We start from the raw sequence: 50121 nt of genomic DNA, 5'->3' as shown, positions 1-50121 counted from the left end.
ACCGAAGCGCGCATGGGCATCAATCCCTTCACCAAGGAGCCGATGCAGTTTGCGGCGAAGCCCGCCAGCAAGTCGGTCAAGGCCTCGCCGCTGAAGGTCGCCAAGGACGCCGTCTGACGTTCCCTCACGATCGTCATTGCACGAGAAAAAGCCTCGCGCTTTCGCGCGAGGCTTTTTTGGCTGAAGGCGTTGGGATTTCAGCGCCTGCCGACAGCCATGGCCTTAACCTAAAGTTGAAATCGTAAAAAGCAACAGCGCCGCCGTGACGGAATATGTTCGTCAGGCGGCGCTGCCGTGTAACTGGGCGCTGAAATCCCCAGCTTTCATGGGTGCTTGCCGCGCCGGAAAGGTTCAACGCTGCTCCACCAAAAATTTACGTGCGGGGCTGGACTTTTTGTTCTCATTTTGTTCTAGTAGAGCGCCTTGATAGACCGTTGGAGGTGACTCATGACCGTCGAAAAGCAGCGCGAAGTGATCAGGCTCTGGAACCAGCTCAGAAAAGTCGAGGGCCCTGCCGCGGAGGAGCTCCGCATCCAGATCCTCGAATGCTTCTCGAAGGAGAAGCCGAAACGGGCGGCCTGATTTTTGTCGTCGCGGCGGCAACGCGCAAGCGCGTCGCAGAAGAGTCTTGTCGCAGAAGCGTCTTGTCGCAGAAGAGTCTCACCACCGAAGCGTTTCACCATCGCGGCGGCGTGCCGCGTCGAACGCGCGAGCGTGCAGACTTCATGGATCGTTAGGAGTTGCTCTCCGCACATTCCTGCGACTCCGATTCGTTCTTTGCGAACGAAACGGAGTCGAAGCTGGAACAAAGCCGGTCGTTGTGGCGCCGCTCGCGCCGCGAAGGTGCGGGTGAGGCCTGGCTAACGATAGCTTACGCGGATGCCGATAACCCTATTCGCTTAGGTTAAAAACCCAATCGCGTTGCGCTTGCTGCGCGTTGAGGTAGGTGTCCGGCAAAGCCAAGCAAGAAACGCCCTTTCCAAGAAGCGATTTGCCAAGAAGCGATTTGTCATGACGCCCTTTTCAGCTCCGTCCTTTTTTCAAGGCGATCGGCACACCTACCGGCGCGTCGCCGTCGTCGGCACGCTGTTCTGTCTTGCGTTCGTCGTGATCAGCTTTTCGCTGCGGCCGCAGGCCGAGGATATACGCGTTGCGGTCAAGGCCGACCGTTTGGTGCGCACAGCAGGCCAAGCCGCGCGCGCCAATTAACACCGCGCGCGCCAATTAACGCTCGTCGCCGCAGCCGCGGTCATCGGCCCGCGCCTGCGAGCAGCCGGCGCCGCGCGAGGCGAGCGCCACGAAGCCGGCATAGCCGGACAGATTGAGCAGGACTTCGAGCCAGGCGGGCATATCTCTTCTCTCCGCTCAGCGGGGGATGGACTCAACGTCCGCGCGCATTCCTCGTTCCATGCTCCCGCAAACAAACTCAGAGCGGGGTGGAGGGGTCGAGCCGGCGGCCGAGGGTCGCGACGGATTCGCTCGAGGGCTGCTCCTTGAGGAACTCGGCGATGGCCTGCGCCAGCTCGCGGTCGCTCATCGGCGTCGGCGGCGGGCGTAGCGCGCCGACACCGAAGCTGCGGACGATCTCGTCGTAATGGTCATCGTCGGATCTGGGAACCAACTTGCGGATACGGGCCAGCAAAGCGGATAACGGCAAACTCTCCTCCATGATTGTCCCCACTGGCAACCGTCATGGTCTGCTGCCATCTGCTCCCTGCAAACTGAAAACCCCGCCAGCACCGCGGAGATGCTGACGGGGTCTTCGTGCTGTCGCCTCAACCCGGATGGCGGAGGCTCCCGCACTTGAGAGGCTGACCTCCGTCCCGCCGTTTCGTTCCCCGCTGCATCGACATTTATTGACTGCGGGCGGTTCCATCCACGCGCAACCATCGCAGGCGCTCGCCGTTGTCTCCCCGACACGCGAAGGAGGACAAGCATGACAAAGACACTGGCAGTTCTAGCCACCATCGCGGCGGTCGGTGTGACCGCGGTCGCGGCGCCCGCGCCGGCCGAGGCGCGCGGTCGCGGCGGCATCGGCCCGGGCCTCGCGTTCGGCCTCGCCGCCGGCGCGATCACCGCGGGCGCAGTCGCGGCTTCCCAGCCCTATGGCTACTACGGTCCCCGCTACCGCTATTACGACGGTCCCGCCTATTACGGACCGGGTCCGTACGCCTATTACGGCGGGCCGTATTACCGTCACCACCACTACCGTCATTGGTAGTCGGTGATAGCGAAAAGCCCGGAGCGCTGCTCCGGGCTTTTTTCATTCGCAGGTCTTGTTTCATGCGCACGTCGTCGCGCCCGCCGGCGCGGTGACGCTAGGGCCAGAGCGAGGGCCGCTCGACCTTGCGGGCATTCTCCAGTGTCGACACGAAGTATTCCTCGCGCTCGCGCTTGAACTTTTCCTGCGTGGCACGGAAGGCGGCGACACGGGCGGCGATTTCTTCGCGTTCGCGCTCTTTGCGTTGTTCGTCTTCGGTCATGTCAAATCCCCTCTACACCTGAGTATGTGCACATCCGAACTCAAGCACTGCCGCCGCAATCACGTTGAGTCGCGTCAACACATCCATTGGCACTTCCGAATGGGGCGTCAATGGGGAGGAGGCATTGCAGGATTGTGATATGCGAAGGTCGGAAGAAATTGCCGAGCGCATCGCGTTGGCGCTTTGATAAGAGGGTCAACGATCTTGCCGCTTGCGCAGATTGCCGTCAGGCCAGACTATTCGGGAGGCGCGATTGATCGCATCGGATCTGCAGAGCGGTATCGAGCGGCTCGGCGACATGATCGCCGAAGCCAGGACCATCGTGCCGTTCACCGGCGCCGGCATCTCGACCGAATGCGGCATTCCCGACTTCCGCTCGCCGGGCGGAATTTGGACGCGCAACCGTCCGATCCCGTTCGACGAGTTCGTCGCGAGCCAGTCAGCGCGGGACGAATCCTGGCGCCGCCGCTTTGCGATGGAGGAGGTGTTTGCCGCAGCGAGGCCCGGCCGCGGCCACCTTGCGTTGGCATCGCTCTACCGCGCCGGCAAGGTTCCCGCCGTCATCACCCAGAACATCGACAACCTGCACCAGGCCTCCGGCTTCGCGCCGGAGCATGTGATTGAACTTCACGGAAATACCACTTATGCGCGCTGCATCGGATGTGGCCAAGCCTATCCGCTCGACTGGGTGAGGCGCCGTTTCGAGGACGATGGCGCGGCGCCCGACTGCACCGCCTGCGACGCGCCGGTGAAGACCGCCACGATTTCCTTCGGCCAAATGATGCCGGACGAGGAGATGCAGCGCGCAACAGCGCTGTCGCAGGCCTGCGATCTCTTCATCGCGATCGGTTCCTCGCTGGTGGTCTGGCCGGCGGCCGGCTTTCCGATGATGGCCAAGCGCGCCGGTGCACGTCTCGTAATCATCAATCGCGAGCCGACCGAACAGGACGACATCGCCGACCTCGTCATCCACCACGACATCGGCGAGACGCTCGGGCCCTTTGTCGGCAATTGAGGCATCAATTTGATTCGCGGCTGTGCAAGCTGTTCATAGGTTCCGGCGAATCTCTTTTTTGTCTATGCGTCGCAACCGGGAGTGTTATCTTTTGAGTCGAAAGATTCGCGTCGCGTCGAATCGGGAACATTCTCTTAAGACGCGTGATTCGAGCGCCGCCAATGTGGCGGGTTGCATGGCAGTGTGGGGTCCGGGGTTATGGGGTCGTCGGACGGATTTGAGTCCAAGAAGCTTGGAGTTCCCGGACAGGGCACCTCGCCGGGGCGCTTGACGCCGGGCGAGCACGGCAGCGCCGGCCGCGACAATGCACTCAATCCCTTCACCGGATTGGGCGAAGCCAGCGCCAACCTCGTCGAGGTCACCGGCGTCATCAAATGGTTCGACGCCTCCAAAGGTTACGGTTTCATCGTTCCCGATAACGGCTGGCCGGACGTCCTCCTGCACGTTACCGTGCTTAGGCGCGATGGCTTCCAGACTGCCTATGAGGGCGCCCGCATCGTCGTCGAGTGCATCCAGCGCGCCAAGGGCTATCAGGCTTTCCGCGTCGTCTCGATGGACGAGTCGACCGCGATCCACCCGGCGCAGATGCTGCCGCCGCGGACCCATGTCACGGTCACCCCGACCAGCGGGCTGGAACGGGCCCAGGTCAAATGGTTCAACCGGCTGCGCGGCTTCGGCTTCCTGACCTGCGGCGAGGGCACCCCCGATATCTTCGTGCACATGGAGACGCTGCGTCGCTTCGGCATGACCGAGCTGAGGCCGGGCCAGTATGTGCTGGTCCGCTTCGGGCCCGGCTCCAAGGGCATGATGGCGGCCGAGATCCATCCGGAGACCGGGTCGCCCGGATTGCAGTCGCACTAAGGATCTTAGTTCCCTCAATCGTGAGCAGAGGCGTGCCGCAAGTCCGGCGCGCCTCTTCCTTTTCCGGCGGTCGCCGCGTAAGGACAGACTTAAAGTCCCACGCCACGAGAGCCCCCATGAATTGTGATCGAAAGGCCGTCTGGTCCGCTCTGAAGGGCTGGCTTGCCGCCATCCTCGTCATCGCCGGCTGGGCCGTCGCCGGCACGCCGGCCGGCGCCGCCAGCTTCCAGCCGCTCGAGATCGTCACCAAGAACGGTGTGCAGGTGTTCTCGGTCGAGATGGCGACGACCCCGGAGGAGAAGGAGACCGGCCTGATGTACCGCAAGGAATTGGCCGACGGCAAAGGCATGCTGTTCGACTTCAATCCCGAGCAGGAAATCTCGATGTGGATGAAGAACACTTATGTGTCGCTCGACATGATCTTCATCCGCGCCGATGGCCGCATCCTGCGCATTGCGGAGAATACCGAGCCGTTGTCGACGAAGATCATCTCCTCCCGGGGGCCCGCCAGGGCCGTGCTGGAGGTGGTGGCGGGGACGGCGCAGAAGTACGGCATCCGCCCCGGCGACCGCGTCGGTCACCCCCTGTTCGGCGGCAAATAGGGCGGGTAGAGGCGATTGCGGCCCAGGCCGGCGGCTTTGGAAAGCTTGCTGGCGCTCCGGGAAGCGTGTATCGACGGGGCTCGCCGGACATTCGGGGTATAGCGCAGCCTGGTAGCGCGGCAGTTTTGGGTACTGCAGGTCGTTGGTTCGAATCCAGCTGCCCCGACCATTGGCAATGTTATTCAATGAAATCAGGTAGTTACGTGGATGCAACCAAGCAAAAATGGTGCAACTCGTAACAGTCGTTAGTGTGTCTCCGACGTAGCAAATTGGGCCCATGGTCGCCCCGGTTGCTCAAGCTTCGCAATGATATTTCGGTGGCTTTCTGCACGCCGTTTTGTCATCGATTTGTCGGGGTGCATCCGAGCAACTTTGGCGTCCGACGCCTTGGCGCCGAACCGCTTCCGGGCGCACTGCTGCACAACCCATGCGTCCGCCAGCTCAAGCTCGCGGCCTCGAATCCGAATCAAAAACTTGTCGCCGGACGGGTTGGCCGTTGCCGCGATCAGCGCGTTCAGGCGGGCCTTGTATTGGCGCGACGACCGCCCGGGCGGGGGCTTCTGATCGGGTGTGGCTTCCAGTTGAGTAAGGACCTGATCCAACGGAATTACGCGCTTGGCCGCGCGATGCTTTTGCACCCGGGCAGCCGTAAGCTTTCGCTGATGGGCCTTCTTTGCAGCTAGGCGCTGCTCTAGCTTCCGATCGGCATCCGCCGCCAGTAGGGCCTTAAATTTGGTGAGGGGCAACGGAACGTCGGCGGCTTCGCCTAGGCGCTCGCTCATGACGTAGTGATTCGCCGCGAGAACCATTTCATCATGGCTAGGTTCGCGCGTGGCTTTAGGTTCGGTGCGCTCTTCCGGTGATGCCTCCGAAACGGGCGGCGGTGCTTCGCTGTCGAGCGCATCCAGCGCCGCCATTAGGTCTTCAAGAATGGTATCAGGCGCAACGTCACCGCCGCACGCGGCGACCCGCCCCGGCTGGCAACTGTCGGGGAAAAGACTACGGTCTAGTTGTTCGTCTGACATTCCCGCCATAGCGGGCTCAGACCAACAAGCCTTCGAATAGTTGCTATACTCCAAGTATGGTTCTGACGCTGACACGTCGGAAACTCCTTCTGTTGAGCCTCAGGGATGCGGGTCCCTGAGGCTCTTATTTTGCGTTCAATTGGGAATATAGCGTTCGGCGGAAGGTTCTGACCAAAGCGGGCCTGTTGGCCATTCTCCATCCGTGCTTCTGTCATGGTTCCTCAGTGGCCTTAGGGAACCGAAGGTCGATCCCCGGCATATCAAGAATCGGAAGTTCAACCCCGCGGTTAGGACCCGAGGCATGCCATGCAGAAGCGCCGACGATTCAAACAAACTGTCTCCCTTGAAGAGCGGCTAGCCGAAGAAGCCAGACGGCTTCGCGAAGAAGTCGAACTCCTCCCCCATGGACCGGTGCGCGATGAAGCCATACGCAGGGCCCGCCAAGCAGAAACCAGCTCGCACATCAGCGAGTGGCTGCAATCTCCCGGCCTACAGCCGCCGAAGTAAAGCTTGGATCATCTTTAGCGCTTCAACATGCCGCCCGGGCGCATCTGCGTCCGCAGTTCCGAGCCAATCATCTGCTTTGCGGCGATCTGGACTTGCTGGGCGATTTGCTGGGCGAGGGCGCGATTATCGGCTGGTGATCCATTGGAGGCGCCGCCGTTGACGTGGATGTCGCCCATGATGAAGTTGCCGCCTTGCCCGCCGAACATGGGCGCCGCGCCACCGCCAACCATGCCGCCGTCCGCGAACCGGGGCGCCCGGTTGATCTGCTCCAAAAGCGCCCGGTGCTTCGCGGTCGAGGCCGCGTTGACGACGAATTCACCGGGGCTGAGGCGGGCCACAACCCGGTCATCCCTTGGACCGCCAGGGCCGGTCACAGCGCCCCCATCGGCGAACTTTGGAATGACACCGCCGTCCGCGAAGCCAAGGCCGCCGGATAGCCCACGCATCAGCGGCTGAACGATCAGCATCTTGATTGCGGCCTCTTCGATCGCCCGGACGATGTTCTTAGCCATAGACGCGAAGCCATCGCTTACGCTCTTGGTGCCGTCCAGAATGTCGGCAAGGCCGGTGGTGAGACTGCTCGACATGGTGTTGCCGATCGACCGCATAGCCTCATTGGTCCGCATCGCTTGCGCTTCAACGCTGTTGAGGGCGGTGGCAACGTCCGGATAGAGGCCCCTAAGCTGTTCGGCGATCTGAACGTCTTCCGAGTCGAGCAGGGCGGTCTGACTGCCCCGTTTGATCGACAAGGCTACGCTGGCCTTTTCTACGGCCTGGGTCGCTTTGCTGTAGGCCTCAGTGACTTCCTCAATCCGCCTGCGCTGTTCGTCGGTAACGACGCCTTCGCCCTTGCCAGCCGCAGCATTGGCTTGCATGGCGACTTCCTGTAGCTGAGCCGCGATCTTGTTTTTCTCGCGGGCGGCGGTGCTCAGGTCCAGGCTCCGGGCCTCCGCGTTCAGGGCAGCGGTGCGCTTGTCGATGCCGTCAGCGGCCGAATTCAGCTTATCCACATTGCTGCCGGTGCTGATCTTGGTCGGTGCCGCGCCAGTGCCGCGCGATGTCGGCGCCTCAGGGCCTTCCGGAACGCCGCGCTCCGAAGCATCGATCTCAGCCTGTAGCTTGTCACGGCGCCGCCGCAAGGCGTCCTGGGGTTTCTCAGCGCCGATCGCTTCATAGATCGACGCCACTCCGGGAATGTTCGTAACCTGGGGCAGGCCACCAAGCGCGGTCCCGTTCTTGATCGCGTCATTGATGGCCGCAAGCTCGCTCCTCTTGCGCGCTGTCTCGGAGGTCAAGCCCAGCTTGTTGGTAAATTCGACCGCCTTGGCAATCAAATCGACCGTGTCGGACCAATGCCCTTTGATCGTGAGAAGGATCGACGCGAGATCGTCCCAGCTAGGCTTGAGCGCTTGAGACAGCTTCTGATGCGCCAAGTCCAATTGCAGGTCCATCTCTTTGGCGCGCTGAACCAAGGCGTTGCTGAAAATGCCATCCGAATTCGCGGCGGCCTCTTTGATGGTCGCAAGCATGCTGTCGGCGGATGTTTTGCCTTGCCGCATGCGGTCAATGAGCTGACTGCCGAACATCTTCTCACCCAAGTCATAGGCGGCGGCGTTCTGGCCGATGCTCTGCAACTGGATCATGGCCTTGAGAACAGCCTGAATTCGATCTTCCTGGGTCTTGGCGTCCCGGAACAGGACCAACCCTTCAAGGCGTTGGCCCGCCGTCTTCGCCAGCGTCTCGTTATAGACCCGCAACGCCTTCTCAACGTCGCTGATCTTGTCTTCGCCAACGGTCCATTCCGACACGTCGATAGGCGAGCGTTCCTTGGTCGCGTTGAAGGCATGATCAAGGGCGGCCTCTAGCTCGCCAGCCCCAAGCTTGAGCTTCAGGGCCTCCGCTGTGAATGCTTGAAAGAATGCGGGCGCAACGCCGACGTTTTGGGACTTATCGGCAAGATCGACCATGGTTTTAAGCTGGTCGCGCGCGCCTTCGATCGCCGCCGACATGAGCTTGAAAGATCCGACGACCAGCGCGACCCGACCGGCAACCCCAAGGGCCATCCGGGCGGCGCTGCCAACCATGGATGCGCCGATCGCTTCGTTCATGTCGAGGAATTGCTTCGCGATGTTGCGCGTCGCGCTCTGGGTGAGCGAGCTGGTCTGTTTCAGCCCTTCCTTCAATTGATCAAGGTTGACGCTGATGGGGATATTCAGGGCAGGCGTGGTCACTGGGCGTCTCCGGAGAACAGGGCGGCCAAGACCGCATTTGCAAGCAGTACATTGGGATTGAGCGGCTTCCCGCGAACGTGGGTGTCGAGGAGCGCATCAACCTCCCTTTCCGGGACGCCGCCGCCCAGCAAGCCAAGCTCAATCACTCGCTCAACGTCGTCGGCGGTGTAGCTGCCGGTCTCGAAACGGGCGAGGGATGCGGAGGGCGAATATCCGTTGATGCCGCGCCATGAGATCACGCGCTGCACCCAGCGATCGGACAACGTGAATGTGTGGGTGCCACCGGCCCAGGTGATTTCACGGGCGCACTTGTCGTCAATCATTGTTCAGAACCTCGCTAACTCCGTCGTCGATCGCCTTTTGCATGTCGTCGCGCATGGCTTCGTAAGTGTTGAAAAAGAAGGGGTGGGCGGCTTGGCGGCTTGTCCCGAATTCGAAACCCAAAGCGTAGTCATAGGGCTGGCCACTGCCCTCGCGGACTTCCTTGGTGGTCAGCTCGCCGCCCGCCTGAACGATGAATTCGAGGTCATTGGAGCCGGGCACCACAACGCACGACTCCTCAAGGTGCCCCGTTTCGTCGGGGGATTGCTCAAGGGCCTGCAATGCTTCGCGCTGGGCCTGGGAAAGTCGCTCAGCCTGTTCGCGGACAGCTGCCGACAATTGCTCTGTGAGCTTGTCGGGCAGGGCTTCTAGGAAGGCTTCAAGATCGTCGCTCATTCGAGCACCAACATTTCGGCGGTGATCGCCGGGTTATCGAGGAAGGAACGGCCACTGTCCCCAGCAGCGGCGCGGGATACGGCCATCCAGGTTGCCGCCGCACCGTCAATGCGATCGGTCGACTTGCTCTTGTGAATGATGCGGTTGTCGTTTGCGTCTTGGTGGATGGCAACGTTGGAGAAGTTCCAGCGCAACACCGGATGCCCGCCGTGCCGGAAGTTGCCGCTGATGATCGCGGCCTCAAGGGTGTTGAGCGCAGGCGATTGCGTCACCCAGCCTTGACGGATGGTGACGACCGGAAAGCCGTCCTCGATCAGCGGCGCCATGACGGCTTGGGCATAAGCCACGTCAAAGCCGATCTCTTGCACCTGAAAGCGGTCCGCGAGACTGCGGATATAATCCGCGACCGCTGCGTTATCGATCACGTTGCCAGGCGTAGCGGTGATGAAGCCGTCTTTTGCCCAAGAGGCGTAGTTGACGCCGTCCTGATCGCCGCGCTTGCGAATGTCTTCCTCCGGGCAAAAGAAATGCGGCAGAACCGTGTAGGTCTCGCCGTCCCGGAAGCACGCGACGACCGATGAGAGATCGGTGGTCTTGGACATATCGACGCCAACCCAGCACGGCGCGCCGCGCAAGGCCTCATGGTCGATCGGAGCCGCGCCAAGATCGTAGGTCGCCATATCGACAAAGGGCGAGGTCGAATTGTCCAGCCAGACGTTCAGCTTATATTGGCGCAAGCTGTCGCGCTCGGTGGGGCTGTCTTTCGCTCGGTTGACGTGCTGCCGATAGCCCTTGATGGACGGATAACCGTGGGCGCTGCCCGGGTTGATCCGCTTCCAAAGTTCTTCGTCGGCATAGTCGCAATCGGCCGGAGCCTCGAATAGCACCGGGAGGCAAGTCGGGTCGTCGATCTCGCCGCGCGCGATCTTGCGGGCGCGCTCAATTACTTCCCAGGCGATGCTATCCTGTCCGCGACCGGCGGTCGTGGCGACGACAAGCAAGCTGTTGTCCGTCTTATCGAGGCCGTTGGTCAGCACCTTCCAAAGGCCATCGCCGCGCCACACGTGGATTTCGTCTGCGAGCACGAATGCGGGCGTGCGGCCTTCCTTGCTGGGTGCATCGGACGAAATGACTTCAAGCTCGGTCCCGTCGCGCGGGTAGGCGATCTTTTTGGCGCTATTGAAGGCGTCATAGACCTTCGTCACCGGGACTAGGTGCTTAGCGTCCGCTTGGACGATGCCGCGAGCTTCCTTGAACGCGATACCGGCTTGGCTGCGGTCGCTGGCGGCAAAGATCACCTCGCCGCCGGAGACGCGCTCCGGACCGATCGTATGTAGCAGGGCAAGCGCGGCCGACAGGCTGGTTTTTCGGTTGCCGCGCGGGACCAAGATCACGACGACGGAGACGATACGGTTGCCGTGATCGTCGCGCGGCCCATAGATGGCGCGAACAATCCGCTCTTGCCACGGATCAAGCTGGAATTGCTTGCGGGGCAGGGTGGATTTTGGGTGCTTAAGGCGACGGAGGAACGCGACGGCGCGCTCCCCATAGCCGAGCGGATCGGGGATGGGCGAGTTGTCGTAGAGCCAATGAGGGAAGGTGTCCCTAGAGGGCGAGCGGGTTGTCATCGTCGCCTTCATTGTCGTTTTCGCGGACTGCCGGTCGCGAGCGGGAGACGGGGGTCAAACCGAGTTCAGCCGCGAGCTGACGCGCGGTGACCATGCTCTTGTCCTGTGCGCGGAGGAGCTTCAGGTCGATCTCGGCACGCAAGAGCGCTTCCAACTGGCGAACCCTGCCCATGGCGACGCAATAGCTTTCCAATGAACCCAGGTCGGCAACGGTCAGAATGCGGCGCTTGGCGAGTTCCGGCATGACGCGGCGCCATTCGGCCTTGGCGTGCTTGCTCAGCCAGGACGGCGGCCGGGTCGTGGCGTCGAGCGCGGAAGCGTCGGCCGAAAGTTCTGGTTTCCGACCGCGCATCAGGGCCTCGCAAACTCGCCGAAGTGCTGGCGCGCGGCGGTCGCATAGGCTTCCGCCGCCGCCTCTTTGGTGGTGAAGGTGCCGAGACTGAGCGCGCGATCGTTCACGTAAATCGATGCCCGATAATTGCCGTTCGGGGTCTCGCGGACGCCTTTAATCCCAAGCTTGTTGCGGGCCTTGATGCCGTGCGAAACCTGCTTGGGTGACGCCGAGCGGAGATTTTCCCAACGAAGATTCGTTGGGTCGTGGTCGCGGTAGCTCACCTTGCGGGGCGGCCAATTGCCGGTCATGTAGAGCCAGGCAAGGCGGCTCGCGAGGTAGCAGCGATAATCGACCGTGATACGGGTCAAGCCTTGCCGATCGGCGCAGCCGACGGCGCGGCCATTCCGGGTGAAGGTGCCGGTGGCTGGGTCATAGGTCAGCACTTCGCGGAGGCGATTGGCAGTGATCACGCTGCAACCCCCTCGACAAGAATCGGGAGCCGCGCCATTTTTGAGAGATGAAAACCCCTGAATGGCCGGGCATTGCAACCACAGTTGGCATCATCCTTATCGTGATGATCGCCTTGGATCTGAGCAAGTGGCAGACGCTGGCGGCTGCCTTGGTAGCATTCGGTGGCGCAGCGCTCGCTTATCGTGGAGCTATGGCGAAGGTTAGCCATGATCAGAGTATTGCCGAGCGAGACGAAATGCGCCGCAAGCTGGCGCTTTACCTGAAGCTTGAATTTGCATTTCGAGAGATCGCCGATAAGGCTCGGGAAAAAGGCGACTACCTCTCCTTTGACCCACTGGAAGAGACGGAAATCATCAGTGCGGAAAATTTTTATGTCGAGGAGCCTCCGGAGTTGGAGGAAGCATGGGCTTATCTTGATCTCTTTCCTCGCGAGATCATTGGGGAGATTCGAAACGCGAGAAATTGTCTGAGAAGCCTCAAACGGCTTCGCAGTGAGTTGGGAGAAAACCGGATAGCGTGGGAGGTTGGCAAGAAACCACATGCTATGATCGAAGAGGCCGCAGCGCTTTTGCATGGCCTCTGGCATTCCGCAGTACTGGTGAAGGACGAGCTTGATCCACTTATCAAGCAACTGGCGCCCGATTTGGATGAGAATGAGAGGATGGTTCGGCTCCACGGCGAGCCTTTTGATGATGATTAGCATCAGCCAACCCGCTCGCAAGTAACGTCCATCCCGACGAGGCGCCCAATCTCAGTGATCTGCTTCACGTCATATTGTTGCCCCTCATAGAGCAGCCGGTCATTGAGGTTGAGACCGGCAAAGTAGTACATGCGGAAGGTCAGAACCGCGTCGGTGGTGTGCCCGCGCGCGTCTTCCCGGTCGTCGGTGGCATTCTTGAGCAGTTGCGCCCGCATGGTGGCGAACGTGGCCCAGGTCTCTACGGGTGTGCCGTAGAGGTCGAGGCCGGTGGTGCGGCGCTGAATCTCAATGATCCTATCAAGGTTGCCGGCGCGCATCAGTTGGCCTTCATGATGCCTGCGACGGTTACCACGCCATGGCTATAGCCGTCGGGGTCGCGCATGAACCGGGTCTGGGTCACCATCAGGTCGTGACAGGTGAAATGGTCCAGGGCCAAGACGCCGCTAACCTGGGCGTCAACCCGCAAGGCCTCAACGATCGCGCCGACGGCTTGCTTGCATTGGGCGAGGCCCGGCTCCTGAAACCAGACGTGCAAGGTCGCGTGGGTGGTCGAGTCCCAGCGCCGGAAGATGGTCTGGCCTTCGCCGATTTGGACGCACGGCATGCGCTCAGGGCGCCCGTTGGCGTCAATGATCGCGTCCGGATCGACCAAAGCCATAAGCTCTTCAGACGCGATCAGGCGCGCCCGGATAGCCTTTTGCAGGTCATAAGAGGGTTCAGAATTGGTCATCAGCCGAAGCAAAACGCACGGTAAGGGGCCAAAAGATCGATGAAACCGAACGGCAATTCCTGGGCGGTGACGCCAATCAGGGAAGCTTCGCGGTTCTGATAGAGGTGTGCGGTCAATTGGAGCACGGCTTCACCCACGGGAGCCGGGGTGCCTTCCGCGTCCACATCGGAGGCCGTATAGGCGCCAACCAACGCCTTTGCCGCCGCCAGCTTGTCGGTAATCAAGGCGTCGTCAGCGTCGATTGTGACGTTCAGGTGCGCCTTGGCTTGGTCTAGGGTGATGCCGGGCATGGTCAGAAAAACTCCAATTAGGCGCTCTCTTGCGCGACCCGGGGGCACCGGTCGCGGCGACTTTCTGCAAACATTTCGACCACCCCCGGGGTGTCTGTCTCTTCGAACACGTAGCTACCGATGCGCTTGCGAAAGACACGCAATGCGCCATCAATGCTGCAAACCAGCTTGTAAAACTCACTCTCAAGTATAGCGCCGCGCGTTGGCTTGGTTCGCTTGCGGGAGGGCGTCGTCAGTGTCTGCTCTACAGACCAACCGATGTTGATGCGGCGATAGATGGCCTGCACCGGAATGCCGGTGCGGTTGGACCACTCACGCACAGTGAGGGTTTGACCATCATGGGTTAGGCGGCGGACTGACATTCGGTGTTCCTGTTGGCTCTACGTCTGGCGGTTGGCATTCCGAGTGGCTGATCGTGCTTGGCAGCATCGGCAATGAGTTTGGTGGCATAGGCGCTGACATGCTGATGCTCTAGGCCTGCTAGCGCGCATACCTCGATGAAATCGCGGTTCGGCTTGGTCAGCCAGTCGCGAGCAGAGAGCTGTTCATTCCGGCGCCACTTCAACTTGGTAGAGAGCGGTTCTGTTGCGTCAATGACTGCTTGCTGGATCACGGCGCACCACAATTGCTTTTCGCTCATTGCTGGCGCTCCCGCGATTGCTTTCGGCTCGCATGACAAGGCGAGCTGGCGAGCGGTTGCCAGTTGGAGCGGTCCCAGAACAGCTTCATGTCGCCGCGATGGGGAATCTTATGATCGACGCAATCCGCGATGCGACCACAACCGCATGCGCAGAAGCGGTTCTGGGGCAGGGCGAGGAATTCCTTGCTCTCGCGGCGCCACTTGGAATCGTAGCCGCGCTGATGGGCCGTAGGGCGGTTGCGATCGGCCTCTGCCCTGCGGCGCGCCTGACACGTGCATAGCTCGCCGGACCAGACGATTTTGCCACAGGCACAGACGCGACGGGGTTTGAAGGGCATTAGCGTTTGCCCCTTCCGATTGCGTTGATCTCTTTCCGGACATCGGCGGGCATGCCCTTAGTAGCGTCGATTGTCTCGGTGTCGTCGCGCTTGCCGAAGATCGCGGCAAGCATCTGAACGCGGCCTTCCTTGGCGTTCATGATCTCTGCCGCTGTGGCATTCCAGGTCGCTTCGGGGGTCCATCCGAGCCAGCCCGTGCCGATCTGATAAAGTTGGGTGAAATACTCCTCAAACGACAGAGGTTCGCCATGCTGGGGTTGGTCGTCGCTCTTGTCGGTGGCGCCGCACAGCACGGGGATGAATTCGAGAAGCTGATCACGCGTCGCCAAGAGGGCGGGGATCATGCTGGGGTCTTCTTTGCGCGCGTATTCGATCCAATCCGATTGGTTGACGCACGCGACGGTGATCAGGTCGGAAATGGCCGTAAGGTCGCGCTCAAAGATCGCTTGGTAAAGCCGGCCGAAATCCCCGTGGGATTGGGCAAGCTGGAATGCGGCCCGCAAGGACGCGCGGAGGTTCAACGTCACGCCGGGAGTCGACAACGTGAGGCTGATTTCGTCGATTGCGAGCCGCATAGCTGTGTCCCTTCGCTTAGGTCGCGGAGACCTTGAGCTTCACGAAGCGATCGGGATGAGTCACGTCGGCGCCGACGCGCTTGCGCGCGTGGAAGCGGACTTGGCCCTTGGTCGCCAGCGTGTAGGGGTCGCGAAGGATCGAAATGCCAACGCGGTCGACGATGCGGTAACCCTTGAGGTCACCGAACATGACCGGGAAGGCGTTCGCCGCGATGTCAGGCATATCGACCGCTTCAACGATCGGGCGGCCAAGCAACGTGGTCGGCGCGCCGTCCGAGATCGGGTCCAGGACCAAATAACGGCCCATGCCATCCTTCCAAAGGCGGATAGCACCGAGCGTGTTGCGGTTCATGAGCCACACGCCATTCTGAGCATGCGCGCCCGGAAGCTTGTGGAACATGTTGATCAGCACGTCGGCCGGATACGACGTCGGGAAGCTGGTAGCGTTGCCGGTGACGACGGTGGCGATGCCCGTGGCATTGAGAAGGCCCATGGGCTGGGTCGTGCCGTTACCCTTGACGAAATGGGTGCCCTCGCCAATGCCGAAGGCCTCGCCGAATTCCGAGTGAAGTTCGCCCTCGATGCCGTAGGCGTTATCTTCCAGGAGCCAGTTTGAGATATCCGTATAGGTCGCATACTCATACGGAGTGATGCCGATCTGTTCATAGGACGGCTCGCTCTCGGTGCGGTCGTCAGTTTCACCGACGATCACGGCGGCGGGGCTGCCGGTGCGCCGGGGATACTTGACCTGACCGGCGCCGATGGTGCGGACGTTCGCATATTGGCGGATGGGCGAGAATTGGCGGAGGAGCTTCAGAATCTCATTGCCGAATTCCGGGGGCGCAATCGCAGTGTTGTTGCTGACAACCAGCGACTTCTTTTCGAGGTCGTCCATCTTGTCGGCGCCGCCGCGAAGGAACGACTCGAAAGCCTTGGTTTCGATCTTGGGCTCATTGTCGTTCGCGGCCCGACCGTTGGGCCGATTCATCTTGGCCTCGATGCGATCCAGGCGCTCGGTGAGCTTGGTGTTGTCGTTTGCCGCTTTCGTTTCGAGGGCGGCCTTCAGGTCCGCCAGCTCTTTAGCGACGCTGGCGATCGGGTCGTCAGCTTCGCCAGCATCCTTAAATTCGAGTGCATGCGCAGTCTTCATTGGGTCGTCTAGCTCCAGGTTTGGATTACAGCGTTGCCGTGAAACGCTTGATGAGATCGGCCACGGCGCGCGCCGCGTCGTCGGATTTCGCGCCAGTGATCCGGGCGCGGGGATGGGCGGGGTCGCGAACCAAGCTGATCTCTGCGAGGTCGAGTGCGTCGATGATCCGGCCACGACCTTGCTTGCGGGCCGCCTTGGTCCGGAAGCCGATCGAAAGGCCGGTGATGAGGCGCGTCTTGAGCATCGCGCGGATTGAACGCGAGCGCGGTTGGTCGAGATGAAGCTGACCTTTGACGGACAAACCTTCCTCTGTCTCTTTCACCTCGTTCCAGGTTCCGACCAGATCGTCCGGCCGGTGTTGATAGAGGATAGGCAAGTCCGGAAGGATCGTCCCGAAAGCTCCCTTGGTGATCAGATCCTGATAGCTGTCCGGGCCGGCATTGAACGGCCAAGCGATGCCGGTGATTTCACCTTCATCGCTGACGCTGAGCTTTGCCTTGATTTCGAGACGGTCCATACTCACAGCGAGACCCAAACGTTGGGCGAAGTGGCGCCAGTGAGATTGAACCGGATCAGGCATAGACCGAGCTCAAAGACGCCGCCGCCTGGAGCCGAAAAGGTTACGTAGGTGTCGCCTGCACGATCGACGTTAAGCCAAGTGGTGCCATTGTCGGGCGACATTTGAAGCGTGACAGTGCCGCCGCCCAACGTGCCCCACACCGTGACTTTTCCGGTGCCACCCGACCAACGCACAGGGCCGGCTGCGCCGTTAGCTGTCAGGTTAACTTGCATTTGCTTCTCCATGCGGATTGCCGCAGAGCGTCCGCTCAAGGATCTTCGCGGCGAGTTCATATGTTTCAATGAGGGGGCGGCCATCCACGTAGGCCACAATCAATTCATGCGCGCGCTTGGGCGACATGCCTCCGCCGATCAGGGCAAGGCGGATAGTTTCGTTGATGTCGGCCTGTGCGAAGTTGCGCGCGAATAGGCGATTTGCGATCGCGCCGATACCGGAGCCGCACTTGACTTGAAGCTCTTCAATCTCACGCTTGGTGAGGCGGAATGTGTGTTCGCCATCGCCAAAGAACGCGATGTAAGACTGATCAGCCATCAACCGGCCTCCCCAAAGGCAGTCTCGATTGAGCCGGAGCTATCGGCATAGACACTGATATCTTCCACATCCGACCACGCTTGAACCGGCGTCGAGCCGACAACGCATTCGCCGTAGATCAACGGAATCGCGTCGCCTTGCCGGCCTGAATTTCCGATATTGCCGCCCGTGACGCTGAGGCCATTGGAGGCTTCGGTTTGTTCGGAGGCCGGCTTGCTGAGTAGCGAGGAGGCGCCGGACAGTGCGAGGCCCAGTCCGATCGCTGCAATCGTGCCGTAGGTCGTGCCGCTCAGAATGCCGGAGGCCGCAAGCGGGGTGGCAAGTGTGCCGCCTGACAAGAAGATCGCGCCGCCGACAAGGGCCGCACCGAGAACTATCTTCGTGGTCCCTTTCGCCGTATTGGATGCGGCGCCCTTCGCGACCGGGATTATGTGGAGGTCAGCAATGCCGAGCTTGAACTCGTTTATCAGGTCAAGGTCGAGCTGCATCCCGTTGCGCTTGTCGCCGCGCACGACCTTGTAATAGCCATCCTGAAGTGCCTTCACGAACCGACCAGGGAATGCACAGTTGAGGGCGCGCAGGGCTTCAGCGGCCGTTGCAACGTCAAAGCGATGGGACGCGCCGAACTCTTTGCCGAGCTTGCCGTGGAGATGGACCGAACGAAGCATCACGCGGCCTCCGTCTGAACGTTGCCGTTGAGCTTGCCGCCCTGATGCGCTGAGCTGGTATTGGGGTTCTCGAATACGTCGCCGCCCTCATAGGCCGGATAGCCAAAGCCAAGCTGCCGCGCTTCGTTCGGGTTTAGAATTCGAGCGGAAACGGTGGCGCTGAGCGCTTGCGCCCGGGCGAGAAGATCGGCGCGGGCGAAGCCGTCAACGTTGAACTCAATGCAGTATTGCTTCCGCTCTTCCGGAGACAGAAGCTTCAACTCAAGCTCTTGCTCGAAAGACTTGAGCCGGGGCAACAGAGCTTGCGAGAGAAATTCTTGGCCGATTGCCTCGATCGATCGCGGCTGAGCGCGATCGACTTGCATCAGCATGTGAAGGGGGACGCGCCAAAGCCGGGCGATCTCCGCGACTGCATAGGTCCGCATCTCAAGGAATTGGGCGTCAACACTGTTGAGCGTTAGCGCTTGCCAGTTGAAATCGCCCGGCAAGATCGCCGTGCCGCCCGATTTGTTGCCGCCGTGAGCAGCGTTCCAGGCCGTGGCGACCTTGGCGAGCGCTTCCTGGGTCGCGTTGCCCTTCGTGGTGAGGACGCCGCTGGGGCGGGCGCCCTTGCCGAACAGCCTTGCGGCATGGCGTTCCAGGACCAGGGCGAGCGCGATGACCTCGCGGCCTTCGCCAACCAAGCCCTTGCGCGAGTCGTAAGCCGGGGTCGGGAGATGGATGAGGTCCGCGCCGTCGATCGCGCGACCGTCAAGCTTGTAAGTCGGCTCAACGTCGGAGTCGTCAACGGCTACCGGGTTGGTCCGGGGATCAAGGCGGATCAATTCAGCGGGCTTGCCGCCGTCAACGCGATTGATGAGCGCAAAGCCGCCATGAGGCTGCAAAAGCGCGTCGGCCATGAGCTGGGTACGGAACAGCGCAGCTGCGGTAAAGGTGTTCGGCGCGTCATGCAAAAGGCCGTAGAGTGGATGTTCCGGGGCTTTCTCTTTGCCACCGTCCGGGAGCCGCTTGTAAATGTGGAGCGGCAGTGAGCCCGCTGCTTCGCTGATCGACCGCACGGCACAGGCGACGGGCGCGCATGACATGGCGGAATAGGGCGTGACGGTCACACCCGAAAGGGTGGGGCTCGCGCCGAACATCTCGACAAGCCAAGGTTCAGGCGATGAAACGCCCGACTTGGTTTCGAGGCCGATTAGCTGTTTGAGGCGCGAAGTGAGAGACATAACCAAAAGGGGTTGCGCGTCCGCTGGATTGCGGATGCGTGGTGTAATTCCCCTTTGTTTGCTCTGAAGTCGGGATCACGTTGCTCGCGTGCAATCACCGACGCAATTATGATCTCACACGCTTTCGAATTGCGCAAGCGAAATTTCGGAATTGTCGCATTTGTATTATTGCAGGCGCAACGCGCTGCTGCATTCCGGAGGAGTATTCGTCACCGCGAGAGGTGCTTCCATTCCGGAGAGGGTATGACCGGGGCGATCCTGTAACGCCGCGCCGTCTATCTAATAGATATACTCTCTTACTTCTCTTCTCTTACTTAGACGACACAGCGTTACAGAACCGCCCCGGTCATGATTTCTTGTTCTTTCAATAGCATAGGGCTGAAAACCGCCCCGGTCATGTAACGTTGGGCTCCAAATCGCCCCGGTCATGTAACGCTTGAAATCGCCCCGGTCAGTAACGCTGCGTTACATGAATCGCCCCGGTCACCCTGGGAAATTTACGGGTGGTCGCGGCGGTGTAAGTGCTGACTTACACCGAAAAAAATATTCAATGCCCAAGCCGTTGAAGAGATTCACCACCGAATATCAGCATCAACTTACTTTTCGGTTTCGGCAAAGTCCGGGGTCTTGTCGCGTGGAGCCAAATCGCGGCATCTCGGTTCCGTTGCATAATCACATGGGGCTGACATGACTGAGGACTATCTGCCGAATTCCCTTTACGCGATCGTTGTTGAGAGGGTGACCAAGGTTGCCGGGCAAGGCGACGTTGAGCTGATCAAGATCGCCATGGGGCCTTTGCTGCACGATCGCCCCGGATTGGCCGAACGGCTCGCCCATCTAGAGCCGTGCCCGTGCACCGGACGGATGACCGCCGATCAGGTCAAGCACTGCTTGGGCGTGGATGGCGACATGTGGCCGAAGGAAATTTATGGCGCCGCGCTGTTGGCTGCCGTTGAAGGTGAGCGGGGACAAGCAATCCACTGATCTCTTGCGCAATTCCCTTGCATGACACGGCCTCGCGCATAGATTGCGCGGGGTTTTTCTTTTCGGGTGAGCGTACAATGGTTAAACCGTTCAATATTTCTCGCGAGCGTTGGTCTCTTCAGGAAGTTATCATGGGCGAAGGCGATCGGCCTGGGCGCGGCGGGTTTGCGCTGGTCTTGGACGATGAGCATTTCCCATATTTTCGATATCCGCAGTCCCGGCAGATCGCAGACGCCCTAAATTTGGCATCGGACGGCAAGTCCGCGCCCGCTATCAGTCTTGCAGAAGACGCTGCCATCTACGTTTCACCCAATGGAGATCTAGTGGCTGTGCGCACGCCTGCGGGCGTCGAAAGGCAATTGAGCAGGGCAGAGGCCAAGGGGCTTGCTCGGGACCTAATCGAACCGCTCGCCCAAAGCCTTACCGGACAGGATTAAACATGCCCGGAACCCCGAATGACGCTTGGCATTCGTTCATAGGGGACGCGCCAAATCCCACCGCCGACGAAGTCGCTAAACAAGCAATTCACGACGCTGCTCGACACGAAGAGCAATTGGTCAAACTGGCTCTGTTTCACGACGATCGCGCACTCAGGGTCTTGGCAGTTTACATGCCTGTAATCGTCGCGCTCACTACTGCCGCCATCGCGCTTCAACAGGCTGGCAGACTCACGCTTTATCTCGGACTCATGATTGGCGGCGCCGTTGGCACCTTGTTCGTCGGGTGCCTGCTCGCTATCGGTGTCCTTTGGACTGTTCCGATTTTCTTGCCGTCTAGAAGGCCCGAATTCTGGAAATGGGCGCTGGATAACGACTGCGAGCTAAAGGTCACCGCCAAAGCTTATATTGAGCAGTCAATCGAAACGATTGCGCACAATCACAACATCTGCGGTCGTGGGACAGAAAGACTGATGAAGGCCTATGCTCTCGGTGTTGCGGCCCCATTTGTTGGGGCCGCACTAGTTTGGATGGCTTATTGGGCGTAGCGCAGCCTCACTTGACCGGTAAGGGCCTCGGTGGCGGCGGAGGCGGCGGCCTCGGAATGCCCTTCTGAACAGTAGTCGGCGGCGGCGGAGGCGGTGGCGGCTTCCCTTGCGACATAGCGATTCCCTCCTGCAATGCAATGAGGCGACTATACCGTGATTCGCTATTCTCAGGACACCTTAGGAGTCAAGAATCGCCGTGCGGTATCTGATCGCCTCAATCATCTTCACGCGGTCCTGCAACGGCCCTTCTGGCATAATGCCGTATCGACCGGTCGTCGTCGCCTTGGCATGACCAAGCAAAACGCCATGCTGTTCATCTAGATATCCGGCCGCGCGGAACGCATCCGCCACTCCATGCCGGAAGCTGTGGAAATTGTGCCGCTTGTCTGTCTTCACGCCAATCCGCTTGAAGTAGCCAGCGAAGAACCGGGAGGGCGTCCGGGAGAAGAATCCCCGAGTGTCCGGCTTCAGCTCAGGGAATAGCTGGGCCTTGCCACGCGCCAGCATGGCCGCGTGATAGTCGAGGAAGCCAAGCTTGATCAGCCCGCTGTGGACGGGCACCACGCGCTGACTGCCGTCCGTCTTGGTCGACTTAAGCCGGGAGCCTTCGCGGGTGACGTGGAAAATCCAGACGCCGTGCAACTGGCGAACGTCCGCCGTCATCAACTGCGCCAGCTCGCCAAGCCGGGCGCCGGTATAGATCGCGATCAGGGGCAGCCAATAGCGCCAATCCCTGATCTCAACGTCACCGGGCTTGTGTTCTTGGTCATCGCCAGCGCAGCGCGTGAGCAGCGGCGAGGTGAAGATGGTCCGCAACTGATCGTCCGAATAGGGGAACACCTTTTGCTTTTTCTTGTCGATCGCGAGGAACATGCCCCGGATGACATCCTGCTCAATGTATTCGTTGTTGAGTAGCCATTCGCAAAAGCCAGCGATGGCGGACAGGTAGCGATTGGTAGTGTTCTCGCTGATCGTCGGCTTGCCGATCGTCTTGTTCGCCTCAATGATCTTCCGGAAGGTCATCCCTTCGAATTCTTTGATCTTGAGGGCCTTGACCGGCCAAGAGGCGAGGGCGTGCTTCCAGTCGCGGACGGCTTTCCGGGTGATCGCGGAGACGTGCGAGGTCTCCCCGATGAATTCAAAGAACAGCCCAACAATCACGCGGTTCTGCGTCCAGGTGTCGAGGCTGACGGAGGCCTTCTTTTCGCTTTCGAACCGGTCATAGAGTTCCCAGAGGCTTTCACCGGGGGCGGCCTTCTTTCGGCCTGCCGTCGGGTCTGCGGGCGCCACGACCGAATCGGTAGGCGTGCCGGACCAGTTGCCCCGGTCGCGCTCCGCGCCGCGCTCCAATGCCTGAATCTCCGCCCGCTGAAGCTTCTGGCAAAGGTCTCGGTAAGCCTGCGAGCCTTTTTCAATGAGCAGCCGTTCCTGCTCAATCACCGCGTCCGCCGCCCATTCAATCGCGCCGGTCTCGCCTGTGGCGAGATGCTTGCGGACCTGGGCAAACTTGATCGCCCGCCGCTTCTGCGCGTAGGCGGGAGCATCCTTCATCACCATCAGGTCCACGGCGGCGCCGAGCTGAACGGCGGGATCGTCAGACCAAGGAACCGCCCCGGCAGTGATGTCGGCCATCAACTGATTTTTGGCTGTCTCGACCTGGGCCGATGTCGGCATGGCCGCGCGCTCCCGGCGGTCGTATTCCAGAACGGCTTCATAGTGGCGCCAGACGGCTGCCTGTAGGTCACCGGGCGTCGGCTCTTGCCGCTGAGCCAGCTCTTCGAATTGCGCCCTGTACTTCGCCAGGATGGGCAGCGCGGCGATTCGTGCCGCCTTCGGTTCCCGAACCCCGGTGCTCTTCCAAATCTCTTTCTTGCCGACGACGGATTGAAGCGCCTTGGGGACCGCGAGCCGGACGTAATAGACGGCCGAACCGCCCCGCCGTTGGATGTTTGACGCCAGTCCCATCAGCCCCTCGTAATACGGAGTCGTAACAGTTGATGGGGCTATCATTAGCTAATAAGCCATTGTGATTCAATCATTTATTGATTTCATTGGGTTTTTGGTAGGGGCAGAACCAATCCAGCTGCCCCGACCAGTCCCGGGCGGCGCCGGTCCTCAAGTCAGCATCCACCGGCAAGGGCAAGGCGCGTCCAGCCGTCTGGCGTCCGCGGCATCGGCAAGCCTCATCGAACCTTTGGACGTCGCGATAGACAAATCCATGTTGGGATTTCAGCGCCCAATGTCTAAACGGACGCCGCCAAGCGATGAATATTCCGCTTGTGCGGCGTTGCGTTTTTGCAGGTCGTGCGCGTCAGTTCGAAGCGTACCAGCCGGGCGGAAATGGGACGTACGACCAGGCCAATTGGTTGTCATTGGCGGCTCGCGGCGGCTGTTGCGAGGCCATGCTCGCGATCGGCGCGGGCGGCGTCACGCGGAGCGCGAGGCCCAGACGTGCACATTGCAATTTCATCATGGTCCCCCCGCAATCCACTTGCTTCCAAACGTTCGATCGTCGGCAAAGTTCAGTCTGAAAATCAGCATGCGCCGAAACGGCGCGCTCGTCCTCAAATCACGGGCATTCTAGGAAAACCGGCGCGGGCTTTCAACCGATCGCGCCGCCCATCCTAAGAAGAGTAAGGTTGATCGGCAAGGTTAAAGGCGAGCGGCTGTTGCGGCCGTTTGGCTGGCTGCTATCAGGTCGGTCCCGGCTCGCGATGGGCTGCTCTCACTCTGTGCGGCCACAGATGACGGTTCGTCGCGGCGCGCGGTTCAGCCTAAGTTCTGCGCCAGCGAGTTTCTGCCATGTCTCTTGATCGCAATATCGGGACCGTCGGTCCACAGTCGAACTGGACCGAGATCTGGCACCTCTGGACGGTGATCGTGCCGCGCCGCTCCATCAACGGGCAGTTCGTGCTCGGCAAGGTCTGGCGTCGCCACGACGGCCGTGACTGGATCTACAAGAAGTTCACCGAGTTCGACGGTGAAGAGGCGGCCTGAAGGGCGATAAGGTCGGGATGAGCGTCATCGCGCCTCGGATGGTCGTTGACGCAGTACGCTCCTAGCTCGCGTGCCGCTCGCCGGCTGCCGATCCCGGCGCCTGCACGCGCGGCAGCGGTAGCTTGAAGTAACGCTTCGCATAGGCGACGATCTCGGCGTCGGAGGGATGGTCGGCGGCTTCCACCGCGACGATCCGCTTGGCCAGGTCGGGCGCATTTGCGCGGATATGGCTGGCCAGCTCCGTCTTCGCACTCGCCGGCCCGATGATGAGGATCTCACCGGCATCGGCGAGGGCCGCGGTCACCTCGGCGTAGAACACCTTGTCGGGGGCAGCATGGCCGCTCCCGATGCTATTGGCCTTGTGATGAAGATGACGCGTCGCCAGGTGCGGATGCAGCGTGACTTCGTCCGAGCCGCTCAGGCCGAGATGGAAGATGCGGGCCTGCGAGTGATCGATCCATACCACGGCGTGGAAATGAGAGGGCATGAGTTGGGCCTTGTGCGAGAGGAGGCCGCCGGGCTCTGTGCGGCGGCTTAAGTCGCGGCACACTATGCGTGCCGGCGTCACCTCTGTTGACCCAGGTCAATCCGATCCCCGAGCGCCCGCTTCGCGGGGGCGTTCCGAAGGCCGCAGCGAAACGTTCTCAGGCCGCCTTCGCTTCCGCAACCGGCTTGGCCGGCGGCGGCTTCAGCGGCTTGTCCTGCTTCTTCGACCACGAGATGTAATAAGCCACCGTCGTCATGATCGCGATGCCGGCGACGCTGACGAAGATCTGCGCGAGCAGCGAGCCCGAGCTCATCGACAGCTCGAAATGACCGACGAAGGACAGGAACACGCCGACGCAGAACACGGCGAGCGACTGCTGGCCGCAGACGATCAGGGGGTCGAACACCTTCCACTCCAACCCCGGCCACTCCTTCGGCACGAAGCGGATCACCAGGATCACGATCACCACGAAATGGAGGAAGCGGTACGGTGCGAGGTTGGTCTTGTCATTGGGGTTGAAGGCCGAGAACAGCCATTCCGGGAACATGCCGCCGAAGGTGGGGAAACGGCCGGCCATGGTCATCACCAGCGCGAACAGGAGATAACCGAGGCAGACCCACAGCGTGATTGGCGAGTTGATCAGCGCTGCCGAGCGCCGCGCGCCGCCCATGGAGCACCAGGCGCCGAACACGAACAGCACCTGCCAGCAATAGGGGTTGAAGTACCACTGGCCGGCCGGATAGGCGGTCAGGTTCCAGCCGTAATGCCGCGCGGCGAGCCACAGCACGATCGACAGGATCATCGTCAAATCGGGTTTGCGCAGCATGAACCACAGCACCGGCGGAAACAGGCCCATCAGCACGATGTAGAGCGGCAGCACGTCGAGGTTGAGCGGCTTGAAGCGCAGGAAAAGACCCTGGCGCAGCGTCTCAGTGGCGTTGTCGACGAGGCCGGCGACGTTGAACTCGTTGATCATCTCGGAATCGCCGAAGCGCAGCGCGAGATAGCTGATCGAGGCGATGTAGATCACGAACAGGATGATGTGGGCGACATAGAGCTGCCAGACCCGTTTGGTCAGCCGCGTGGCGCCGACGATGAAGCCGCGGTCCAGCATCATCCGTGCATAGACGAAGGAGGCGGTGTAGCCGGAGATGAAGACGAACAGGTCGGCCGCGTCGGAAAAGCCGTAGTTGCGGGTCGTGATCCAGTTCACGACGTTGTCGGGGATATGGTCGAGAAAGATCGCCCAGTTCGCGACACCGCGAAACAGGTCGAGCCGGAGGTCGCGACCCTTGTCGGGAAGCGTGGCGCTGACGTTCAGGAAGGCCATGCGACGGATGCTCTCGGAGGGGACAGGTCTGCTGGTATCGACGAGACGGCGCCGGGCGGGATCCCGGCGCGGAAGGCGGGTACGCAATTGTCACGGTGCAGCATAATGACTATACCGTTGGCGAGGGTGCCGGGGCCGGAATCACGATCAATCCCAACCGGTTTCTCTATACTATCCCCGAGATTTCCACCAACTGCCACCGTGACGCATCGAAATCGAACGAAAAGACCTGGAGGCCCGGACCATCCATGACCGCACGCATTTTCAAGCCTGCCAAGAACGCGATGCAATCGGGCCGGTCCAAGACCAGGGAATGGCAGCTCGATTACGAGCCGGAGCAGCCGCGGGCGGTCGAGCCGCTGATGGGTTGGACCTCGTCGGCCGACATGAAGCAGCAGATCACGCTGCGCTTCCATAGCAAGGAAGAGGCGATCGCCTATTGCGAGCGCAAGGGCATCGCCTATCAGGTGATCGAGCCGAAGGAGTCGATCCGGCGGCCGGTTGCCTATGCCGACAATTTCTCGTTCCGCCGCGGCGAGCCCTGGACGCACTGAGGGGGCGGCCGCGCCGGCGGGACACGCTCGGCCTGTGGCGGCGCGGCATTCCGCACACGTCGATTGGTGGCCAGCACTCCAGGTTCTGCCCTTGGCACCAATTCCCCTCCGTGCTTCGCTGCTCATGACAAGCTTATGAGCGAGGGCAGGGTATGGCGGGGCGTGACCAGCTCGACGGCGTCGATCTGAAAATCCTATCCGAGCTGCAGCAGGACGGGCGGGTTCGTAACAACGAGCTTGCGCTGCGGGTCGGTGTGTCCGCGCCGAACTGCCTGCGGCGGCTGAAGTCGCTGTTCAGCCGCGGCGTGATCCGGGCGGTGCGCGCGGTGATCGACGAGCGGCTGCTCGGCTACGAGGTGGTGTCGTTCGTCTCGATCCAGCTCGGCAGCCAGGCCCAGCCGGTACTGGAGGCGTTCGAGAGCTCGATCGCCGCGATTCCGCGCATCCAGCAGTGCTGGCGGATTTCCGGCGACACCGACTATCTGCTCAAATGCGTGGCGCCGAGTGTCGAAAGCATGCGCCAGCAGCTCCTGCATTTCGCCGCGATGCCAAACGTCAAGAACGTCCGCAGCTTCCCCGTGCTCGGGGTTGCCAAGGACGTGCCGCTGCCGCTTCAGGAGGTCGCGGTGGCATCAGCGGGCTAGCAGGCCACGCCCGTCGGCGGCCTGCACTGCATTTTGAATCAATTCCGAAGGCATGGGGAGGCGATCGACGGGCGACGTCGGCATTATACCAACTCAAACTGAAGTAGCGTTCGAAGATCTTACTTGGAGGAGGGTAAGTGCATCCCCCAAAAAATAGACGCGGCCGTGTGAACTGTCTCACAGAGTGGCGATCCGCGCGGGTCCATGCTTTCGGGAGGTCGCCCGAATTGCAGACGGGCCGGATTGAAACCAGGGGAAGCGCGTCATGGCTCCCAACCCGATTTTCATCAGCCATCGGTCAGAATACGGCCGGATAGCCCGTGCGATGAAGAAGGTCATTGAGACCGCTTCGCATGGACAAATCGATGTTTTCATTTCGGAGGACATTCCGCGCGGCAATGAATGGCGGCCCTCTATCGAGCAACATCTTCGTACAGCGCAAAGCCTGTTTCTGCTGTACGGCGCGCCCTATGAGGACTGGTCCTGGTGCTTTTATGAAGCCGGATATTTTGCCGCCGCAAGACCGGCAGCCATCGATCGCCGGATTTTCTGCCTGATCCGCCCGAAGGTGAGCCCGCCTGGTCCGCTCAGCCACCTGCAGATGTTGACGAGCAAGGATCAACTCATCAAGGAGTTGATCGGCATTTTCGAGAGGAACGCCATCGACGTCGACGCCAGCGAGTTGCGCGGGCTGGTCGGCAAGCTGGATAGCAGTCTGTTCGGCGAGATTCGCGAATTCGACGGCTATCCGCGCGTGCATTTCGTGGCATCCGACGCCGACCTCGCCCATGGGGAGATTCCCCCTACGGCCGAGTTCACCGGCGACGACAATGTGCTCGGCGATCTCTTCACCATCCAGGCTCAGTCCGTACCCTGGTGCAGGGTCCAGAAGCTGGCAAATACCGAAACTGGAAGGCAGAACTTCGTCTACAAATGGCTCGAGGAAACCGCGCAGATAGTGCTTGCGGCGCGCGAGAACGCTTTCGTTGCACCGCAGGCCGTGCTGATCGGGCGCGGCGGCCGGCGCTACCGGACCTTGCTGCACCGGGCTCGTGTCCAGGGCGATGGCGATTACCGCTGCGAATTCCTGGCGATCGAGGAGGTCGGCGGGCCGCTGACCGGATTGTCGAGCAAGCAGCTGTCACTATTGACCGCCATCCGCATGGGCTACCGGTTCAGGTCCGAGATCATCCAGAAATTCCCTGCCGATTTCGACGCGCAATCGTCCGACGAGCGCGAGCGCCGGATCCAACAGATCCCGCGCGTGATCGAGGATTTGACGGTTGAATCGCGTACGCGCGGCAATATCAGTACGGAGGACTTTCTGGCGGCATTCGACGAGGTCGAAACCGAGAAGATGTCGCGTCTGCTGGACTACTGGCCGATCCTGGCCCGCGAGATGTACAAATCGCTGGGGTTGTCGAGCGATGGAAAAACCGTCATTCGGCCGGGCCTTGTCGGTGCGGAGGTCGAACGCTATCGCACGGTTCTCCAGGCCATGCGGCTGCTCAACATCGAGTTCCTGTCGCGGAGCTGCGCGCGCGTCGCACAGATGATGAAGCGATCGGAGGAGGAATTGACCGACAACGCCAAGGCGCTCGAAGACGCCGTCAAGGCGCTGACCGTTCCGGATGTCAAGACGGCGGCGTGACGCCTGCGCGGCTCACCGGTACCTGCCGCGAAAATCGCGCGGGCTTGTGCCGGTCCACGTCCGAAAGGCCCGCGAAAAGCTTTTCTCGTTGCGAAAGCCGGCGATCTCGGCAATGCGCTTGATCGGTGCGCGGCCGCGCATCAGCTCCTGTTTGGCCAGCTCGAATTTGGCTTCTTCCTTGAGATCGCGCAGCGAGGTGGACTCCTCGCGCAGGCGGCGATGCATGGTGCGGGTGGAGAGCGCGAGCTCGCGCGCGACGTCCTCGGCACCGAGGACCCGTCCGCGCGCATCGCGCAGCACGCGGCGGACGCGCTCGACAAGCAGGCGGTCGCGTCGGTAGGGCAGCACGGTCAGCCGGAGCGCGCCCTTGAGCATGTTGTCGAGATCGGCAGCGCTGCGCGTCAGCGGCAGCGAGAGATAGTGCTTGTCGAAGACGATGGCGGCGCGGTCCGCATCGAAGCGGAGGCTCCGGCAAAAGATGGTCGGATAGACCGAGAGGTGGCCGGGCTCGGAATATGGAAACTCAGCGGCGCGGAGCGCGATCTGGGAGTCGACAGCCCAGCATGAGAATCCGAGCACGTAGCGGAACAGCGTGACGAGGCAGAACTCGCGGAAGGGCCCGAGGTCACGGAGCTGACGGATCGACACGACAGCCGTCTCTTCGCCAACCTCGAGATCGAGCAGCACATCCTCTGTGACCAGGCGGTGATGCCGGCACCAGCGCTTGAGCGCGACCTCCAGCGTCGGTGCAGTGATCGAGGCCCGGCACAGCATGCCATAGGTGCCCCATGGCAGCCGGCGCGAGAACCAGCCGAGCGCCTCGTCATCGAGCTCGCGCATGGCATGGCCGGCCAGCGCCTCGAACTGGGCCGCGGTCACGCGCCCATCAGGAGAATTCAGGAGCTCCGGCGCGACCTGGCCCCGGCTCAAGGCTTCGGCGGGATCGCGGCCGTAATGCTCATACGCGGCCACCACGCCGCGGACGAAGGCGGCGGGCGTGACGGCGCGGCGCGGAATTGCGGTGGCGGCTTGAAAAGGCATCGGAATTCCTTTCAGAAATCCTCGCCAAGTTTGGCGGAAAATGCAACCTTTTCGACGACAAGAGGGCCGGGACCGGGCTAGGTTCGGAGCCCAAAATACGGAGGACTCGCCTTGAACATCCCGAGCATCGATTTCGATCTGGGCGAAGACATCAGCCTGCTGCGCGACACCGTTCGTTCGTTCGTGGAGGCGGAGATCACCCCGCGTGCCGCCGAGATCGAAAAGGCTAATCTTTTCCCCGCAGACCTCTGGAAACGCTTCGGCGACCTCGGCCTGCTCGGCATGACCGCGCCGGAGCAATATGGCGGCTCCAATATGGGCTATCTCGCCCATATCGTCGCCATGGAGGAAATCTCGCGCGGTTCGGCGGCCGTCGCCCTGTCCTACGGCGCCCATTCCAATCTTTGCGTCAATCAGATTCGCCGCAACGGCAATGACGCGCAGCGGCAGCGTTATCTGCCGAAGCTGATCTCAGGCGAATATGTTGGTGCGCTCGCAATGTCCGAGCCGGGCGCCGGCTCCGACGTGGTCTCGATGAAGCTGCGCGCCGACAAGCGCGGCGACCGCTACGTGCTCAACGGCTCCAAGATGTGGATCACCAATGGCGGCGATGCCGACGTGCTGGTGGTCTACGCCAAGACCGATCCGGAAGCCGGCCCGCGCGGCATGACCGCGTTCCTGATCGAGAAGGGCTTTAAAGGCTTCACGCATGGCCAGCATCTCGACAAGCTCGGCATGCGCGGGTCCAACACCTATCCCTTGTTCTTCGACGATTGCGAGGTGCCGGAGGAAAACGTGCTCGGCAAGGTCGGCGAGGGCGTCAGGGTGCTGATGTCCGGCCTCGATTATGAGCGCGCGGTGCTCTCCGGCGGGCCGCTCGGCATCATGGCGGCCTGCATGGACGCGGTGGTGCCCTACATGCACGAGCGCAAGCAGTTCGGCCAGCCGATCGGCGACTTCCAGTTGATGCAGGGCAAGCTCGCCGACATGTATTCGACCTGGCAGGCCACGCGCGCTTATGTCTATGCGGTGGGGCGCGCCTGCGACCGCGCCGACCACGCGCGCACCCTGCGCAAGGACGCGGCTGCCGCGATCCTCTATTCCGCGGAGAAGGCGACATGGATGGCCGGCGAGGCGATCCAGGCGCTGGGCGGGGTCGGCTACACGTCCGAATTCCCGGTCGGGCGCCTGTGGCGCGACGCCAAGCTCTACGAAATCGGCGCCGGCACCTCGGAAGTGCGCCGCATGCTGATCGGCCGCGAGCTGATGGCCGAGACGGCTTAAGCCCTTCACCTCATTGGAATCACCATGCCGCTTCATTCCAGCATCGATCCGTCGTCCTCAGATTTCGCGCGTAATTCCGAGGCCATGCGCAACCTCGTCGCGGACCTGCGCGAAAAGCTTGCCCAAGTCGCCGGCGGCGGCGGCGAAGCCTCGCGCAAGCGCCACACCGCGCGCGGCAAGATGCTGGCGCGCGAGCGCGTGGACCTGTTGGTCGATCCCGGCACCTCGTTCCTGGAGCTGTCGCCGCTTGCCGCCTATGGCCTCTATGGCGGTGACGTGCATTCGGCCAGTGTCGTCACCGGCGTTGGCCGCATCTCGGGGCGCGAATGCGTCATCGTCGCCAATGATGCCACCATCAAGGGCGGCACCTATTACCCGATGACGGTGAAGAAGCATCTGCGCGCGCAGGACATTGCGCGGCAGAACAATCTGCCTTGCGTCTACATGGTGGATTCCGGCGGCGCCTTCCTGCCGCTGCAGGACGAGATCTTTCCGGACGAGCGGCACTTCGGCCGCATCTTCTACAATCAGGCGCAGATGTCGTCGCAGGGGATTCCGCAGATCGCGATCGTGATGGGCTCCTGCACCGCTGGCGGCGCCTATGTGCCGGCGATGTCGGACGAGAGCATCATCGTGCGGAATCAAGGCACCATCTTCCTCGGCGGCCCGCCGCTGGTGAAGGCCGCGACCGGCGAGGTCGTCAGCGCGGAGGAGCTCGGCGGCGCCGACGTGCATTCGCGGCAGTCCGGCGTGACCGATCACTATGCCCAGAACGATGCGCATGCGATCGGCATCGCCCGGCGTATCGTCGGAACGCTCAAGCCTTCCACGCGGCCGAACCTGAACATGCATAAGCCGCGCGACCCGCTGTTTCCGGCTGAGGAAATCTACGGGGTGGTGCCGGTCGACGGCCGCAAGCCGTTCGACGTGCGCGACATCATCGCGCGCATCGTCGACGGCTCGGAATTCGACGAGTTCAAGAAGCTCTACGGCACGACGCTGGTATGCGGCTTCGCCCATATCTGGGGCTATCCTGTCGGTATCATTGCCAACAACGGCATTCTCTTCAGCGAGAGCTCGCTCAAGGGCGCGCATTTCATCGAGCTGTGCTGCCAGCGCGGCATTCCGCTTGTTTTCTTACAGAACATCACCGGCTTCATGGTCGGCAAGAAATACGAGGCCGGCGGCATCGCGCGCGACGGTGCCAAGCTGGTGACGGCGGTCGCGACCGCCTCGGTGCCGAAATTCACCGTCGTAATCGGCGGCTCCTACGGCGCCGGCAATTACGGCATGTGCGGGCGCGCCTATTCACCGCGCTTCCTGTGGATGTGGCCGAACGCGCGCATCTCGGTGATGGGCGGCGAGCAGGCCTCGATGGTGCTGAGCCAGGTCCGGCGCGACAATATCGAGGCCAAGGGCGAGAGCTGGTCCAGGGAAGAGGAAGACAAGTTCCGCGAGCCGATCCGCGCGCAATATGAGAGCCAGGGCCATCCCTATTACGCGACCGCGCGTCTCTGGGACGACGGCGTGATCGACCCCGCCGACACGCGCCTCGTGCTCGGCCTCGGCCTTTCGGCGGCGTCGAATGCGCCGATCGAACCAACGAAATTCGGCCTGTTCAGGATGTGATGCGATGGACCGCTCGAAGCTCTACCGCCGTTTTCGCAACGTTCTGATCGCCAATCGCGGCGAGATCGCCTGCCGCGTCATCCGCACCGCGCGGGCCATGGGCCTGCGCACCGTCGCGGTCTATTCCGAGGCCGATCGCGAGGCGATGCATGTCGCGCTCGCGGACGAAGCCGTGCTGCTCGGGCCGGCGCGTGCCCGCGACAGCTACCTCAACATCGAGCGGCTGATCGAGGCCGCGCGCAAGACCGGCGCCGAGGCGGTGCATCCCGGCTACGGCTTCCTGTCCGAGAATGCCGAGTTCGCGCAGGCTTGTTATGACGCCGGCCTCGTCTTCGTCGGGCCGACCGCCGGGATGATGACGGCAATGGGCTCGAAGTCCGGTTCAAAAGAGCTGATGGAGAAGGCCGGCGTGCCGCTGGTGCCGGGCTATCACGGTGAGGCCCAGGACGAGGCGACGCTCGCCAGGGCGGCCGACAAGATCGGCTTTCCCGTGCTGGTGAAGGCCTCGGCCGGCGGCGGCGGGCGCGGCATGCGCATCGTGCGCTCGGCCGACGAGCTTGCGCCCGCGATCGTCAGCGCCAAGCGCGAGGCCAAAGCCGCCTTCGGCGATGACCGCATGCTGATCGAGAAATACGTCGATAATCCCAGGCATATCGAGGTGCAGATCATCGGCGACAGCCACGGTAATCTGCTTTCGCTGTTCGAGCGCGAGTGCACGCTGCAACGGCGGCACCAGAAGGTGATCGAGGAGGCGCCGTCGCCGACGCTCAATGCCGCGCAGCGCGAGACCGTCTGCGCTGCCGCGCGAAAAGCGGCGGGCGCGGTGAACTATGTCGGCGCCGGCACCATCGAGTTCGTCTCCGACGGCAAGGACGTGTTCTTCATCGAGATGAACACGCGCCTGCAGGTCGAGCATCCCGTGACCGAGCTTATCAGCGGGATTGATCTGGTCGAATGGCAGCTGCGCGTCGCCTTCGGGGAGGCGCTGCCGCTCAAGCAGGACGAGATCAGGCTCAACGGCCATGCGATCGAGGCCCGCGTCTACGCCGAGAACCCGACCAAGAATTTCATGCCGTCCGTCGGCAGGATCTCGACCTGGCGGCTGCCGGCCGAGACTGGGGGCTTGCGCATCGACGCCGGCTATCGCGAGGGCGATACGGTCTCGCCGTATTATGACGCCATGCTCGCCAAGGTGATCGCGTGGGCGCCGACGCGGGACGTTGCGATCGAGCGGCTCAATCGGGGACTGGAGCAGACCGACGTCCGCGGCATCGTCAGCAACATCCCGTTCCTCTCGGCCCTGATCACGCATCCGAAGGTTCGCGCGAACGCGATAGACACCGGCTTCATCGAGCGTGAGCTGGCGGTGCTGACGTCGGCTGCGCCTGCACCCGGAGAGCTCGAGCTCTGCGCCGCAGTCGCCGCAATCGTCAACGAGGAGCGGCAGGCCGCGCAGGCGGAGGCGAATTCACCCTGGCAGACCTTCGGATGGCAGCCGGTCGGCCGCCGCCAGCGCAGTTTTGCCTTCCGCGTCGGCCATGGTCCGGAGCAGAAGATCACGCTGAACTACGGTAGCGGACCGTCGACGCTGATGATCGGCGAGCGCGAGCTGGCGTTCACGATCGCGGCGAAGGACGGCGGTTTCGACCTGACCCTGGACGGCGTCAAATCGTCAGTGGCGGCTGTGATCGACGGCCATGAGCTGTACCTGCGCACGCGCAACGGCCGTTTCGAGCTGCATTGGGTCGATCCGTTCGGCGGCGAGAGCGAGGAGCATGTCGGCGAGGACAAGATCGCCGCGCCCTTGCCCGGCACTGTGGTCGCCGTGCTGGCCGAGGAGGGGGCCAAGCTGGAGAAGGGCGCGCCGATCCTGACCCTGGAAGTGATGAAGATGGAGCAGACGCTGCGCGCGCCCTATGCCGGCGTGCTCAAGTCCATAAAGTGCAAGGTCGGCGACATCGTGCAGGAGGGCGTCGAGCTCGCCGTGGTCGAGCCTGCAGGAGAGTGACATGAGCGACCAGGTGCGCATCATCGAAATGGGGCCGCGCGACGGCCTTCAGAACGAGAAGACGCCCGTCAGCGTCGAGGCCCGCATCGCCTTCATCGAGGCGCTGGTGGCGGCCGGGCTGCACACCGTGGAGGTCGGCGCCTTCGTCTCGCCCAAGGCGATCCCGCAGATGGCAAGCTCGGACGCCGTGCTGCGTGGCGTGGCGCATGTGAAGGACGCCGAATTCCACGTATTGGTGCCGAACGAGAAAGGCTATGAGGCCGCGCGGGCCGCGGGCGCCAAAGTGGTCTCCGTGTTCGCGGCGGCCTCCGAAGGGTTTTCGCGGGCGAACATCAACTGCACGGTCGCGGAGTCCATCGAGCGCTTCAAGCCCGTGCTGACGCGCGCCAAGGCTGATGGCGTCAAGGTGCGCGGCTATATCTCCTGCGTGCTGGGTTGTCCGTTCGATGGCGAGATTAAACCGAAAGCTGTCGCCGATCTCGCGAGCACGCTGTTCGAGCTCGGCTGCTATGAGATCTCGCTTGGCGACACCATCGGTGTCGGCACGCCAGCCAAAGCCAAGGAGATGCTGCGCGCGGTTGCCGCCAACATTCCCGCAGCCGGGCTCGCGATGCATTTCCACGACACGTACGGCCAGGCGCTCGCCAACCTCTATGCGGGCCTGGAGGAGGGCGTCCGCGTCATCGACGCCGCCGCCGGCGGCCTCGGCGGCTGTCCCTACGCGCCGGGCGCGACGGGGAACGTCGCGACCGAGGATGTCGTCTATATGCTCGAAGGCATGGGGATCAGGACGGGTGTCGATATGGAGAAGCTGCTGGCGGCGACGAACGCGATGAGCGGCGTGCTGGGCAAGCCGCCCGTGAGCCGCGTGGCGTCGGCGCTGAACGCGAAGGAGAAGCGGGCGGCGGCTTCGTAGTTTTTCGTCATTGCGAGGAGCGAAGCGACGAAGCAATCCAGCCTGTCGCCGCAGAAACAGTCTGGATTGCTTCGCTTCGCTCGCAATGACGGTGGAGGGAGCGCAGGACTCAGGCCGCCTTCAGTCCGACATCCGGCAAACGCGGCCGGTTCTTGAGCGCCTTGGCCATCATGGCCTCGACCTCGGCCTTTTCCTGCGGCAGCAGCGCCAGGCGCGGCGGGCGGGTCAGGGCGGTGCCGCGGCCCATGATGTGCTCGCACAGCTTGATGCACTGGACGAGGTCCGGGCGGGCATCGAGGTGCAGGAGCGGCATGAACCATTCGTAGAGCGGCATGGCCTCGGCGAAGCGCCCGGCCTTGGCGAGACGGAACAGCGTCTCTCCCTCGCGCGGGAAGGCGTTGGACATGCCGGAGACCCAGCCGACGGCGCCCATGGCGACGCTCTCGACGATGACGTCGTCGAGACCTGCGAACAGCACGAAGCGATCGCCGACCATGTTGCGGGTGTCGATGAAGCGCCGCGTATCACCGGAGGAATCCTTGAAGCAGACGACGGTCTCGACGTCGGCGAGCGAGGCGAGGATGTCGGGCGTAACGTCGTTCTTGTAGATCGGCGGGTTGTTGTAGAGCATCACCGGCAGGTCGGTGGCGCTGGCAACGGCGCGGAAATGCGCGGCGGTCTCGTGCGGCTTGGAGGAATAGACCAGCGCCGGCATCACCATGACGCCGTCGATGCCGATGCGTGCGGCTTCCTTGGCGGTCTCCACCGCGAATGCGGTGGTGAATTCGGCGATGCCGCACAGCACCGGCACGCGACCCTTCGCGACCGACTTCGCCGCTTCCATGATCGCGACCTTCTCCTTGCGCTCCAGCGAGGTGTTCTCGCCGACCGAGCCGCAGACGATCAGGCCGGAGACGCCGTCGCGGATCAAGCCGTCCATCACCTTGGCGGTCGCGTCGAGGTCGAGCGAGAGATCGTCGTGAAATTGGGTGGTGACGGCCGGGAAGACGCCTTCCCAGGCAACGCGGCGGCTCATGATTTGACTCCAGGTGTATACGCCGGCGGGGGGCTGGAGCCGCCGGCTGTTGTGAAAGGGATGGGGAACGGGATCAGAGCGTGGCGCCGACCTTGCGCAGCTCGGCGAGGACGGGGGCCTTGGGCAGCCAGATCTTGTCGAATTCGGCGATCACGGCCTCGGTGTCCTTGGCGTCGACCTGGCGGATCGGGATCGGCGCGTTCTTGAAGTTCTCGATCAGCTTGGGCTCGTTGCCGGCGAGTTCGTCGATCTGCGCGTCCAGCGTCGTCTTGATCGTCTTCGTGATCAGCTCGCGATCGGCGGCGGGCAGCGATTGCCAGACGCGGCCGGAGACGACGGCTGCCATCGGCATGAACACGGCATTCATCTGCAGGATCACCTTCGACACCTTGTCGAAGCGCTGGTTCCAGGAGAATTCGAGATCGGCCTCTAAGCCGTCGACCTGGCCGTTGGCCATGGCGTCGAACACCTGCGGCGTCGGGATCGGCGTCGGCGCCGCGCCGAGCGAGGAATAGAAATCGCGATACACCGGCGTCGGGTTGATGCGCAGCTTCATGCCCTTGATGTCGGCCAGCGAATTCAGGTCCTTGGAGGAGAACACCGCGCGCATCCCGGTGATGCCCCAGCCGAGCCCGATCGTGCCGGTCTCCTGCGGCAGCACTTCGAACAGCTTCACTGCCGCCGGATGCCGCACGAATTTTGCCACAGCCGGCGTCGAGCGCACGATGTAGGGCGCGTTGATCGCGGCGATGTGCGGCACGCGCGAGCCGAGCTCGGCAGCCTGAATGAAGCCCATGTCGAGCGCGCCGGACTGCAATTGCTGCATCATCGCGGTCTCGTTGCCGAGCTGGCCGGCGTGGAACACGGTCAGGGTCAGGCGGCCGTTGGTGGCGGCCTTGAGCTCGTCGCCGAATTTGAGCGCGGCCTTGTTCCAGGAATGGCCGTTCGGCGTGATCAGGCCGAGACGGAATTCCTTGGCCTGGGCGAGCGCCAGCGACGGGGCGAACACCGAGGCGGCGGCGCTGGCGGCGAGAAAGCGGCGGCGGGAAAGCGGCATGGTCGGGCTCCTTTCGGATGGGTCTATTTGACGAGGATCAGCGAGAGCGAGGGATAGAGCGAGAGCAGCACCAGCAGGATGCAGGCGATGACGAAGAAGGGCAGCGTCACCATGAACATCCTGCCGGGCTTGGCGCCGGTGACGGCGGCCGCGACGAAAAAGCAGAGCCCGACCGGCGGCGACAGCAGGCCGAGCACGAGGTTGATCACCACGACGACGCCGAATTGCCGGGGGTCGATGTGGTAGATCTCGGTTGCGACCGGCAGCAGGATCGGCACGGTCATGATGAGACCGGGAATGCCGTCGATCACGGTGCCGATCACCAGCAGGATGACGTTGCAGATCAGCATGAAGCTGACCGGATCCTTGGCGACGGTCTGGATCCAGGCGGCGGTCTCCTGCGGCACCTTGCCGAAGATCAGCACCCAGGAGAACACGGCGGCGGCCGCCACCAGGAACAGCACGATTGCTGAATAGATCGCGCTGCGCAGCATCATCTGCGGCAGCTGCGAGAACTCGAATTCCTTGGTCCAGAACCTTCCGACCAAGGCCGCGGCAACGGCGCCGACGGCTGCCGATTCCGTGGCGTTGGCGAGGCCGCCGAGGATGCTGCCGACGATGACGATCGGGATCAGCAGCGTCGGCGAGGTCCGCAGGATGGTCATCACGCGCTGGCGCGGCGTCTGGTGGTCTGCGCGGGGATAGTTGTAGACATAGCCCATCAGCGCGATGACGAGACAGAACATCACGGTGAGGATGACGCCCGGCACGATGCCGGCGATCAGCATGTCGCTGACCGAGACCTGCGCCAGCACGCTGTAGACCACGAACATCACCGAGGGCGGGATGATCGGACCTAGCATGCCGCCATAGGCGGTGAGGCCGGCCGCGAAGGTCTTGTCGTAGCCCTTCTTCTCCATCTCGGGGACCATGATCTGCGCCATGATCGCGACCTGCGCCGTCGCCGATCCCAGGATGGACGAGATGAACATGTTGGCGAGGATGTTGACGTAGGCGAGCCCGCCCTTGAGCGAGCCGACGAAGGCCATCGCCATGTCGACGATGCGCCGCGTGATGCCGCCGCCGTTCATGATCTCGCCGATCAGGATGAAGAGCGGGATCGCGATCAGGCCGTAGCTGTCGACGCCGCCGAACAGCTGCAGCGGATAGGACTGGAACAGCACCGGATTGCCGGACGCCGCGATATAGACGAGGCCGGCGAGGCACAGGCAGAGACCGATCGGCACGCCGACCAGCATGAACGCCATGAAGGCCGCTGACGTGATCATCAATTGACCCCGTCGAGTTCGGAGAGCTGAAAACCCTTCGGCGCCGTGCGCGGGACCAGCTCGAGGTCTTCAAGCAGATTGGCGAGGCCATGAATGGTCATCGACACCGCGAAGATCGGCAGCGTCAGATAGAGCACCCAGGTCGGCCAATTCAGCGTCTGCGTGCGCTCGGTGTAGAGGAAGTTGAAGGTCTCGCCCGCGAGCTTGCGCCCGTCGAAGCCGGCGCGGGCGAGGCCGACCGGGTCCATCCAGAGCACGCAGGTGACGATCAGGGCGATGCCGAACACCACGACGAGGCCGGTCGAGATCACTTTTGCAAATTTCTGGTGCTGGGCGGACAATCGCTCCGTCAGCATCGTCACCGCGAAATCGAGCCGCAGCCGCGTCATCGCGGACGCCCCGATGAAGGTCAGCCAGACCACGCAATAAACGGCGGATTCATCGATCCAGTAGATCGGGAAGTGCGAGTAGCGGGTGACGACGTTCACCAGGATCAGGCCGGTGAGCAGGTACATCAGGCCCATCAGCGCGAGCCGTTCGCAAGCGAGCAGGGCGCTCGACATCCGGACGATCATGCGTCGGAGGCTGAGTGCGCGCGTGGCCGGCATGGTCTGCTCGATCATGAAAGAGGCCCCAACCCCCTGAAAATTTGTCGTGCGATTGCCAAATGTATAATTTATACATTTCGGGAGTCAAACGGAGTTTGCGGTCATTTCGGCGGCAGGGCGCGCGTTTGCTGGGCACTATGCTTGTGGGGCCCCGGCTTTTGCCGGGCAGCTCGACATGCAAGACAGGGACCGCAGTCGGCCGCGCGAGTCGGGAAGGACATCGGACGATCAGATGAAACAGCCTCTGAAGCATCGCACCCTGTCGGCCGCGATCGTCGACCAGCTCCGCCAGGCGATCCTCGACGGCACCTATCCGGCCGGATCGCAGCTGCGCCAGGACGCGTTGGGCGAAGCCTATGGCGTCAGCCGTATCCCGGTACGCGAGGCGCTGTTCCAGCTCGAGGCGGAAGGCCTGGTGCGCATCGTGCCGCAGAAGGGCGCCATCGTTTCGGAGCTGTCGCTGGACGAGATCAACGACGTCTTCGACCTGCGCCGCATCCTGGAGCCGCGGCTGCTGGCGCAGTCGGCGCCGCGCTTCACCCCGGACGATTTCAACGGGCTCGACGACATCCACCGGAGCTTCGAGAAGGCGATCAAGGCGAGGAACGTCAGTGAATGGGGCCAGCTCAACGCCGACTTCCACATGGCGCTCTACGTGCATGCGCCGCAGCCACGCACCCGCGCGATCGTGCTGTCGCTGCTGCAGACCAGCGATCGCTACACGCGGCTACAGCTCTCCAACACCAAGGCGATGGGCATTGCCGAAAAGGAGCACGCCCAGCTGATCGCACTATGCCGCGCGCAGAAGGTCGAGGAGGCCTGCTGCTTCCTGGAGCGGCACATCGAGGCCGTGCGCAAGGATTTGCTGCAGGTCGTGGCGAACGCGCCGAAGTCGCGGCGGAAGGAGAAATCGTAGGGTGGGCAAAGGCGCATTTGCGCCGTGCCCACCAAGCGGTGAATGTCTGCGACAGATGGTGGGCACGCTTCGCTTTGCCCACCCTACAGCAGTTGTGATTGCCGCTACCTGCTCCCGTCCGGCCCCATGACGAGGTCCGGCAGCCAGGTCGAGATGCCCGGCACGAGGCACAGCAGCAGCACTGCGAGCATCATCAAGAGCACGAAGGGCAGCGTGCCCCAGATCACCTCGCGCAGGGGAATATCGGGCGCGACGTTTCGGATGACGAAGATGTTGAGGCCGACCGGCGGGTGGATCAGCCCCATCTCCATCACGATGGTCATGACGACGCCGAACCAAATGATGTCGAAATTGGCGGCGCGGAGCGGCGGCAGGATGATCGGTGCCGTCATCAGGATGATGGAGACCGGCGGCAGGAAGAAGCCGAGCACCACGACCATGACGAGGATTGCGAACAGCAGCTCCCAGCGCGGCAGATGCATCGCGACGATGGATTCGGCGACCGATTGCGAGATGTGCAGGTAGCTCATCACGTAGGAATAGAGCAGCGACATGCCGATGATCATCATCAGCATGGTCGATTCCCGGATCGTCGATTTCATGATCGGTGCGAGGTCGCTCGGCCGCCACACGCTGTAGATCGCGGCGATCAGCGCCAGCGCCAGCAGGCCGCCGAGGCCGGCGGTCTCCGACGGCGTGGCATAGCCGCCATAGAGGGCGATCATGACGCCGGTGAGCAGCAGCACGAAGGGGATCACGCGCGGCAGCACGCTGAAGCGCTCGGCGAGCGTATACTCGTCGCGCTGCAGGATCGGAGCCTCCGGTCCGCCGTTCTTGTAGGCCGCTTCGGCGGCGGCATATTCCTGGCGGAAGCGAAAGACGGCGTAGGCGCCGAACAGAAAGACCAGCAGCAGGCCGGGACCGATGCCGGCCAGAAACAGCCGTCCCAGCGACTTTTCGGCGGCGACCGCGAACAGGATCATGGTGATGGAGGGCGGAAGCAGGATGCCGAGGGTGCCGCCGGCGGCGATGATCCCAGCGGCAAAGCCGCCGGAATAGCCGCGCTTGCGCATCTCGGGGATACCGGCCGAGCCGATCGCCGAGCAGGTTGCGGGCGAGGAGCCTGCCATGGCCGCGAACAGCGCGCAGGCGAACACGTTGGCGACGCCGAGCCCTCCGGGCACACGATGCAGCCAGGCATGCAGCGCCGAATAGAGATCCTGGCCCGCGCGCGACTTGCCGATTGCCGCACCCTTCAGGATGAAGAGCGGGATCGACAACAGCGTGATCGAGGCCATTTCCTCGTAGACGTTCTGCGTCACCGTATCGAGCGAGGCGGCCGGCATGTAGATGGCCATGAACACCACCGCGACCGCGCCGAGCGCGAACGCGATGGGCATCCCTGAGAACATTACAAGCAGCGTCGCAACGCCGTAGGCGACGCCGATACCGAAAACGCTCATGGCCGCTTGGCTCCGGCGAAAGGCAGCGCAAGCTGCACGAGGATCTGGATGCAGAGCAGGCTCATCCCGAGCGCCATCAGGGTGTAGGGAATGGCGAGCGGCGGCGACCACATCGAGTTGGAGACCTGGCCGTCGACATAGGCTTCGTGCGCCAGCGTCCAGGACTTCCAGGCGAAGAAGGCGCAGAACAGGAACGTCGCGGCATCGACCAGCCAGAGCCGAACCCTGTTCGCGAGCGGCGAGAGCAGGCCGACGAAGGCCTCGATGCCGATGTGCCCGCGATGCTGCTGCACGTAGGCGGCCGTCATGAAGGTCGCGCCGACCAGCAGGAACACGGCGGCTTCGTCCTGCCAGTAGTTCGCGGCCTTGTACAGCGCGCGGCTGAGCACGCTGTAGCTCAGGATCGCACAGGCCGCGACCAGTGCGACCGCGGCGAACACGACGATGATGCTGTTGAGGATGGCGAGACCGCGATCGATCGCCGCCGCAAGGCCGGTGCTTGCGGCAGCGATCGTCTTGTCGTCACGATCCGGAAGCGGACCGTGGCTCATGCGGCGACGTCGATGGCGAGCTTGAGCAGGTTTGCGGCCGTCGCGGTCTTGGCGCTGTAGTCCTTCCACGCGGTGTCGCGGGCGATATCGCGCCACTTGCCGACGGTCGCAGCGTCGAGCGCCGAGACCTTGGCGCCGGCCTTCTCGTAGACCTTGGCGACCTCGATATCGTCGTCCTGCGCGCCCTTGCGGCCGAAGGCTTCGAGCTCGGTGCCGACCGCGAGCAGGATGTCCTGATGGTTCTTCGGCAGCTTGTCGAAGATCGCCTTCGACATCATCAGCGGCTCGAGCATGAACCAATAGGAGGCACCCGCGCCTGAGGTCAGCGACTTCGCGACCTCCTCGAGGCGGAACGAGATCAGGCTGGTGGAGGAGGTGATGCCGGCATCGCAGGCGCCGGTCTGCATGGCCGCGTAGATCTCGTTCGACGGCACCGACAACACCGAGGCGCCGGCGGTCTGCAGCACCATGTCCATCTCGCGCGAGCCGCCGCGCACCTTGAGGCCCTTGGCGTCCTCCGGGGCGACGATCGGCTTGGAGCGGCTGGCGACGCCGCCGGCCTGCCAGACCCAGGTGAGCAGGATGATGCCCTTATCGGCGAGGAAGTCGGTCAGCGCCTTGCCCACGGGCTCTTTCTTCCAGCGCAGGCCCTGGTCGTAGGTGGTCACGAGGCCCGGCATCAGGCCGATATTGGTCTCCGGCACTTCGCCGCCGGCATAGGGCATCGGATAGAGGCTGATATCGAGCGCGCCCTTGCGCATGGCTGAGAACTGCGCGTTGGTCTTGATCAGCGAGGAGTTCGGATAGATCTCGGCGGCAATGTCGCCATTGCTGCGCTTATTCACTTCGGCGGCGAACATGCGGCACAGCCGGTCGCGGAAATCGCCCTTGTCGATGGTGCCGCCCGGGAACTGATGCGAGATCTTCAGTGTGGTCGCCGCCTGCGCGGTGCCGGTGCCGAAGCGGAGAATGGCAGGTGCCGCGACGGCGGTCGCGAGCAGATGGCGGCGCGTGAACATGATGTGATCCCCTTGGCGTTTCTCTGAGTGTTTTTGGCAGAGTTGATTTGGGCTGGATTCTTAGCGACCGCGTGGGCCAACCCAATCCGGTCTCCCATCCGATGATCTCTGATAGTTCGAGACAGAGTGCCGCGGCAAGTGCCGGTTGTGCTGCGCTGCAGCACTTCCGATCGACACGGGCTCGTCAACCAAGGAGCGGCTGGCCGCGGAAATTTATCGATGGTCAGCGTAACAACGCCACATGGCTATCCGTCGAGACAAGATAGCGGCGTCCGTCGCTGACAAATATCATCACGAAGGAAGATGAACCATGACCATTCGCACCCGCATCGTGCTCGGCGTCTCGGCTGCCGCTCTCTCGCTAGGCCTCGCGTTTGCGCCGGCCGCCTTTGCTCAGGACAAGATGGGCAAGGATGACGGCATGATGAAAAAGGACACGATGTCCAAGGACGGCATGATGAAGAAGGACCACATGTCCAAGGACGACGGCATGAAGAAGGATCACATGTCGAAGGACGGCATGAAGAAGGACGACGGGATGATGAAGAAGAACTGATCTTCCGTCGTCGTCGTGCAGCGCTGGCACTTGGCGGCCACACGGTCTCGAACTTCCGGCGCGGTCCCATGGACCGCGCCGGGATGATGCTTCGGTTCAAATTCAATTGAACGCGATTTCCGCGCGTTACTTGCGCTTGGCCTTGCGGGCAGCGTAGCGGGCGTCGCGCTTGGCCTTTTGCTCGGCTTCGAGCGCAGCGCGCTGTGCTTCGGCTTCCTCGGCCTCGCGGGCAATCCGCGCGGCCTCGGCGGCCTTGGCTTCCTCCTCGAGACGCTTCTGCTCGGCCTTTTCGGCCTCGCGCGCAGCCTTGGCCTCGGCGCGCTTGGCCGCGAGGGCCTCGCGTTCGGCACGCTTCGCCGCCACCGCGGGATCGTCGGGACCCGGCTGCGACTTGAACTTGTTCAAAAGATTTTTGCGGGCGTCCTGTGCCGCCTTTTGCCGGTCTGCGAAGCCGGGTTCCCTGAATCCACTCATCGACGAGCCTTGTCTTTCTCGCTTTCAATCCTACATCGGTGCCTGTTGGTACGTCGGCTGGGCATAGCAGGCGCCACGCGACGCAGAAGCGTGTACATCGGCGCGCGTCGCGAAGCCACCCATAATCGCAGCCGATCAGGTCAACGAAAAATCGCCCCCCGACGATCTCTCGTAGCCCGGAAAAACTGCCGAATTGTGATGTCCCTCATAAGGGAGCACACGGGCGACGCCTAGCGTCCGCCCGCGACGATACGGAGCACGGGCATGACGATCCCAAGACCGAGCCTGAAAGCGCTGGCGATTGTCTTCGCCCTGGCGGGCGTGGCCGGCGGCGCGCTGCTGCTGGCTCGTCCGGAGCCGATCGAAAGTGCCGTGCTGGGTGCGGATTGGGAATGCACCCGGACCGCATTCGTGCTCACGAGTTGCGCACCGCGTGTTCAGGAGGCAAATCCGGCGGTCGAAACCTTGCGCAAGGATGCGATCCAGCAGACCCGGGGCTGAATTGGGCCCGACGATCGGGATGTGACGCCACGCCGCAGAGGTGGTAAAGCCAGCGCGCCAGCGTGACCAGGCGGCCATGTCGAAGCCAGAGTCCAGATCCGAACCGGGCGAGGAGCCCCATCCTCGACCGAACCGTCAGTCCAAGCCTCCGTCCGGCGGCGACCGCCGCGGCGCGCTGGCAGGATTGATCATCGCGGTCGTTATCCTCGGCATCGGCTGGTGGCTTGCCCGGGATCTGACGGCAGCCAGCAAGATGCAGGATTGTCTGATGTCCGGGCGAAGCAATTGCAATGTGATCGAGCCGGCTCGCTAGGCGCGCATTCCAGCACGGCCTGTGGGCCGAAAAATTGCCCTGATCTTAATCATTTGTAACGGGACTTAGCCGATCAAGCAGGGCAGTGATTGCGGCCGGCATCAGCCCGGCGCGCGGCGATTCGTCGATCGCGCCCGGGAATCGCGGCCATGAGAGAGCAGGGGGCGAGCACGCATGAGTGCGTCCAAACGCAACAAGATCATCATTCCCGCGGTTTCCGCCATCTCGTTGCTCGCGCTGTCGGCGCAGGCGCAGGAGGCCAGGTCCCGGCAGGAGGTCGTCCAACCGCCGGCCCGCCCAGCCGCAGGTGCGCCGCCCCAAGACGGTCAGAACATGCGCAAGGGTCCGCCGCCGCAGCAGGCGGCTCGGCCCGCGCCGCAGCCCGGTGCACAGCCTCGTGCCGGTGGCCCTGGTCCGCACAACGCGGGCGGCCCACCGCCTGGACGCCATTACGCCCGCGGACCTGTACCGGAGCGCGACTGGGGCGGCCACACCTATCGCGGCAATCGCGCCTGGGATGGTGGACGCTGGCGCCACGAGGTCCGCAACGGTCGCTCCGGCTGGTGGTGGGATGTCGGCGGCGTCTGGTATTATTATCCGCAGCGCATGGCAGGTCCGCCCGCCTACATCTCGGAAGAATACTACGACGACGTGCCGGTGGCCTACGCCCGGCCTCCGGTGGCCTACGCGCCGCCGCCTCCACCGCCGCCACCGGCTGATCCCGGCGCCAGCGCGCTTGGCGGCGCGATCGTCGGCGGCCTGCTGGGCGGACTGATCTCGGGCAATGCAACCGGGGCCGCCGCAGGCGCGGTTCTTGGCGGCGCGACGGGCGCGATCGCCGGTGCGACCGCTGCGTCCCAGCCCGGCTATTACTGGGCGCAGGGCACCTGCTACTACCGCTATCCGAACGGCCAATACGTGCAGGCCGATCCCCGCGCCTGCTATTGAATTTTCCGGGCCGGATCGGACCAGTTGGAGGCGGGCTTCGGCCCGCCTCATCCTTTTGCACGCCGGCGGTTGCTTTTGAATTTGCTCTGGTGCTCGTCGCCCCCTCACGTCAATTTCAAAGAAAAATGACGGGATGATTCGCGGGGGATGCGGGACATGCTGGATGCCATCCAGATCAGCGTGGCGCTCTGGGCCATGATCGTTTGTGGCGGAATTAAACTGTCGCAGGCGTTGCCCTACCTGCTCTAGGCGGATCGGCAGGCCGGCCAATTGCCTTGGTCCATCAGGACACGAGCCAGTCGAAGAACGCGATCGAGGCCCAGACCAGGCCCGCGATCCAGGCCACCATAACGACGCCGATGGTGCCGAGATAGGCGATGCCGAGCAGGTCCGCGCGATGTCGCTGCGTCGGGACGATGACTTCGGTTGCTGCTTTGCGTGTCATGACCGGACATCACTCATGAAGCCTGACAGTTGTTTAGCGGAGATGCCGCGGACCGGCTGTGACGTGGTTCACAGATCGGTGCAGGAAGGCTGACGGGGTGACCCCGCAATCATACGGACCGAAATTGCCACGCGCTCGTCCAGATGGCCGGATAGAGTCCGCCTCATGTACACCGAGTACGATCCGCAACATGAGGCCGAGGCCGCAATGAAGCGCGCCGCGGAAGCCGAGGGTGCTGACAGGCAACGGCTGATCCAGCTCGCCCTGGCCTGGCACGAACTCGCCCGCGATCTGCGCGATGAGCAGGCCGGCCCCTCGCATCCAGCCGGGCACAGGCCGCCGGCCCGGTAGTGCTGACATGAGAAAAACCCCGTGCTCGGGGGACAAGCACGGGGCCCTTCAAAGCCGACCGGGGGCTGGCGCGGGTCGGCACCACTCTGTTCGGTCATCCAACGCGCTGATCGCGCGTTCGTTCCCGATCAATCCGCAGCGCTGAAATCCGATCGCATTGCAGCGACCTCTCACCCGCGAGAAGCCATCGTTAACGAATGCTCCGCGCGATCGAATCGCGGTCGCGATTCGTGCTTGCGAACGAAGCGGAGTCGGACCGTGAACAAACAAAAAGCCCCCGCAGGGGCTCAGTGTTTCACGCGGCTTCCGACTTCGGGACGGCGTCGGCATTCACCGACAGCTTGACCACGTCGCCCTCGACGGCACCGACATATTTCGTGTCGATGTAGTGATGATGGTCCTTGTGACCTTCCGGGCTGTCCTTGCGCGTCAGCTTGATGCGGTTGCCCTCGAGACGATCGACCGTGCCGACATGTGCGCCGTCCTTGCCGATGATTTTCATGTGCTCTCTGATATCAGCCATGCTGTCCTCCTTGCATGGATTCAACTGCGAAGGCGCCTGTTCGTTGCAGCAGGCGCCTTGGACCCGCCGGCTTTTCCAGACGTTGACGCCTGATTGGATCTGCAAGAAGCGCAATGGAGACCGTTCGGGCCTATTTGGAACGCAAGCACCGGGAACTCCGGCTGTTGAACGACGGCCTGAGAAATCCGCTTGATTTGGCGCCTCCGCGTTCCGTCGACGACGTCGTCAGATTCAAATTCCAGATCACCGCGGCGCTCAGGGCGGAGCACGAATTACACGAGTGGAAGGCGACCGAGACCGCATGGTCGCACACGGCCGATCCCGCCAGCGGGCCGTTCGAGTTCAGTTACGACTACCAGCGGGCCGATCTCACGGTACGCGGCCCTTCATTCTACGAGCTCGACGACGGCTGCACGAGCACGGCGATCTACACCGCCTCGGGGATGGCGGCGATCTCCGCGGTGCTGCTTGCCTCCGCGCGGATCGTCGCGAAGGCCGATATCCTGGTGCTGCCGGGCTCCTACGGCGAGACGCTGGAGCTGATCCGAAGCTTCATGCCGCATTTGCGGATCGAGGCCTTGCAGCTGCCGCTCGGCGATGCGCTTGCACGGGTGAGCTCGCCGCGGATCCTGCTGCTGGATTCCTGCTCCGTGGCCGGCGCCATCGAGGCGGTGCTGCGCCGTGACGGCTGGGGCCTCGATCTCCTGATTTTCGATACGACGTGCTTTGCCGGCAGGTCGGGCCGCATCAGGCGAGTCGTGAGGTGGGCCAGGCGACACGGAATTGCTCTGGTGCTGGTGCGAAGCCACAACAAGCTCGATTCGCTCGGAGCGGAATATGGCCGGCTCGGCTCGGCCGTCTTCGTGCATGGGGATGAGCGTCCGCCGCGGGGAGGGGACGTTGAATGGACACGTCTCGCGTCGGAAACCCGCAACGCGGTGCGGCTGCTCGGCGGCGCGGCATTGCCGGCCCACTTCCCGCCCTTCGCGGGCAGCGCAGCCTATTGGGCGCTGACCAAGCGGCGCGTGGCGGCGATCTTGCGTAACGGCCGAAGCTCGGCGCGATACTTTGCCGCCGAGATCCCGGCGCTCGCCGCTCAGCTTCGCTTCGCCCACGGCCTGTACGTGACCCTTCGCGGAAGGCGCGCGCTCGACGAGGCGGCAGCGCGGCAGGCGGCCGAGGACATGAGCTGCGAATTGCGCCGAGAGGGCTTTCCCATCCGCCACGCCGGCAGCTTCGGCTTCGATTTCGCGGCGACCGAGTGGTTTCACGACGCGACGACGGACCAGTACAGCGTCCGGGTGGCGGTCCCGGACCTGCCGACGGAGGTGTGGGACGATCTCACCGCTTCCATTGCGCGGTGGTGGCGCGGTCATCAACCGGCGGGTGGTGGATAGCCGGAAGCGAGGGCGCGTCGATCAGTCGACCGCCAGGCAATATTCGAGGCGCGGCTTGTCGTGGCCGCGCTTCCAGTTCTCAACGGCAAATGCAGGCTGACGTTGTCCCATTGCGCCAAATATCGAGGCCTGGACCACCTTGATGGGCCTCGTGACCGCATTGGTGTTCACCAGGCCTGCATCGACGGCCAAATACGATATCGCAACGATCGCGACCGCCGATGCGATCGCCATTCTCGTCAGCTCGGACTGCTGCATTCACAAACCTATCGGGCGCGGCTCGCCCGGCGCTTAGATAGGGGTGATCGGCGCCGTTCAAAGGCCGGCATATGGTTACCCACGCGTTCGTGAAGAGCGCCGCCTTTGCAATGAGCGGCCCGAGACATAGGTGACAAATCGTACCGGACACATGGGTTACACTTTCCGCTTTTGTTCTGCGGGAGGTGTGGATGCCGTGGAAAGCGAGTTCGGTAATGGAAGAGCGCCTGCGCTTTGTCGCCCGGCTTCTGGATGGGGAAGCCATGACCGAGGTGTGCCGGGAGTTCGGCATCTCCCGCAAGACCGGCTACAAGATTTTCGACCGCTACAAGGAGTACGGGCTGGAGGCGTTGAGCGACCGCTCCAGGCGGCCGGTCCGCTACGCCAACCAGCTCCCGCAGCAGCTCGAGACCCTGATCGTCCGGCTGAAGGGCGAGAAGCCGCACTGGGGCGCCCGCAAGATCCGCGAACTGCTGGTGCGCCGGCTCGACGGCGACGTCAGGGTTCCCGCCAAGAGCACCATTCATGCGGTGCTCGATCGCCACGGCCTGGTCAAGCGCGGCGGCGGGCCGCGCCACCGCGCGCGCGGCACGCCGCTGTCGCAGGG

66 protein-coding genes and 1 tRNA gene (1 of these 67 only partly in view) are annotated in these 50121 nt (G+C 62.7%); 29 read left to right on the top strand and 38 right to left on the bottom strand.

Annotated features, from left to right (window positions below; all coding sequences use genetic code 11):
- A protein-coding gene (locus AC24YW_RS00335; RefSeq protein ID WP_008558895.1) for an HU family DNA-binding protein crosses the window boundary here: on the top strand, positions 1-117 show its 3' end. It extends 180 nt beyond the left edge of the window; 117 of the gene's 297 nt are visible here — the last part of the coding sequence; its start codon lies off the left edge, out of view; its stop codon occupies positions 115-117.
- Between the two features lie 16 nt (positions 118-133).
- Here AC24YW_RS00335 and AC24YW_RS00330 read toward each other — a convergent pair whose 3' ends face one another.
- Positions 134-355, bottom strand: a complete 222-nt coding sequence (locus AC24YW_RS00330) for a hypothetical protein (protein WP_487480835.1) — start codon at positions 353-355, stop codon at positions 134-136.
- A gap of 92 nt (positions 356-447) precedes the next feature.
- Here AC24YW_RS00330 and AC24YW_RS00325 point away from each other — a divergent pair, with 92 nt between their 5' ends.
- Both AC24YW_RS00325 and AC24YW_RS00320 read left to right on the top strand, forming a co-directional pair.
- Positions 448-582, top strand: coding sequence for a hypothetical protein (locus AC24YW_RS00325; protein ID WP_487480834.1), 135 nt, complete (start codon positions 448-450; stop codon positions 580-582).
- Positions 583-1011: 429 nt separating this feature from the next.
- Entirely contained in the window at positions 1012-1209 is a 198-nt protein-coding gene (locus AC24YW_RS00320) for a hypothetical protein (protein WP_487481824.1), read from the top strand.
- A gap of 15 nt (positions 1210-1224) precedes the next feature.
- Here the strand turns inward: AC24YW_RS00320 and AC24YW_RS00315 are convergent, their stop codons facing one another.
- Both AC24YW_RS00315 and AC24YW_RS00310 read right to left on the bottom strand, forming a co-directional pair.
- On the bottom strand, positions 1225-1350 hold the full coding sequence (locus tag AC24YW_RS00315) for a hypothetical protein (protein WP_487480833.1): 126 nt from the start codon (positions 1348-1350) through the stop codon (positions 1225-1227).
- Positions 1351-1426: 76 nt separating this feature from the next.
- Positions 1427-1669 (bottom strand): hypothetical protein, encoded by a 243-nt coding sequence (locus AC24YW_RS00310; protein ID WP_487480832.1) that lies wholly within the window; start codon positions 1667-1669, stop codon positions 1427-1429.
- Positions 1670-1936: 267 nt separating this feature from the next.
- On the opposite strand from AC24YW_RS00310, the gene AC24YW_RS00305 reads away from it, so the two are divergent.
- Positions 1937-2221, top strand: coding sequence for a hypothetical protein (locus AC24YW_RS00305; protein ID WP_487480831.1), 285 nt, complete (start codon positions 1937-1939; stop codon positions 2219-2221).
- 97 nt (positions 2222-2318) lie between these two features.
- Here AC24YW_RS00305 and AC24YW_RS00300 read toward each other — a convergent pair whose 3' ends face one another.
- The gene (locus AC24YW_RS00300) at positions 2319-2483 is read right to left on the bottom strand and encodes a hypothetical protein (protein WP_008558907.1); all 165 of its coding nucleotides are present in this window, start codon (positions 2481-2483) and stop codon (positions 2319-2321) included.
- A 253-nt stretch (positions 2484-2736) separates the two neighbouring features.
- On the opposite strand from AC24YW_RS00300, the gene AC24YW_RS00295 reads away from it, so the two are divergent.
- The 4 genes from AC24YW_RS00295 to AC24YW_RS00280 all read left to right on the top strand — a co-directional run bounded on the left by AC24YW_RS00295 (position 2737) and on the right by AC24YW_RS00280 (position 5130).
- Positions 2737-3498: an SIR2 family NAD-dependent protein deacylase gene (locus AC24YW_RS00295; RefSeq protein WP_487480830.1), complete on the top strand. Its 762-nt coding sequence runs from the start codon at positions 2737-2739 to the stop codon at positions 3496-3498.
- A gap of 198 nt (positions 3499-3696) precedes the next feature.
- Positions 3697-4359: a cold-shock protein gene (locus tag AC24YW_RS00290; protein WP_487480829.1), complete on the top strand. Its 663-nt coding sequence runs from the start codon at positions 3697-3699 to the stop codon at positions 4357-4359.
- 116 nt (positions 4360-4475) lie between these two features.
- Positions 4476-4961, top strand: a complete 486-nt coding sequence (locus AC24YW_RS00285) for a DUF192 domain-containing protein (protein ID WP_487480828.1) — start codon at positions 4476-4478, stop codon at positions 4959-4961.
- A gap of 92 nt (positions 4962-5053) precedes the next feature.
- A tRNA-Pro gene (locus tag AC24YW_RS00280) sits at positions 5054-5130 on the top strand.
- Between the two features lie 76 nt (positions 5131-5206).
- Here the strand turns inward: AC24YW_RS00280 and AC24YW_RS00275 are convergent.
- The gene (locus tag AC24YW_RS00275; protein ID WP_487480827.1) at positions 5207-5986 is read right to left on the bottom strand and encodes a hypothetical protein; all 780 of its coding nucleotides are present in this window, start codon (positions 5984-5986) and stop codon (positions 5207-5209) included.
- A gap of 306 nt (positions 5987-6292) precedes the next feature.
- Here AC24YW_RS00275 and AC24YW_RS00270 point away from each other — a divergent pair, with 306 nt between their 5' ends.
- Positions 6293-6493 carry a hypothetical protein gene (locus tag AC24YW_RS00270; RefSeq protein WP_487480826.1) on the top strand — a complete coding sequence of 67 codons (201 nt, stop codon included), beginning with the start codon at positions 6293-6295 and terminating at the stop codon, positions 6491-6493.
- Positions 6494-6507: 14 nt separating this feature from the next.
- Here the strand turns inward: AC24YW_RS00270 and AC24YW_RS00265 are convergent, their stop codons facing one another.
- The 6 genes from AC24YW_RS00265 to AC24YW_RS00240 are packed head-to-tail and all read right to left on the bottom strand — an operon-like array spanning position 6508 to position 11873.
- On the bottom strand, positions 6508-8724 hold the full coding sequence (locus AC24YW_RS00265) for a phage tail tape measure protein (protein WP_487480825.1): 2217 nt from the start codon (positions 8722-8724) through the stop codon (positions 6508-6510).
- Positions 8721-9047: a gene transfer agent family protein gene (locus tag AC24YW_RS00260; RefSeq protein ID WP_487480824.1), complete on the bottom strand. Its 327-nt coding sequence runs from the start codon at positions 9045-9047 to the stop codon at positions 8721-8723. Before AC24YW_RS00260 ends, AC24YW_RS00265 begins: the two co-directional genes overlap by 4 nt.
- Positions 9040-9441, bottom strand: coding sequence for an HK97-gp10 family putative phage morphogenesis protein (locus AC24YW_RS00255; protein ID WP_487480823.1), 402 nt, complete (start codon positions 9439-9441; stop codon positions 9040-9042). Before AC24YW_RS00255 ends, AC24YW_RS00260 begins: the two co-directional genes overlap by 8 nt.
- Positions 9438-11081 carry a terminase large subunit gene (locus AC24YW_RS00250; protein ID WP_487480822.1) on the bottom strand — a complete coding sequence of 548 codons (1644 nt, stop codon included), beginning with the start codon at positions 11079-11081 and terminating at the stop codon, positions 9438-9440. The genes AC24YW_RS00255 and AC24YW_RS00250 overlap by 4 nt, the downstream gene beginning before the upstream one ends.
- Positions 11047-11421, bottom strand: coding sequence for a P27 family phage terminase small subunit (locus tag AC24YW_RS00245; RefSeq protein WP_487480821.1), 375 nt, complete (start codon positions 11419-11421; stop codon positions 11047-11049). Before AC24YW_RS00245 ends, AC24YW_RS00250 begins: the two co-directional genes overlap by 35 nt.
- Complete coding sequence (locus AC24YW_RS00240; protein ID WP_487480820.1) at positions 11421-11873, bottom strand: HNH endonuclease; 453 nt, start codon at positions 11871-11873, stop codon at positions 11421-11423. The genes AC24YW_RS00245 and AC24YW_RS00240 overlap by 1 nt, the downstream gene beginning before the upstream one ends.
- Positions 11874-11920: 47 nt before the next feature.
- On the opposite strand from AC24YW_RS00240, the gene AC24YW_RS00235 reads away from it, so the two are divergent.
- Complete coding sequence (locus tag AC24YW_RS00235) at positions 11921-12574, top strand: hypothetical protein (RefSeq protein ID WP_487480819.1); 654 nt, start codon at positions 11921-11923, stop codon at positions 12572-12574.
- A 2-nt stretch (positions 12575-12576) separates the two neighbouring features.
- Here AC24YW_RS00235 and AC24YW_RS00230 read toward each other — a convergent pair whose 3' ends face one another.
- The 12 genes from AC24YW_RS00230 to AC24YW_RS00175 form a co-directional block, all read right to left on the bottom strand.
- Positions 12577-12891, bottom strand: a complete 315-nt coding sequence (locus AC24YW_RS00230; protein WP_487480818.1) for a phage head closure protein — start codon at positions 12889-12891, stop codon at positions 12577-12579.
- Positions 12891-13304, bottom strand: coding sequence for a DUF3168 domain-containing protein (locus AC24YW_RS00225; protein WP_487480817.1), 414 nt, complete (start codon positions 13302-13304; stop codon positions 12891-12893). Before AC24YW_RS00225 ends, AC24YW_RS00230 begins: the two co-directional genes overlap by 1 nt.
- Entirely contained in the window at positions 13304-13594 is a 291-nt protein-coding gene (locus AC24YW_RS00220) for a head-tail connector protein (protein ID WP_487480816.1), read from the bottom strand. Before AC24YW_RS00220 ends, AC24YW_RS00225 begins: the two co-directional genes overlap by 1 nt.
- A 17-nt stretch (positions 13595-13611) precedes the next feature.
- Complete coding sequence (locus tag AC24YW_RS00215) at positions 13612-13956, bottom strand: hypothetical protein (protein WP_487480815.1); 345 nt, start codon at positions 13954-13956, stop codon at positions 13612-13614.
- Positions 13938-14234 (bottom strand): hypothetical protein, encoded by a 297-nt coding sequence (locus AC24YW_RS00210; protein WP_487480814.1) that lies wholly within the window; start codon positions 14232-14234, stop codon positions 13938-13940. Before AC24YW_RS00210 ends, AC24YW_RS00215 begins: the two co-directional genes overlap by 19 nt.
- 337 nt (positions 14235-14571) lie before the next feature.
- Entirely contained in the window at positions 14572-15147 is a 576-nt protein-coding gene (locus AC24YW_RS00205; RefSeq protein WP_487480813.1) for a hypothetical protein, read from the bottom strand.
- 16 nt (positions 15148-15163) lie between these two features.
- Positions 15164-16297 (bottom strand): phage major capsid protein, encoded by a 1134-nt coding sequence (locus tag AC24YW_RS00200; RefSeq protein ID WP_487480812.1) that lies wholly within the window; start codon positions 16295-16297, stop codon positions 15164-15166.
- A 25-nt stretch (positions 16298-16322) separates the two neighbouring features.
- Positions 16323-16814, bottom strand: coding sequence for an HK97 family phage prohead protease (locus tag AC24YW_RS00195; RefSeq protein ID WP_487480811.1), 492 nt, complete (start codon positions 16812-16814; stop codon positions 16323-16325).
- Between the two features lie 2 nt (positions 16815-16816).
- Positions 16817-17089 carry a hypothetical protein gene (locus AC24YW_RS00190; RefSeq protein WP_487480810.1) on the bottom strand — a complete coding sequence of 91 codons (273 nt, stop codon included), beginning with the start codon at positions 17087-17089 and terminating at the stop codon, positions 16817-16819.
- Entirely contained in the window at positions 17079-17408 is a 330-nt protein-coding gene (locus AC24YW_RS00185; RefSeq protein WP_487480809.1) for a gene transfer agent family protein, read from the bottom strand. The genes AC24YW_RS00190 and AC24YW_RS00185 overlap by 11 nt, the downstream gene beginning before the upstream one ends.
- Positions 17408-18076 carry a tail assembly protein gene (locus AC24YW_RS00180; protein WP_487480808.1) on the bottom strand — a complete coding sequence of 223 codons (669 nt, stop codon included), beginning with the start codon at positions 18074-18076 and terminating at the stop codon, positions 17408-17410. Before AC24YW_RS00180 ends, AC24YW_RS00185 begins: the two co-directional genes overlap by 1 nt.
- A complete protein-coding gene (locus AC24YW_RS00175; RefSeq protein WP_487480807.1) occupies positions 18076-19299 on the bottom strand; it encodes a phage portal protein in 1224 nt (407 codons plus the stop codon). Before AC24YW_RS00175 ends, AC24YW_RS00180 begins: the two co-directional genes overlap by 1 nt.
- A gap of 687 nt (positions 19300-19986) precedes the next feature.
- Here AC24YW_RS00175 and AC24YW_RS00170 point away from each other — a divergent pair.
- The 3 genes from AC24YW_RS00170 to AC24YW_RS00160 all read left to right on the top strand — a co-directional run bounded on the left by AC24YW_RS00170 (position 19987) and on the right by AC24YW_RS00160 (position 21268).
- Positions 19987-20283, top strand: a complete 297-nt coding sequence (locus tag AC24YW_RS00170) for a hypothetical protein (RefSeq protein ID WP_487480806.1) — start codon at positions 19987-19989, stop codon at positions 20281-20283.
- A gap of 77 nt (positions 20284-20360) precedes the next feature.
- Positions 20361-20720, top strand: a complete 360-nt coding sequence (locus tag AC24YW_RS00165) for a hypothetical protein (RefSeq protein ID WP_487480805.1) — start codon at positions 20361-20363, stop codon at positions 20718-20720.
- A 2-nt stretch (positions 20721-20722) separates the two neighbouring features.
- On the top strand, positions 20723-21268 hold the full coding sequence (locus tag AC24YW_RS00160; RefSeq protein ID WP_487480804.1) for a hypothetical protein: 546 nt from the start codon (positions 20723-20725) through the stop codon (positions 21266-21268).
- 177 nt (positions 21269-21445) lie between these two features.
- Here AC24YW_RS00160 and AC24YW_RS00155 read toward each other — a convergent pair whose 3' ends face one another.
- The gene (locus tag AC24YW_RS00155) at positions 21446-23233 is read right to left on the bottom strand and encodes a DUF6538 domain-containing protein (RefSeq protein ID WP_487480803.1); all 1788 of its coding nucleotides are present in this window, start codon (positions 23231-23233) and stop codon (positions 21446-21448) included.
- Positions 23234-24070: 837 nt separating this feature from the next.
- Between AC24YW_RS00155 and AC24YW_RS00150 the strand changes: the two genes are divergently transcribed.
- Positions 24071-24265, top strand: a complete 195-nt coding sequence (locus AC24YW_RS00150) for a hypothetical protein (protein ID WP_487480802.1) — start codon at positions 24071-24073, stop codon at positions 24263-24265.
- Between the two features lie 61 nt (positions 24266-24326).
- Here the strand turns inward: AC24YW_RS00150 and AC24YW_RS00145 are convergent, their stop codons facing one another.
- Together AC24YW_RS00145 and AC24YW_RS00140 are read right to left on the bottom strand one after the other, a co-directional pair.
- Positions 24327-24752 carry a translational machinery protein gene (locus AC24YW_RS00145; RefSeq protein ID WP_487480801.1) on the bottom strand — a complete coding sequence of 142 codons (426 nt, stop codon included), beginning with the start codon at positions 24750-24752 and terminating at the stop codon, positions 24327-24329.
- Between the two features lie 157 nt (positions 24753-24909).
- Positions 24910-26082, bottom strand: a complete 1173-nt coding sequence (locus tag AC24YW_RS00140; protein ID WP_487480800.1) for an OpgC domain-containing protein — start codon at positions 26080-26082, stop codon at positions 24910-24912.
- Positions 26083-26330: 248 nt separating this feature from the next.
- On the opposite strand from AC24YW_RS00140, the gene AC24YW_RS00135 reads away from it, so the two are divergent.
- The 3 genes from AC24YW_RS00135 to AC24YW_RS00125 all read left to right on the top strand — a co-directional run bounded on the left by AC24YW_RS00135 (position 26331) and on the right by AC24YW_RS00125 (position 28931).
- The gene (locus AC24YW_RS00135; protein WP_487480799.1) at positions 26331-26636 is read left to right on the top strand and encodes an ETC complex I subunit; all 306 of its coding nucleotides are present in this window, start codon (positions 26331-26333) and stop codon (positions 26634-26636) included.
- Between the two features lie 152 nt (positions 26637-26788).
- The gene (locus tag AC24YW_RS00130; protein WP_487480798.1) at positions 26789-27280 is read left to right on the top strand and encodes an Lrp/AsnC family transcriptional regulator; all 492 of its coding nucleotides are present in this window, start codon (positions 26789-26791) and stop codon (positions 27278-27280) included.
- A gap of 265 nt (positions 27281-27545) precedes the next feature.
- On the top strand, positions 27546-28931 hold the full coding sequence (locus AC24YW_RS00125) for a toll/interleukin-1 receptor domain-containing protein (RefSeq protein WP_487480797.1): 1386 nt from the start codon (positions 27546-27548) through the stop codon (positions 28929-28931).
- A gap of 12 nt (positions 28932-28943) precedes the next feature.
- Here AC24YW_RS00125 and AC24YW_RS00120 read toward each other — a convergent pair whose 3' ends face one another.
- Entirely contained in the window at positions 28944-29972 is a 1029-nt protein-coding gene (locus AC24YW_RS00120; protein ID WP_487480796.1) for an AraC family transcriptional regulator, read from the bottom strand.
- A 111-nt stretch (positions 29973-30083) separates the two neighbouring features.
- Here AC24YW_RS00120 and AC24YW_RS00115 point away from each other — a divergent pair, with 111 nt between their 5' ends.
- The 4 genes from AC24YW_RS00115 to AC24YW_RS00100 are packed head-to-tail and all read left to right on the top strand — an operon-like array spanning position 30084 to position 35809.
- Positions 30084-31256 carry an isovaleryl-CoA dehydrogenase gene (locus tag AC24YW_RS00115; RefSeq protein WP_487480795.1) on the top strand — a complete coding sequence of 391 codons (1173 nt, stop codon included), beginning with the start codon at positions 30084-30086 and terminating at the stop codon, positions 31254-31256.
- 24 nt (positions 31257-31280) lie between these two features.
- Complete coding sequence (locus tag AC24YW_RS00110; RefSeq protein ID WP_487480794.1) at positions 31281-32885, top strand: carboxyl transferase domain-containing protein; 1605 nt, start codon at positions 31281-31283, stop codon at positions 32883-32885.
- Positions 32886-32889: 4 nt separating this feature from the next.
- Positions 32890-34893: an acetyl/propionyl/methylcrotonyl-CoA carboxylase subunit alpha gene (locus AC24YW_RS00105; protein WP_487480793.1), complete on the top strand. Its 2004-nt coding sequence runs from the start codon at positions 32890-32892 to the stop codon at positions 34891-34893.
- A 1-nt stretch (position 34894) separates the two neighbouring features.
- Positions 34895-35809, top strand: coding sequence for a hydroxymethylglutaryl-CoA lyase (locus tag AC24YW_RS00100; RefSeq protein WP_487480792.1), 915 nt, complete (start codon positions 34895-34897; stop codon positions 35807-35809).
- Positions 35810-35918: 109 nt separating this feature from the next.
- Here the strand turns inward: AC24YW_RS00100 and AC24YW_RS00095 are convergent, their stop codons facing one another.
- The 4 genes from AC24YW_RS00095 to AC24YW_RS00080 all read right to left on the bottom strand — a co-directional run bounded on the left by AC24YW_RS00095 (position 35919) and on the right by AC24YW_RS00080 (position 39799).
- The gene (locus AC24YW_RS00095) at positions 35919-36845 is read right to left on the bottom strand and encodes a dihydrodipicolinate synthase family protein (protein WP_487480791.1); all 927 of its coding nucleotides are present in this window, start codon (positions 36843-36845) and stop codon (positions 35919-35921) included.
- A gap of 73 nt (positions 36846-36918) precedes the next feature.
- Entirely contained in the window at positions 36919-37902 is a 984-nt protein-coding gene (locus tag AC24YW_RS00090; protein ID WP_487480790.1) for a TRAP transporter substrate-binding protein, read from the bottom strand.
- Between the two features lie 23 nt (positions 37903-37925).
- Positions 37926-39191: a TRAP transporter large permease gene (locus AC24YW_RS00085; RefSeq protein ID WP_487480789.1), complete on the bottom strand. Its 1266-nt coding sequence runs from the start codon at positions 39189-39191 to the stop codon at positions 37926-37928.
- A complete protein-coding gene (locus AC24YW_RS00080) occupies positions 39191-39799 on the bottom strand; it encodes a TRAP transporter small permease (protein WP_487481823.1) in 609 nt (202 codons plus the stop codon). The genes AC24YW_RS00085 and AC24YW_RS00080 overlap by 1 nt, the downstream gene beginning before the upstream one ends.
- 232 nt (positions 39800-40031) lie before the next feature.
- On the opposite strand from AC24YW_RS00080, the gene AC24YW_RS00075 reads away from it, so the two are divergent.
- Positions 40032-40715 carry a GntR family transcriptional regulator gene (locus tag AC24YW_RS00075; RefSeq protein ID WP_487480788.1) on the top strand — a complete coding sequence of 228 codons (684 nt, stop codon included), beginning with the start codon at positions 40032-40034 and terminating at the stop codon, positions 40713-40715.
- 104 nt (positions 40716-40819) lie between these two features.
- On the opposite strand, the gene AC24YW_RS00070 is transcribed toward AC24YW_RS00075, so the two are convergent.
- Genes AC24YW_RS00070 through AC24YW_RS00060 form a run of 3 tightly spaced genes read right to left on the bottom strand, consistent with a single transcriptional unit; the run spans position 40820 to position 43748 of the window.
- Positions 40820-42178 carry a TRAP transporter large permease gene (locus AC24YW_RS00070; protein WP_487480787.1) on the bottom strand — a complete coding sequence of 453 codons (1359 nt, stop codon included), beginning with the start codon at positions 42176-42178 and terminating at the stop codon, positions 40820-40822.
- On the bottom strand, positions 42175-42729 hold the full coding sequence (locus AC24YW_RS00065; RefSeq protein WP_487480786.1) for a TRAP transporter small permease: 555 nt from the start codon (positions 42727-42729) through the stop codon (positions 42175-42177). The genes AC24YW_RS00070 and AC24YW_RS00065 overlap by 4 nt, the downstream gene beginning before the upstream one ends.
- The gene (locus AC24YW_RS00060; RefSeq protein WP_487480785.1) at positions 42726-43748 is read right to left on the bottom strand and encodes a TRAP transporter substrate-binding protein; all 1023 of its coding nucleotides are present in this window, start codon (positions 43746-43748) and stop codon (positions 42726-42728) included. The genes AC24YW_RS00065 and AC24YW_RS00060 overlap by 4 nt, the downstream gene beginning before the upstream one ends.
- Positions 43749-44058: 310 nt before the next feature.
- Here AC24YW_RS00060 and AC24YW_RS00055 point away from each other — a divergent pair, with 310 nt between their 5' ends.
- On the top strand, positions 44059-44304 hold the full coding sequence (locus AC24YW_RS00055) for a pentapeptide MXKDX repeat protein (protein WP_035999609.1): 246 nt from the start codon (positions 44059-44061) through the stop codon (positions 44302-44304).
- A gap of 126 nt (positions 44305-44430) precedes the next feature.
- Here AC24YW_RS00055 and AC24YW_RS00050 read toward each other — a convergent pair whose 3' ends face one another.
- Positions 44431-44778, bottom strand: coding sequence for a DUF6481 family protein (locus AC24YW_RS00050; RefSeq protein WP_042336356.1), 348 nt, complete (start codon positions 44776-44778; stop codon positions 44431-44433).
- Between the two features lie 264 nt (positions 44779-45042).
- Between AC24YW_RS00050 and AC24YW_RS00045 the strand changes: the two genes are divergently transcribed.
- The 3 genes from AC24YW_RS00045 (at position 45043) to AC24YW_RS00035 (ending at position 46540) form a co-directional block, all read left to right on the top strand.
- Positions 45043-45279 carry a hypothetical protein gene (locus tag AC24YW_RS00045; RefSeq protein ID WP_487480784.1) on the top strand — a complete coding sequence of 79 codons (237 nt, stop codon included), beginning with the start codon at positions 45043-45045 and terminating at the stop codon, positions 45277-45279.
- A gap of 76 nt (positions 45280-45355) precedes the next feature.
- Complete coding sequence (locus AC24YW_RS00040) at positions 45356-45592, top strand: DUF2273 domain-containing protein (protein ID WP_487480783.1); 237 nt, start codon at positions 45356-45358, stop codon at positions 45590-45592.
- A 174-nt stretch (positions 45593-45766) separates the two neighbouring features.
- Positions 45767-46540, top strand: coding sequence for a hypothetical protein (locus AC24YW_RS00035; protein WP_487480782.1), 774 nt, complete (start codon positions 45767-45769; stop codon positions 46538-46540).
- 283 nt (positions 46541-46823) lie between these two features.
- On the opposite strand, the gene AC24YW_RS00030 is transcribed toward AC24YW_RS00035, so the two are convergent.
- Positions 46824-46985 carry a hypothetical protein gene (locus tag AC24YW_RS00030; RefSeq protein ID WP_487480781.1) on the bottom strand — a complete coding sequence of 54 codons (162 nt, stop codon included), beginning with the start codon at positions 46983-46985 and terminating at the stop codon, positions 46824-46826.
- Positions 46986-47150: 165 nt separating this feature from the next.
- On the opposite strand from AC24YW_RS00030, the gene AC24YW_RS00025 reads away from it, so the two are divergent.
- Complete coding sequence (locus AC24YW_RS00025) at positions 47151-47336, top strand: hypothetical protein (RefSeq protein ID WP_128261776.1); 186 nt, start codon at positions 47151-47153, stop codon at positions 47334-47336.
- 295 nt (positions 47337-47631) lie between these two features.
- On the opposite strand, the gene AC24YW_RS00020 is transcribed toward AC24YW_RS00025, so the two are convergent.
- Positions 47632-47859 carry a DUF2171 domain-containing protein gene (locus AC24YW_RS00020; RefSeq protein WP_487480780.1) on the bottom strand — a complete coding sequence of 76 codons (228 nt, stop codon included), beginning with the start codon at positions 47857-47859 and terminating at the stop codon, positions 47632-47634.
- Between the two features lie 113 nt (positions 47860-47972).
- On the opposite strand from AC24YW_RS00020, the gene AC24YW_RS00015 reads away from it, so the two are divergent.
- Entirely contained in the window at positions 47973-49256 is a 1284-nt protein-coding gene (locus AC24YW_RS00015) for a hypothetical protein (RefSeq protein WP_487480779.1), read from the top strand.
- 21 nt (positions 49257-49277) lie between these two features.
- On the opposite strand, the gene AC24YW_RS00010 is transcribed toward AC24YW_RS00015, so the two are convergent.
- Positions 49278-49514 (bottom strand): hypothetical protein, encoded by a 237-nt coding sequence (locus AC24YW_RS00010; protein WP_487480778.1) that lies wholly within the window; start codon positions 49512-49514, stop codon positions 49278-49280.
- A 191-nt stretch (positions 49515-49705) separates the two neighbouring features.
- Here AC24YW_RS00010 and AC24YW_RS00005 point away from each other — a divergent pair.
- On the top strand, positions 49706-50121 hold a 416-nt coding region (locus AC24YW_RS00005; RefSeq protein ID WP_487480777.1), incomplete at its 3' end, for a helix-turn-helix domain-containing protein.

It is taken from the genome of Bradyrhizobium sp. USDA3516, from assembly GCF_057651995.1.
Note: the sequence above shows the minus strand (reverse complement) of the source record. Positions and strands in the feature narration are given on the sequence as shown.

Coding starts and splice junctions, on each gene's coding strand:
- AC24YW_RS00325 (WP_487480834.1), top strand. CDS start 448: ATGACCGTCGAAAAGCAGCGCGAAGTGATCAGGCTCTGGAACCAGCTC.
- AC24YW_RS00320 (WP_487481824.1), top strand. CDS start 1,012: ATGACGCCCTTTTCAGCTCCGTCCTTTTTTCAAGGCGATCGGCACACC.
- AC24YW_RS00315 (WP_487480833.1), bottom strand. CDS start 1,350: ATGCCCGCCTGGCTCGAAGTCCTGCTCAATCTGTCCGGCTATGCCGGC.
- AC24YW_RS00310 (WP_487480832.1), bottom strand. CDS start 1,669: ATGGAGGAGAGTTTGCCGTTATCCGCTTTGCTGGCCCGTATCCGCAAG.
- AC24YW_RS00305 (WP_487480831.1), top strand. CDS start 1,937: ATGACAAAGACACTGGCAGTTCTAGCCACCATCGCGGCGGTCGGTGTG.
- AC24YW_RS00300 (WP_008558907.1), bottom strand. CDS start 2,483: ATGACCGAAGACGAACAACGCAAAGAGCGCGAACGCGAAGAAATCGCC.
- AC24YW_RS00290 (WP_487480829.1), top strand. CDS start 3,697: ATGGGGTCGTCGGACGGATTTGAGTCCAAGAAGCTTGGAGTTCCCGGA.
- AC24YW_RS00285 (WP_487480828.1), top strand. CDS start 4,476: ATGAATTGTGATCGAAAGGCCGTCTGGTCCGCTCTGAAGGGCTGGCTT.
- AC24YW_RS00275 (WP_487480827.1), bottom strand. CDS start 5,986: ATGTCAGACGAACAACTAGACCGTAGTCTTTTCCCCGACAGTTGCCAG.
- AC24YW_RS00270 (WP_487480826.1), top strand. CDS start 6,293: ATGCAGAAGCGCCGACGATTCAAACAAACTGTCTCCCTTGAAGAGCGG.
- AC24YW_RS00260 (WP_487480824.1), bottom strand. CDS start 9,047: ATGATTGACGACAAGTGCGCCCGTGAAATCACCTGGGCCGGTGGCACC.
- AC24YW_RS00255 (WP_487480823.1), bottom strand. CDS start 9,441: ATGAGCGACGATCTTGAAGCCTTCCTAGAAGCCCTGCCCGACAAGCTC.
- AC24YW_RS00250 (WP_487480822.1), bottom strand. CDS start 11,081: ATGAAGGCGACGATGACAACCCGCTCGCCCTCTAGGGACACCTTCCCT.
- AC24YW_RS00245 (WP_487480821.1), bottom strand. CDS start 11,421: ATGCGCGGTCGGAAACCAGAACTTTCGGCCGACGCTTCCGCGCTCGAC.
- AC24YW_RS00235 (WP_487480819.1), top strand. CDS start 11,921: ATGAAAACCCCTGAATGGCCGGGCATTGCAACCACAGTTGGCATCATC.
- AC24YW_RS00230 (WP_487480818.1), bottom strand. CDS start 12,891: ATGCGCGCCGGCAACCTTGATAGGATCATTGAGATTCAGCGCCGCACC.
- AC24YW_RS00225 (WP_487480817.1), bottom strand. CDS start 13,304: ATGACCAATTCTGAACCCTCTTATGACCTGCAAAAGGCTATCCGGGCG.
- AC24YW_RS00220 (WP_487480816.1), bottom strand. CDS start 13,594: ATGCCCGGCATCACCCTAGACCAAGCCAAGGCGCACCTGAACGTCACA.
- AC24YW_RS00215 (WP_487480815.1), bottom strand. CDS start 13,956: ATGTCAGTCCGCCGCCTAACCCATGATGGTCAAACCCTCACTGTGCGT.
- AC24YW_RS00210 (WP_487480814.1), bottom strand. CDS start 14,234: ATGAGCGAAAAGCAATTGTGGTGCGCCGTGATCCAGCAAGCAGTCATT.
- AC24YW_RS00205 (WP_487480813.1), bottom strand. CDS start 15,147: ATGCGGCTCGCAATCGACGAAATCAGCCTCACGTTGTCGACTCCCGGC.
- AC24YW_RS00200 (WP_487480812.1), bottom strand. CDS start 16,297: ATGAAGACTGCGCATGCACTCGAATTTAAGGATGCTGGCGAAGCTGAC.
- AC24YW_RS00195 (WP_487480811.1), bottom strand. CDS start 16,814: ATGGACCGTCTCGAAATCAAGGCAAAGCTCAGCGTCAGCGATGAAGGT.
- AC24YW_RS00190 (WP_487480810.1), bottom strand. CDS start 17,089: ATGCAAGTTAACCTGACAGCTAACGGCGCAGCCGGCCCTGTGCGTTGG.
- AC24YW_RS00185 (WP_487480809.1), bottom strand. CDS start 17,408: ATGGCTGATCAGTCTTACATCGCGTTCTTTGGCGATGGCGAACACACA.
- AC24YW_RS00180 (WP_487480808.1), bottom strand. CDS start 18,076: ATGCTTCGTTCGGTCCATCTCCACGGCAAGCTCGGCAAAGAGTTCGGC.
- AC24YW_RS00175 (WP_487480807.1), bottom strand. CDS start 19,299: ATGTCTCTCACTTCGCGCCTCAAACAGCTAATCGGCCTCGAAACCAAG.
- AC24YW_RS00170 (WP_487480806.1), top strand. CDS start 19,987: ATGACTGAGGACTATCTGCCGAATTCCCTTTACGCGATCGTTGTTGAG.
- AC24YW_RS00165 (WP_487480805.1), top strand. CDS start 20,361: ATGGTTAAACCGTTCAATATTTCTCGCGAGCGTTGGTCTCTTCAGGAA.
- AC24YW_RS00160 (WP_487480804.1), top strand. CDS start 20,723: ATGCCCGGAACCCCGAATGACGCTTGGCATTCGTTCATAGGGGACGCG.
- AC24YW_RS00155 (WP_487480803.1), bottom strand. CDS start 23,233: ATGGGACTGGCGTCAAACATCCAACGGCGGGGCGGTTCGGCCGTCTAT.
- AC24YW_RS00150 (WP_487480802.1), top strand. CDS start 24,071: ATGTCTCTTGATCGCAATATCGGGACCGTCGGTCCACAGTCGAACTGG.
- AC24YW_RS00145 (WP_487480801.1), bottom strand. CDS start 24,752: ATGCCCTCTCATTTCCACGCCGTGGTATGGATCGATCACTCGCAGGCC.
- AC24YW_RS00140 (WP_487480800.1), bottom strand. CDS start 26,082: ATGGCCTTCCTGAACGTCAGCGCCACGCTTCCCGACAAGGGTCGCGAC.
- AC24YW_RS00135 (WP_487480799.1), top strand. CDS start 26,331: ATGACCGCACGCATTTTCAAGCCTGCCAAGAACGCGATGCAATCGGGC.
- AC24YW_RS00130 (WP_487480798.1), top strand. CDS start 26,789: ATGGCGGGGCGTGACCAGCTCGACGGCGTCGATCTGAAAATCCTATCC.
- AC24YW_RS00125 (WP_487480797.1), top strand. CDS start 27,546: ATGGCTCCCAACCCGATTTTCATCAGCCATCGGTCAGAATACGGCCGG.
- AC24YW_RS00120 (WP_487480796.1), bottom strand. CDS start 29,972: ATGCCTTTTCAAGCCGCCACCGCAATTCCGCGCCGCGCCGTCACGCCC.
- AC24YW_RS00110 (WP_487480794.1), top strand. CDS start 31,281: ATGCCGCTTCATTCCAGCATCGATCCGTCGTCCTCAGATTTCGCGCGT.
- AC24YW_RS00105 (WP_487480793.1), top strand. CDS start 32,890: ATGGACCGCTCGAAGCTCTACCGCCGTTTTCGCAACGTTCTGATCGCC.
- AC24YW_RS00100 (WP_487480792.1), top strand. CDS start 34,895: ATGAGCGACCAGGTGCGCATCATCGAAATGGGGCCGCGCGACGGCCTT.
- AC24YW_RS00095 (WP_487480791.1), bottom strand. CDS start 36,845: ATGAGCCGCCGCGTTGCCTGGGAAGGCGTCTTCCCGGCCGTCACCACC.
- AC24YW_RS00090 (WP_487480790.1), bottom strand. CDS start 37,902: ATGCCGCTTTCCCGCCGCCGCTTTCTCGCCGCCAGCGCCGCCGCCTCG.
- AC24YW_RS00085 (WP_487480789.1), bottom strand. CDS start 39,191: ATGATCACGTCAGCGGCCTTCATGGCGTTCATGCTGGTCGGCGTGCCG.
- AC24YW_RS00080 (WP_487481823.1), bottom strand. CDS start 39,799: ATGCCGGCCACGCGCGCACTCAGCCTCCGACGCATGATCGTCCGGATG.
- AC24YW_RS00075 (WP_487480788.1), top strand. CDS start 40,032: ATGAAACAGCCTCTGAAGCATCGCACCCTGTCGGCCGCGATCGTCGAC.
- AC24YW_RS00070 (WP_487480787.1), bottom strand. CDS start 42,178: ATGAGCGTTTTCGGTATCGGCGTCGCCTACGGCGTTGCGACGCTGCTT.
- AC24YW_RS00065 (WP_487480786.1), bottom strand. CDS start 42,729: ATGAGCCACGGTCCGCTTCCGGATCGTGACGACAAGACGATCGCTGCC.
- AC24YW_RS00060 (WP_487480785.1), bottom strand. CDS start 43,748: ATGTTCACGCGCCGCCATCTGCTCGCGACCGCCGTCGCGGCACCTGCC.
- AC24YW_RS00055 (WP_035999609.1), top strand. CDS start 44,059: ATGACCATTCGCACCCGCATCGTGCTCGGCGTCTCGGCTGCCGCTCTC.
- AC24YW_RS00050 (WP_042336356.1), bottom strand. CDS start 44,778: ATGAGTGGATTCAGGGAACCCGGCTTCGCAGACCGGCAAAAGGCGGCA.
- AC24YW_RS00045 (WP_487480784.1), top strand. CDS start 45,043: ATGACGATCCCAAGACCGAGCCTGAAAGCGCTGGCGATTGTCTTCGCC.
- AC24YW_RS00040 (WP_487480783.1), top strand. CDS start 45,356: ATGTCGAAGCCAGAGTCCAGATCCGAACCGGGCGAGGAGCCCCATCCT.
- AC24YW_RS00035 (WP_487480782.1), top strand. CDS start 45,767: ATGAGTGCGTCCAAACGCAACAAGATCATCATTCCCGCGGTTTCCGCC.
- AC24YW_RS00030 (WP_487480781.1), bottom strand. CDS start 46,985: ATGACACGCAAAGCAGCAACCGAAGTCATCGTCCCGACGCAGCGACAT.
- AC24YW_RS00025 (WP_128261776.1), top strand. CDS start 47,151: ATGTACACCGAGTACGATCCGCAACATGAGGCCGAGGCCGCAATGAAG.
- AC24YW_RS00020 (WP_487480780.1), bottom strand. CDS start 47,859: ATGGCTGATATCAGAGAGCACATGAAAATCATCGGCAAGGACGGCGCA.
- AC24YW_RS00015 (WP_487480779.1), top strand. CDS start 47,973: ATGGAGACCGTTCGGGCCTATTTGGAACGCAAGCACCGGGAACTCCGG.
- AC24YW_RS00010 (WP_487480778.1), bottom strand. CDS start 49,514: ATGCAGCAGTCCGAGCTGACGAGAATGGCGATCGCATCGGCGGTCGCG.